The following is a 57,671-nucleotide window of genomic DNA, read 5'->3' as shown; positions in this document are numbered from 1 at the left end:
ATGATGTCCGCGTGCTCATCGTCGGCCAAGACCCTTATCCCACCCCAGGACACGCCATGGGCATGGCCTTCTCCACTCGCCCAGGTGTGAAACCGCCGCGTTCCTTGGTCAATATTTACCGCGAACTACACGATGATCTGGGTATCAACGGCCGGGAGGATGGTGACCTGAGCGCCTGGGCGGACCAGGGAGTGCTGCTGCTTAACAGAGTACTTACCGTAGCCCCAGGCCAAGCCGGTTCGCACCGCCGCATCGGCTGGGAAGAGATCACCGAGGCTGCCATTCGCGCGCTCAACCGCAGCCCCATGGTCGCGATTCTCTGGGGCCGGGATGCACAAGCGTGTGAGCGCTTTCTTCCCGACGTCCCCTGTATCAAGTCACCACACCCCTCACCGCTTTCGGCCAGCCGCGGTTTCTTTGGCTCGAAGCCCTTTTCCCGGGTAAACGCCCTTTTGCGGGACCAAGGCGCACAGGAAATAGACTGGCGCTTGTAAACTATTGCGCATGTCCTACCCCAGCACGCTGGATTCCCACGGAATGCGCAATTGGGCCACCCGCGCCGTGGGGGAATTAGCCCATCGCCGCGATGAGATCAACGCGCTCAATGTCTTTCCCGTACCAGATTCCGATACGGGCTCGAATATGGCGCACACTATGGAGGCAGCGGTTGCGGAGCTGGACAATGGCGGCGATGTCGCTGACTCCCTCGCGCTCGGGGCGGTGCGTGGTGCCCGTGGAAACTCGGGAATGGTGCTGTCGCAGGTCCTGCGCGGCGTGGCCGAGTCAACTGTGGACTCAGTTATCGACGGCGACGTCTTTGTCCGTTCCCTCAAGCAGGCCGTGGAGCTGGTGGACCGAGCTATCGCCGAGCCGGTGGAAGGCACAGTTATTACGGTTTTGAAGGCAGCATCCGAGTCCGCCGAAGACGCTGCAGCGCAATCAGGCGCAACCTTGCACAGTATTGTCAGCGCCGCAATCGCTGCCGCGGAAACGGCCCTCGAGCGCACTCCTTCGCAATTGCCAGCCCTGCGCGAGGCAGGAGTGGTGGATGCCGGCGGCGCTGGTCTCGTTATCCTCTTAGAGTCTCTCCTTGCTGAGATCGAAGGCTCGACTGGGCACACAGGCCTGCCCGAGGCGGAGCCCACCACTGAACTCGAAGTAGTCTTCTTTTTTGAGGGAGATATAGACGCGCTGCAGACAGCAATTGCCCCAATGGGTGACAGCCTTGTCATCGCTCGGGCCACCGAGGACAACGCTAATGTACATATCCACTCCCGGCAGGCCGGCAAAGTCGTTGAAACCGCCTTTGGTACAGGAAAGGTAACCAACCTGCACCTGGAGGTGTTGCCTCCTCACGCCGAAGCTGCCTCCGGAGAGCCGATTGCTCGTAGAGTGTTTGCCGCCGCACCAGCCGGGCCCATCAGCGATCTTCTGGCATCTGCGGGGGTTAGCGTTGTGTCTCCGGATGATCCCATTGCGGCGGAACACGAGGACATCGTTCTTGCTACCGGCGTGAGTTCGCAGACCGCTGCTGGGCGAGTAGTGCCCGCGGAATCGCTAGCTGCGGCTCTGGCGGCGATTTCCGTCTATGAACCGGATAACCCAGATACCGGTGCCGTCGTTGCTGCCATGCGTGATGCTGCCAAGTCCATGCGAGTGGCTTACCCGAGCCAGGAAACCCCGCAGTCAATCATTGCCACTTGCCACGATCTCTTAGCAGAAGGCGGTGAGCAGGTTACAGTCTTAAGCGCCCTTGACCTAGACCAGGAGGACCTAGCTCAACAACTTCGCGTGGACGTTATGGCACTGAAAGTACCGGATATCGCAACCGAAATCGGAGTGGAATAGCAATGCTCGGCTGGCAGGACAACCGCCCTTTGACAGAGGTGCTTGCGGCGAAGGACGCCGCGAAGATTACCAAAGCGCTGGGGTATGAGACCTGCGGTGAGCTCTTAGCTCACTATCCGCGAGACTATATCCGCCACAACAAGGACGTCGGCCTAGGAGACGCTGCGGAGGGCGATATCGTCACGGTTACCGGAACCATTACCGGATTCACCCGCCATGACTCGGGCAAGACCACCATCATCAATGTGCAGCTCGATGGCAGCATCGTTGCGACTTTCTTCAATGCCAATTACGTGATGCGGATGTTGCACCGCGGACAGCGCGTCATGATGAGCGGCAAGCTTAAATTCTTCCGCAACCAACCCCAATTACAGCAGCCGGACTTCGTAGAGATCGATGCGTTCGGCCGCCCCGATGGCGAGCTGGATGATTACCGCCAGCCAGCGGCCGAATCCGGCAAGAAGCACCGCCCAAAAGCCACCGGCTCGTTGCGGAACCTGTCGCAGTTTGGCAGGCTCGACCAGCTCCTCTTGGAACGCGAATGGATCCCGGTGTACCCGGCTACGTCCAAGGTGACCTCGTGGTACATCATGGGTGCCATCCACTACGTCTTATCTAAGACCCCGCCGATTGAGGAATCGCTGGACTATCAGATGATCATCAGCCTCGATAAGGCAGTGCGGGAAATCCATGAGCCGGGGGAGGCGGGCCCGTACCGTGCGATTCAGCGGCTGAAGTACAACGAGGCTCTGTCTATTGGTTTGGTGATGGCATTGCGCCAGCGCGATGCCGAAGCCCGCACCGCTTCTACCATGCCGGCTACCTTAGGCGGCTATCGCGAAGAATTGCTGAGCCATCTGCCCTTTGATCTGACTGAAGGGCAGCGTCGCGTCATTAGCGAGATCGAAGACGATCTTGCTCGCCCGCTGCCCATGATGAGATTGCTGCAAGGCGAGGTCGGCTCTGGCAAAACCATGGTGGCCACCTGCGCGATGCTGCAGGCTGTTGACGCAGGAACGCAGGCCGCACTGTTGGCGCCTACGGAAGTGCTCGCCTCCCAACACGCTGCCTCCATCGGGACCGCGGTTCCCGAAGGGGTAAAGGTGGTACTCCTGACCGGCTCCATGCGTACGGCGGACAAGCGGCAGGCATTATTGGATATTGTCTCCGGTGACGCGGACATCATCATTGGAACCCATGCGATTATCCAAGACACCGTTGAGTTCTTTAACTTGGGATTGGTCGTCGTAGATGAGCAACACCGGTTCGGTGTAGAGCAGCGCGATAGCCTGCGGTTAAAGGCACGTGAAGGCCTCAGCCCCCACGTGCTGGTGATGACAGCAACACCGATTCCGCGCACCATTGCGATGACCGTCTTTGGCGACCTCGCCGTATCAACGCTGACCGAGCTGCCCGGTGGTCGCAAACCTATTCAGTCAGCAGTGGTGGCCGAGTGGCGGCCGACCTGGGTGCTGCGCGCACTCGAGCGCATACGCGAGGAGGTTGCCCACGGCCATCAGGCCTATATCGTTTGCCCACGCATTGAAGGCAAAGGCGGAGTTCTAGAGCTTGCACAGCAGTTAGAAAGCGGTCCCTTCAAGGGACTGCGGGTCGCCATTTTGCATGGGAAGATGCCCAATAAAGACGAGGTAATGACGTCATTTGCCAGGGGAGAGATCGATATCCTGGTCTCTACCACGGTCATTGAGGTGGGCGTGGATGTTCCCAATGCCACGGTGATGCTCATTCGCGAGTCCGAGCATTTCGGCGTTTCCCAGTTGCACCAGTTGCGTGGGCGTGTGGGACGAGGCGGCAATGCCTCCGTCTGCCTTTTGCACACGACGGCAGCCGATAACACTCCGTCCTTCCGTCGTATCACTCAGATCGCCCAAACGTCCTCGGGTTTTGAACTGGCCGAGCTTGATTTGCGCCAGCGGCAAGAGGGCGACATCTTGGGAACCATGCAGTCCGGAACTCACCGCACACTGCGGCTACTGAACTTGGCGGATGACCAAGACATTGTGGAGCGCACCCACACGGATGCGCGCGCCATGGTGATGCGCAATCCCGAGCTGGCTGAGGAACTCACGCGCAATTTGAGCGAAAGCGAACAGGAATACTTGGAGAAGAACTAAGACGGGTTAACCTAGAAGCATGAAAATTTACGCCCCTTTCGCGGGCATCGTCCGTTGCCATGTGAATGTGGGAGACACTGTTGATACCGGAGTACCGCTTGCGACCGTTGAAGCCACGAAGCTCGAGGCTCCCGTAGAAAGCCCGGGACCAGGAAAGGTCCACCGTATTGTGGTCTCTGACTTTAGTGATGTGGTGGGCGGAGACCTTTTGATGGAGATTGGAGAAGCATAAATGACGCGCATTATTGCCGGCGAAGCTCGCGGACGCACCATTAAAGTGCCTGCAGAAGGAACTCGGCCTACGGCAGACCGCGCCCGGGAAGGGCTCTTTTCATCCCTCACTGCACGGTGGGGCTTTGCTGGATCTTCGGTGCTCGACCTTTTTGCCGGCTCTGGTGCCCTAGGCCTAGAGGCGGCGAGCCGAGGGGCAGAGGAAGCAGTACTGGTGGAATCTTCGGCCGATGCGGTAAAGATCATCCGGCATAACATGGGCGTCGTCAAGCATCCCGGCGTGCGTGTGCAAGAGATGAAGGTAGGCACTTACCTCGCTAGTGCCCCGCGCAAGCACTTCGATCTGGTGCTGGCGGACCCGCCGTACGCATTCGACGAGGTGGATGCACTCATTGCTGCCATCGAACCAGTGCTTACCGACCGCGCAATGGTAGTAATTGAGCGCCACGTCGATTCCGCGGATACGGTGTGGCCTGCTGGTTTTGAGCCCACCGGCCAGAAGCTGAAGAAGCGCACCTTTGGCATCGCCCGCATGGATATGGCGGTTTATACCCGCCCCGGCAGCGAGGACGCCGAAGGCTAAACCCCTGAACAGAAAGCGAAAGTAGCATGACTAAGGCCGTCTGCCCTGGATCCTTCGACCCCGTTACCTTAGGTCACGTCGATATCATCAACCGCGCTAACCAGATGTTTGATGAGGTCACCGTGTTGGTAACCGGTAATCCCGACAAGCCCTCAGGGCTCTTTAGCGTGGAGGAACGCATGGAACTTATCCGCCAGAGCGTGGATTCTTCCATCAAGGTGGATTATTGCTCCGGGCTGTTGGTGGACTACACCACGGAGCATGGGGCAGACGTCCTAGTGAAGGGACTGCGTAGCTCTCTCGATTATGAATATGAGCTGCCTATGGCGCAGATGAATCGGCGCCTTTCGGGAATCGATACTGTCTTCCTACTCACGGACGAGAAGTACGGCTATATTAGTTCCTCGCTGTGTAAGCAGGTAGCAAAGTTCGGCGGCGACGTAACGGGTATGTTCCCCGAATCCGTAGGTCGTGCGGTAAAGGAGAAATACCGGCAGTGAGCCTCGCACTGGTTATTTTCCTCGTCGTTGTCGTTGGTTCGACACTGCAACGGGTATCCGGAATGGGGCTCGGCCTCATCGGCGGCCCCATCCTCATGCTCATTATGGGGCCGGTCGAAGGAATCCTCGTAATTAACGTTCTGGCCTGCATAAATGCGATTCTGACCACCTATTCCGTGCGTGAGAATGTGAGCTGGAAGAAGTTCGGTCTGATAGCACCAGTCATGGTGATTGGTTCCTTGGCCGCGGCGCTGCTCATTAGGCGCATGGACACGGCAGGGCTCATGATCGTGGTGGGCGCTGCGCTTCTGGCCGCATTGGCCGTAGTGACATTTGGAAGGAAGTTTGTCCCGCCGATGGAGGGCAAAGGCCCTGCCATCTCCGCCGGTATTCTCGGCGGCTTTACCAACACCTTGGCCGGCGTGGCCGGCCCGGTTATTACCGTCTACGCCCAAGCGGCAAAGTAGCCCCAACATGTCTACGCCGCCACGCTGCAGCCCATTTTTGTTGTAGGCGGATTCTTTTCCGTGATGACCAAGACGCTCACAGGTGCGGCCCACTTTGATGGCTTGCCTTGGGTGATGTGGCCCGCCGGAGTCTTAGGTATGTTCGTCGGCATTTGGGCCGGCACCCGGATTGCCCAGCGTGTTCCGCGAGAAAAGGCCCGCGTGCTCTCACTAAGCGTTGCCGGGTTGGGCGCGGCCAGCGCACTGATTCGGGGTATTTTGACGCTTTCGTAGACGAGTCAGCCACGGCAAAGCCCGCCGGTCCTCTTCGCGGAAGAGGGCGGCGGGCTGAAGGCACTCAGCGGAGTGCTGCGGGAATTAGAGTAGCGACGCCAAAAAGTCCTTGGTGCGTGGCTGTTGCGGGTTATCCAGCACCTCAGCTGGGCTGCCGGACTCGATAACTACGCCGCCATCCATGAAGAAGACCTTATCGGCTACCTCGCGCGCAAAACCCATCTCGTGGGTGACGACGAGCATGGTCATGCCTTCAGCTGCGAGGTCCTTCATAACGCGCAGCACTTCGCCGACGAGCTCGGGGTCGAGGGCGGACGTAGGTTCGTCGAAAAGCATAAGCTTAGGATCCATAGCCACTGCACGAGCGATGGCCACGCGCTGCTGCTGGCCGCCGGAGAGCTGTACCGGGTAGTTATTGGCCTTGGACGCCAAGCCAACGTCCTCCAACAGCTCCATAGCGCGGGCGCGGGCGGTCTCTTCCGGAATCTTTTTCACCTGCACCGGTGCCTCGATGATGTTTTCAATCACCGTGCGGTGGGGGAAGAGGTTGAAAGACTGAAAGACCATTCCGATATCGGAGCGCTGTTCTGCGGCTTCCTTCTCGCTGATCTCATAAAGGGTGCCGTTCTTTTCGCGGTAGCCAATCAGCTCGCCGTCGACGTAGAGGCGGCCCGCCGTCGCCTTATCAAGGTGATTGACGCAGCGCAGGAAGGTGGACTTGCCGGAGCCCGAGGGGCCTAGTAGGCAGGCCACTTCGCCGGGCTGGACCTCAAGGTCAATGCCTTTGAGGACCTCGAGCTGCCCGAAGGACTTATGGACGTTCTGGGCGGAAATCATGGGAGTAGCCATTAGTTTTTAGCCTCCGAAATCACGGATACGTTGCGGGGGATGGTTCCTTCAGCGTCTGCCAGCGCAGCAAGTTGGCGGCCGGTGAGCTCGCGGGTTGCACCGCGCTCAAAGCGGCGCTCCAGGAAGTACTGACCCACCATCAGAAGGGAAGTAACCACGAGGTACCAGGATGCTGCGACCAGCAGCAATGGGATGGGCTGGAAGAGGGCGGCGGAAATATCCGTGGAACGGCCGAAGATTTCCTCGGTATAAGGAATGGCCACCACGAGGGAAGAGGTCTTGAGCAAGGAAATAAACTCATTGCCTGTGGGCGGAATGATAATGCGCATGGCCTGCGGAAGGACGGTGCGGCGCATGGTCATCCACCAGGACATGCCCAGTGCCTTGGACGCTTCCTTCTGGCCCTCAGGAACGGAGGTGATGCCGGAGCGCACGATTTCGGCCATATAGGCAGCTTCATTAAGCCCCAGGCCCATCACCGCAAGGAAGAAAGCGTTGGTGAGGATCGTCTGCAAAGATACCTCGGTAAAGCCCAGGTTGATGGACTGATAGATGGCGGAGAGCAGGCCCCAGAACACCAGCTGCACATAGATCGGCGTGCCGCGGAAGACCCAGAGGAATATCCAGGAGACGCTGCGCAGCACCGGGTTCGGGGACATGCGCATAACCGCAAGGATGGCACCACCCACAACGCCGATGATCATTGACAAAATGGTGATGGCAATGGTGTGCAGGGAGGCAAGCGCAATGCGCTTATCAAAGAGATACTGGAAGTAGGTGTCCCAGCCAAAAGCCTCGTTGCGGGCGGAGGCGATGATGAACCACACGCCGAGCACGATGAGCAGGCCGGCGAATACCCAGCGCCACGGGTGGCGTAGAGGACGCGCCTCGATCTTGGCGGGCTTTTCCTTAGGCTCTGCCGTAGCTGGCGTCGCCGCATTTTCATTAACCATTGATCGGCCTTTCATTAATCATTGCCTGGTCTATTAAGCCATCCTCGATGCCCCAACGGGACAAAATTTCTGCATACTCACCGGTTTCGATGAGGTGCTGCAGTGCCGCGGCAGAGGCCTTGCCCAGATCGGAATCCTTGGGTACGGCAAAGCCATAGGGCGATGCTTGGAACATATCGCCTACCTGTCGCATCTTTCCTTCGGAGCGATTGACCGCCCACGCCGTAACTGGGGAGTCTGCGGACAGGGCATCTGCGCGTCCCATAAGTACCGCCAGCGCGGCGTTGTCACCGGTGTCATAAGACAAGACTGTGAGATCGCCGTTGCACGCATCCTTCTTGGGCCGCACATCGTCGGTTTCAGATACCGTGGTGCGCTGCACCGCAACGGTCAAGCCGCAAGGATTATCCGGATCAACCTTCTTAGGTCCATTTACTCGTTCGGCCCACTGGATGCCGGCGTAGAGGTGATCTACAAAGTCGAATTCATTGCGGCGCTCGGGGTTATCCGTGAATCCGGATGCGCCCATATCAATCTGGCCCGATTGCACGGCGGGCAGGATCATGGAGAAGTCCTGTTCCACGGGCTGGAAATCGAGTCCCAAGACGCCGGCAACGGCGTGCGCAAGATCGAGTTCAACGCCCTGGAGCGCCCCGTGGGAATCCTTAAGCTGAAATGGGGCATAGGGTGGGTTAGTTCCGGCAGTGAGGACGCCATCGTTGTCGTCATACATGGCGGCAATTTCCGGCACCATTGCGGAATGGGGTTCTTCCCAGCCGTCCGGAGTGGAATCTTCCTCGTTGGTGACGCAGGCGCCTAGGCTCAGCGTGGGGACGAGGACCGCGGCGATAGTTGCGCGGCGAGAAAACGAGCGCGGCATTATTTTTGCGCCGTCCTTTCATCTATAGCGCGGGCCTTCTTCATATCTACGAAGATGAAGGCGGAGACGATGAGTGCACCGAGGATGAACATGCCGATGATGATGCCGCTAGAGGCATCTTGGTCAGCTCCCCAGGGCCACAGTGCGCGCAGAGAACCGAGCATGAAACCTGCCATGGCCATCAGCGTAGGGGCGCGGTGGTGATTCAGCAGGAAGTTCAATACCTTGATAAACGCCGCAAGGCCACACAGGGCACCTAACGCAAAGACGGCGATAGTGCCCAGGTCACGATCCGAAACGGCGCCGATGATGGGCTGGTAGAGGCCCATGGTCAGCAGGATGAGCGAGCCGGAAATGCCTGGCAGGATGAGTGCACATACCGCGATGGCGGCGGCGAAGAAGACCACGATGAGGCTGGGATCCTCGTGCGGTTCGGAGGTGAAGCCGGTGATAAAGAAGATCGCAATCGTGGCAACGACGAACGCGATGATGGAGGAGGGGCGTAGCCGTTCCTGCTTGGAGAGCATGGATAGCGGTACAAAAATGGACACGGCGACCATGCCCAAAAAGAGCGCTCCGGAAGCCGATACGTGATTTTCCACGAAGTTAGAAAGCACGGTGGACATTCCGAAGACGGCGATGAACATACCGATAGCTACGGAGAAGAGGAAGCTCCATTCCACCTTTTTGAAGCGGCCGGAAATGAGATCGTTGGCGTTGTGGACTGCGCGTTCATAAATGCCCACGATGAGCGCCACGGTGCCACCGGAGATGCCGGGTACAAGCTCGGCCATGCCGATGAGGGCACCGCGGATAGCGTTCAAAATGTATTGCATAAAATAAAAATCTACCTGGGAGGGGACTGGTGCGGAGGGCGACTGGCCTAGCAAGGCGACAGAAAAGTGCCGAAGAAGGAGGCTAGGCGAACCGCTGTGAAGCGTAATGCATATCTTTCATTAGAGGATGGTTAGCTACCTACCGCGGGAAGGGAGTATCTTCTCCCTAACCGTAGAGGTAAAACCGTATTCATGAATATTCTGTCAGTTTAATGCACCCCAATGCAACTATGCAGTTTGGGGCAGGATATACGGAATCTCACACGGGAAAATGTTCTCTTCGGCAGAAACCATAAGTTTCCCATTATTCAGTCTTCTGTTTACGCGGGCGTCAACTAACTGCAAGCTTCGCACCCTAGAATTTCCCGCGTATTCCCGCCATCTCCCCTGTGCAAGTATTCCTTTCCAGTCTTAAAGGACTCTCTATGAAAAATCGTTTCGTCCTGCCTGCCCTAACTGCAACTGCGGTGGTGGGCAACCTCATTGTTGTACCGGCAGCAAGCGCTGCGGAGGTTGGGGCCGAGGGGGCGTCGCCAAGCGCGGGCTCTCGTTTCAGCATCGGCGTCTTACCGGATACCCAGTTCTACTCTCGTTATTCCACCCCGGAGACCGGCAACTTGGCCCAAGCTCGCTACGGTAGCGAGCCCTACTTGGGCCAAACCCAATGGTTGGTGGACCACCAAGACGAGCTGAACATGGACTTTGTCACCCACCTGGGCGATGTCGTCGATCAGTGGAACGTGGAGGGCGAATGGCAGGTAGCCGATAAGGCCATGCAGGTCCTCGACGATTCGGATCTGAACTACTCCATCCTGCCCGGCAATCACGACATGGACGTGGAGGGTGCGGCGGCCCACCCGTACGACAAGTGGTTTAGCGCCGATCGCGCCAAGGCCGCAAACCCGGAGACCTTCCAAGAGCGCTACACGGCAGTCAATAATGACTCCGAGGCCCACATCTTTGAGGCTGAGGGCCAGAAGTACCTCAACCTAGCGCTGGGTTGGCGCGCCGATGAGAAGGCCCTTGCGTGGGCGCAAGGCATGATCGATAAGCACCCCAACCTCCCCGTCATCGTCACGACGCACGAAGCCCTCAATATCGATGGCGAGGGCAACGTTTTCTATTCTGATGACTACGGCAAGGGTCTGTGGGATAAGTTCATCAAGCGCAACGACCAGATCTTCCTGGTGATGGGCGGCCACCACCACGGTGCGGGCTACCGCGTGGATAAGAACGATGCCGGCCATGACGTCGTCTCCATCTTGCAGGACTATCAGATGGCCTACCAGGGTGGAAACGGTCTGCTGGGTGTGCTCGAGTTCGACCTTTCCGGCAAGCAGCTGGAGATGACCGCGCTCTCGCCGTGGGTGGCGCAGAAGCCGCACGAGGAGCTGACGCAGTTCGACAAGCTCACCCTAGATGATGAGGGCGATAGCTACGCCATCCCATTCGACTTTGAGCAGCGCTTTTCCTCCTTTTCCCCGGATTTCACCGTGGGCGAGGGCCACCAGCCGGACCTAGCGCAGCGGGCGCGCGACATCGCGGCGGAAGGCTATAGGCCCTACACCATCGCGGAGGATGAGCTGCCCAAGGGTGCGGATGACTTTGCCAAGAACGACCACACCGTATTCCACTGGCGCCCGGGCCAGGCCCAAGACAAGGACGGGCATGAGCTTGCCGACGGCGCCCCTGCCGGCCGTGGCACCACCATCCCCGATATTGCCAGCGATTCCGGCAGTGACCTGCATCGCTCTGGCGCCATGCTAGGTGATCGGGTGACCTATAGCGCTGACCACCACCCGCTGTCCTCTGATTCCGGCTCACTCTTCTGGTCCGACCCAGCGGGCAAGGTTGGCAATGCCGAGTTCCGCACCGACAAGGGCGCGGCCGCCAATAATGTGGACACCACCAAGGGGTACACCTTCGAATCCTTCGTCAAGATTCCTGAAGACTTCAATGGTGCCGAGCATGGCTGGGGAAGTGCGCTCAGCCGCGACTCTGCTATCAATAAGTTGGTTGACGGCTCTGAGGACACGGATCCCACCGTCATGTTTGGTATCTCTAACCTGCGCGAGCTGCGCTGGTGGGCGGAGCCGAAGCAGGGAAGCGGTTCTACCGTATGGTCCCACGAGGTACCCAAGGACGAGTGGATGCACATTGCCGTGGTTAACGATCCGCAGCGAGATAGCGTGGAGATGTTCATCAACGGTGCGCCTATCTTGCGCAATGCCGTAGGTGCCGAGGGCCTTCTCCCGCGTGATCTGCAGTGGGTTATGGGCGGCGGCTTTGATAACCAGCGCCCGCAGGACCCCTGGTACGGCTGGATTGGCGAGACCCGCCTGACCCAGGGTGTTCTGGGCGAGGAGGAATGGCTTACCGCCCGTGCACACGGGGACGGCAAACCGGTCGATACTACGCAGCCGGCCGCGGATAGCTCCGCATCGAGCAGTGGCGCGAGCTCCAAGCCCGCAGTTCTGGGAGCAATCCTTGGCATCGCGGGCGTGGCCGGCCTCATCGGCCTAGCCCTGCCGCAACTGAAGGCCTCGATCCCGCAGATCAACGCGCTCCTGCGCAAGTACCACCTGCCAACTCTGCCTGAACTGGGCTAAAGCAAAGGCCTCGGTTTCCCTGACTTAGTGGAAACCGAGGCCTTATCTCGTTGTGCCCCTGGTGAGACTCGAACTCACACTGGACGGGTTTTGAATCCGTTGCCTCTGCCAATTGGGCTACAGGGGCGCACAGTGTAAAGGCGGACTGCCTTTGACTGTGAAAATAGTAGCGCAGGCACTAGGCGAATTCCTAATTGGGTAGGGGCAGCGGGGGAATGCCCACGTCATCCACAAAATCTGCACCGGGGTGTTCGGATGTCGGTGTGCTTCTCTAGGATGGGGCAGGTGACTACTAATCAGCCTCGACTTCTGCTCATTGACGGCCACTCTATGGCCTTTCGTGCCTTCTATGCCCTGCCGGTGGATAATTTCTCCACCTCAGGAGGCCAGCACACCAATGCCGTGTATGGCTTCTTATCGATGCTCTCTAATATCGTGGCGGAAGAGGCCCCCGACGCCATTGCGGTGGCATTCGACGTGGGGCGCAAGACCTTCCGCACTGAGATGTTCCCGGACTATAAGGCCCAGCGCGAGGCTGCGCCGGAGGAATTCAAGGGTCAGGTAGACCTCATTCGCGAGGTGCTCGAGGTACTGGGAATTACCACCCTGTCCCGGGAGAATTTCGAGGCTGATGACATTCTGGCTACTCTCGCAACCGAGGCACAGGACTATGAGACCCTCATCGTCACTGGCGACCGTGACTACCTGCAGTTAGTTAATGAGTCCACGACGGTGCTCTATCCCATGAAGGGCGTATCCACGCTCCACCGCTTTACCCCCGCCGCAGTAGAGGAGAAGTACGGTCTCACCCCCGCGCAGTACCCGGACTTTGCCGCGTTGCGCGGCGATCCTTCCGATAATTTGCCGGGCATCCCCAAGGTGGGCGAGAAGACGGCCACCAAGTGGATAGTCAAGTATGGAGACTTGGCATCCTTGGTCGAGCACGCAGAGGAAATTAAGGGCGTGGTGGGCAATAACTTCCGCGAGCGCATCGAGCAGGTGCAGATGAACCGCAAGCTCACCCAGATGATTACGGACATGGACCTAGAGGTCGGTCCAAATGACTTGGCCTTTAAGGAAGCCAAGGTCGCCGACGTCGCCGCCAAGTTCGATGACCTAGAGTTCGGTACCAACCTGCGCGATCGCGTACTCGCCGCCATTCCCAATGATGGCGCTGAGGCAGCCGAGCAGACCGAGGAGGTCCAAGAGCTAGAGACGGTCATCGATGACGAACCCTTGTCCCAGTGGCTGCCCGGCCGAGAGCATGTCGCGGTGTATGTCCAAGGCGAGGGAAACCCGGGACAAGGTGATGCTTCTGCGATAGCCTTCGTGGACCAGGAACGCCACGGCCTGCAAGTGGAGCTGGGCGACCTTTCTGCCGAGGACGATAAGGCCCTGGCTCAGTGGTTAGCATCTGATACGCCGAAGTATTTCCACGAGGCAAAGGCGGCCTTCCATATGCTCGCCGGCCGCGGTATTGAGCTTGCCGGCATCGCCCATGACACGGCCCTTGCTGCCTACCTGCTTCGCCCTGGTCAGCGCACTTACGCGCTTGCCGACGTCTACCAGCGCCACCTCCAAAAGACCCTCGGCGCCGCCACGGAGCAGCTTTCATTGCTGGATGATTCCTCCCTGGTTGACCAAGCTGCGGCAATTATGGAGCTGGCAGAGCGGCTCACTGCGGAGCTGCAGGAGATTGATTCCTTCGAGCTCTATACCGACCTTGAGTTGCCGCTGGTAACCATCCTGGCGCGCATGGAGGCTACCGGTATTGCCGTTGACGTTGACATTCTCGAAACACAAAAGGATGCCTTTGTAGAGCAGGTTGCCGAACAAGAGCGCGCCGCCCGCGAGCTTGCCGGCGATGACAAACTCAACCTCAACTCGCCGAAGCAGCTGCAAACCGTGCTCTTTGAGACCTTCGAGCTGCCCAAGACTAAGAAGACGAAGACGGGCTATTCCACCGCGGCCAAGGAGATTGAACAGCTCGCGGCTAAGAACCCTCACCCTTTCCTCGATCACCTCTTGGCACACCGCGAGTACCAGAAGATGAAGACCACCTTGGAAGGTCTCATCAAAACCGTGCAGCCTGACGGCCGCATTCACACCACGTTTAACCAAACCGTGGCCTCTACCGGCCGCTTGTCGTCCACCGAACCCAACCTGCAAAACATCCCCGTGCGCACCGAAGCAGGCCGCCAGATCCGTTCTGCCTTCATCGTGGGCGATGGCTTCGATGAACTCATGACTGCGGACTACTCGCAGATTGAGATGCGTGTCATGGCGCACCTCTCCGCCGATCCAGGCCTCATCGAGGCCTACAAGGAAGGCGAAGACCTGCACAACTATGTTGGCTCTCGAGTCTTTGACGTTCCCGTTGACCAGGTGACACCCGAGCTGCGCCGCCGAGTCAAGGCCATGTCTTATGGGTTGGTCTACGGGCTGTCTGCCTTTGGTCTATCCCAGCAATTGGGCATTCCGGCAGGGGAAGCAAAGTCCATTATGGAAAGCTACTTCGAGCGCTTTGGCGGCGTGAAGAAGTACCTCGATGAAGTCGTGGTCCAAGCCCGCAAGGATGGTTACACGGCAACGCTCTTCGGCCGTCGCCGCTACTTGCCAGAGCTAAACTCCGATAACCGCCTAGCACGCGAGAACGCGGAGCGCGCTGCGCTTAATGCACCGATTCAGGGCACTGCCGCTGACATTATTAAGGTGGCGATGATTCGCGTAGACCGCGCACTGCAAGGGATGAAGTCTCGCGTGCTGCTTCAGGTACACGATGAATTGGTGGTCGAAGTCGCCCCCGGTGAGGCGGACGAAGTTCGAGAGATTCTCGAGCGCGAGATGGACTCAGCGATCGAGCTGAACGTGCCGCTAGAGGTCTCCGCCGGAGCCGGCAAGGATTGGGATGCCGCAGCCCACTAGCTCGGTTACATTCTCCCGCCGGGAAAAGGCGCGCTTGAGGCTCGCCTCGCAAGGCCTAACCATGAGGCGGTGGGAGAGTGCTGAGGAGACAGCCCGCGCCTTCGGCGTCATGCAAGGCCAAGACTTGCATTCGGTGCGCCGGTCACTGGCCTTGCGGGCGAAAGACCATTCAGATGCTGGAAACATTGTGCGTGGGTATCCCATGCGCAATACGCTTTTCGCGGCTTCTATCAAGGACATAGGCTGGATAACCGAACTCTGCGCGAAGGGGCGCAAGGGTGATACCGAGCTGCGAGCAGGGGTAACCAAGCTCATTGACAATCCGCTTTCGCGCGCCGAGCTCAAGGAGCGGGCTGCAACAGCGTTGCCCGACGTACCCTTTTGGCATGTTGTGCGTGTAGCAATGGAAAGCGGTCACGCCGTCTATTCAGGAGCCGATCAGCTCATCACACCGGTGGATCTGCCGGGGCTAGAGGAGACCTTCAACGGCGATAAAGTCGCGGCGACCGCGGAGCTGATGACTCGGTACTTCCGAACGCACGGTCCCGCAACATTGCACGACTTTGCCTGGTGGGCAAAGCTCCCACAAAGACTGATACGGCCCGCAGCCGAAAACCTCGCGCCGGACATCATGCGCTGCGGCGAAGTTTCCCAGGACCTTGTGTCGGCTGAGATAGTGGAAATGGCCGAAGCGCGAAAGAAGCAATCGGTATTGCTGCTGGGAGCATTTGACGAGTACATCTTGGGTTATCAAGACCGTCTTTTTGCGATGACGAAGGAAGTCCACGAGGTACTTGTTCCTGGAAACCGCGGGGTATTTCGCCGCGCCATCGTGGTGGAAGGACAGGTCCGTGGAACGTGGAATAAGCAAACCATCGAGGACTTGGGCATGCCCGGCTATGCAATGCGGAAAGTTCAAAAGTTGTGGCGGGATGCGCACTAAGTTTTTTTTAGGTAGCCTTTTCTGTGCGGAAAAAGTTATGAGTGTAAGTCGAAAAACTAAGAAGGGAATTGCCGAGCCGTGGCGTTAGAAGAGAAGACGAATAGGTGGACCCTCCGCGTCTTTGAAAGCCTTTGGGCCATTCAAGTAACCTTTCCTGCCACCGATATTGCTGACTTCGGGCTCGAACGGTATCTTGCAGAATATAGGGTGAGTGTAATCGGGTACGGAATTTTGGCGGTGTCGTATGTTGTGGCCGCCATGACCATCGCCCGCGTCGCACCCAACCCGAAGGTCAGGAGGCTAACGGCCGCCGCGGTGATGGTGGTAGCTACGGCACTAGCATTCCTCTTCCCATCTTCCTGGATGTTCGCTGTCCTGGTAGTCCTTGCGCTCCTGTATTACTTGGTGCCGCGAAAAGAAGGCGTGTCCGTCTGAGATCGGCGCTCGACTAGGCAATTGGCCAGCATGTCAAACGGTGTTTGACCGAAGGCGAGGACACTCACGCTTAGGACGCCGAGTAACAACGGCACAATAAACGGCACTCCCGTCAGTGTGAGCATAGAAAGTAACAGCCAGGAATTGCGCAGGCAGGCCGCGCGCACACCGGGGTGGGGAGCGATGATCTCCAGCTTGAGCGACCATTTTCCTAGCGAAGTGGCCTTAGTGGCCTCGGCCCATACGCGGTAGGCATAAAAAACTAGGGCGAGGGCCACAGCGTTGTAAATCTCGAGGGCTTGGCCGGTTAAGGGGGCGTCGGCAAGTGCATTGATTGCCCATCGCGCCACAACGATCACGGCTGCTGCCAGGAAGGCGTCGATCCACCATGCGAGGCCGCGACGCAAGAGAAGGCCAATTCGATCCAGAATCATGCCCATAGGTTAGCGGCAATTCCGGCAGACGAAAATAATCGTGCCGGGGAAGATTTCGCCGCGCTCCGGCGACCATTGGCCCCACGTAGTGGTGAGATCCCTAGGCCATTCGGGCTCGATGATGTCCTCGATTAGGAACGGGCCTTCGCCCTGTAAAGCCTGAAACCAATCCGCGATAGTGCGATGAAATTCCGCATAGGTCAGGTTGCCATCGCGGTCTTGCTCCAGATAAGCGCGATCGAAATAGCTGATATCGGCCGTCAGATCGGTGGGATCATCAGGGAATATCCAGCGCATGGGGTGGTTGGCCGAGAGGACGAACCTACCGCCAGGTTTGAGGACACGGGAGACTTCACTTAGGGCTAAATCAAGGTTGGCAAGAAAAGGGAAGGCGCCGAACGCCGAGAAGGCTGCGTCGAAAGAGCCCGTCGCGTAGGGCAGTGAGAGTGCATCGGCCTGGGTTAAGGGGAGCCCGGGTCCAGCGTGGTTGAGCATGCCGCGGGAGATATCGAAGCCGGTGGCGAAGTGCGCGCGTGTCTGGAGCCATTCGGTACACGGGGCGGAGCCGCAGCCAATTTCGAGTACGGAGGAAGCCGAGACGTCGCCTAGCAAGTGTGCTTGGTCTTCGTGGAGCATTTCTGGGCACCAGTAAAAGGAAGAAAGGTAGTCGGGGTGCTCGGCGTGGTAATTGGCGGCGTCGCTATCCCAGTAGGCCTGGTTTGCGTGCGAGGGGGAAGTCACGGTGGGAGAAATTCCTTTGCGAAATAGTTGGTCCGTGTATTTGCCCTTTTAGCTGGACAGATGTAGTGTTGGACGGGCGTGTCTATGCCACGGGTTGTTCTAAGTCCCTGTAGGAAGGCTTTAAGCAATCACGAGGCGGGATCGAATATTCCTCTTTTTAGCTGCATTTGCGCAGCTTAGCAAGCTTTTTTCGAGAGACGCGCAGTTGTCCAATTTCGATTTCCTACATTTATTCGGAGCATTTTTTCAATATGCCATCTTCTAACACCCCGCAGGTTGCGATTAACGATATCGGAACCGCAGAGGACTTCCTCGCAGCTGTAGACGCCACCATCAAGTACTTCAACGATGGTGACATTGTCGAGGGTACCGTCGTCAAGGTTGACCACGACGAGGTACTGCTGGACATCGGATACAAGACCGAAGGCGTTATCCCTTCCCGCGAGCTGTCCATCAAGCACGACGTCAACCCGGACGAGGTTGTTGAGGTCGGCGATGAGGTTGACGCACTTGTTCTCACCAAGGAGGACAAGGAAGGTCGCCTGATCCTGTCCAAGAAGCGTGCACAGTACGAGCGCGCATGGGGCGCCATCGAGGAGCTGCAGGCCAAGGAAGAGCCTGTTACCGGTACCGTTATCGAGGTTGTCAAGGGCGGCCTCATCCTGGATATCGGCCTGCGTGGCTTCCTGCCTGCATCCCTCGTTGAGATGCGTCGCGTCCGTGACTTGGAGCCGTACATCGGCCAGGAGCTGGAAGCAAAGATCATCGAGCTGGACAAGCAGCGCAACAACGTTGTTCTGTCCCGCCGTGCGTACCTGGAGCAGACCCAGTCCGAGGTTCGCTCCGAGTTCCTGCACCAGCTGCAGAAGGGCCAGGTCCGCAAGGGCGTTGTTTCCTCCATCGTCAACTTCGGCGCCTTCGTCGATCTCGGCGGTGTCGACGGCCTGGTTCACGTTTCCGAGCTGTCCTGGAAGCACATCGACCACCCATCTGAGGTTGTCACCGTTGGCGACGAGGTAACCGTTGAGGTTCTGGACGTTGATCTGGACCGCGAGCGCGTTTCCCTGTCCCTGAAGGCTACCCAGGAAGATCCGTGGCGCGTATTCGCCCGCACCCACGCTGTGGGCCAGATCGTTCCGGGCAAGGTCACCAAGCTCGTTCCGTTCGGCGCCTTCGTCCGCGTCGAGGAGGGCATCGAGGGCCTGGTTCACATCTCCGAGCTGGCTCAGCGCCACGTCGAGGTTCCGGACCAGGTTGTCACCGTTGGCCAGGAAGTTATGGTCAAGGTCATCGACATCGATCTCGAGCGTCGTCGTATCTCCCTGTCCGTTAAGCAGGCAGACGAGGACTACACCGAAGAGTTCGATCCGTCCAAGTACGGCATGGCTGACTCCTACGACGAGCAGGGCAACTACGTCTTCCCTGAGGGCTTCGACCCTGAGACCAACGAGTGGAAGGAAGGCTTCGACGAGCAGCGTCAGGCTTGGGAGGCACGCTACGCAGAGTCCGAGCGTCGCTTCAACCTGCACACCGCTCAGATCGAGCGCAACCGCGCCGCAGCCGCTGAGGCTGCTGAGTCTGCAGAGTCCTCCAACTACTCCTCTGATTCCTCCGATGCAGCTCCGGCATCCGAGACTCAGGCAGAGGTTGGCGGCTCCCTGGCTTCCGACGAGCAGCTCGCTGCACTGCGCGACAAGCTCGCTGGCAACTAAAGCTTCCGCTTAGTTTCCGCTAAGCCTTAGGGCTTGGCTCACGGCCGCGCCCACTTCATCACCTAGATGGGGTGGGCGCGGCTTTTGTGATATTTTAGACAGTTTGTGCAATCGTTTGCCCGGATGATCGTTGCCTCTAGGTGGTTGACCAGCGGTGAAGCACTCCCAGGTAGAAAAAGTCCCTGGAAGGCCAACAAAACGGGCTTTTGTTCATGTGGGAATCCTCTTATACTCAAACCTGACGTTATAGCCAGTGCAGTACTGGTTATAAGTGGTATTTGAACTGAGGAGTAAGAAGTGGCATCTATTAAGGACACTTCCACCCACATCGTTGAAAGTATCGGCGGTGCCGACAACATCACGTCGCTGACGCACTGCGCGACGCGCCTGCGCTTCCAACTTGCCGATGCGGGGAAAGTTGACCAAGAAAAGCTCGATAGCGACCCAGCGGTGCTTGGTACCGTGCCCCAGGGTGCTCACGGCTACCAGGTAGTCATGGGCGGCGGCGTTGCTGACTACTACAACGAGATCATCAAGCAACCCGGTGTGCATGCTTCTGGTGACAAGGAGGCGTCCTCCAAGAAGGAGTATGACGGTGTTCGCGGTAAGTATGACTGGGTAGATTACTGCTTCGAGTTCCTTTCCGATACCTTCCGCCCCGTCCTATGGGCTTTGCTGGGCGCCTCGCTCATCATCATGCTTCTCATTCTGGCGGACACGGCACACATCCAGGATTTCCGCGCACCGCTGGAGGAGCAACCAGAAGGCTTCCGCCTGGCTCATGCCATGTTCCAGTCGGTCTTCTATTTCTTGCCCGTGATGGTCGGTGCGACCGCGGCCCAAAAGCTGGGCGCGAATATGTGGGTCTCCGCAGCTATTCCCGCAGCGCTTTTGACCCCCGAATTTATGTCGCTGGGTGAGCAAGGCGATACCGTCAACGTATTTGGCCTGCCGCTGGTCATCAATTCCTACGGCTCCCAGGTATTCCCGCCCATTTTGGCCGCAATCGGCCTGTACTGGGTGGAAAAGGGACTAAAGAAGATCATCCCGAGTGCAGTTCATATGGTCTTCGTGCCGTTCTTCTCCTTGCTCATTATGATTCCGGCAACAGCCTTCCTGCTCGGCCCGTTCGGCATTGGCGTGGGCAATGGCATTTCCTGGGTCCTGTACCAAATCAATGATTTCTCGCCGTTCATCCTGGCTATCGTCATTCCGCTGCTGTACCCATTCCTCGTTCCGATGGGCCTGCACTGGCCGCTGAATGTCATCATGATTCAGAACATCGCAACCTACGGCTACGACTTCATCCAAGGCCCGATGGGCGCATGGAACTTCGCCTGCTTCGGCGTTGTTGGCGCAGTCATGGTTATCTCCTTCAGGGAAAAGAACAATGCCATGCGCCAGGTTTCTATCGGTGCCTTCGCAGCGGGCATCCTCGGTGGCGTGTCTGAGCCTTCCCTCTATGGCATCTTGTTGCGCTTCCGCCGCAGCTACTACCGGTTGCTGCCAGGTTGTGCGGTAGGCGGCGCAATCATCGGTATCTTCGATGTCCGCGCTGAGGCCTTCGTCTTTACCTCTGCGTTGACCACTGGCGCTATGACGCCGCAGCTGGGCTACGTCCTTGGTATCACGGCTGCATTCCTTACCTCTTTCTTCCTGACCCTGTTCTTTGGCTACCGCACGGCGGAAGAAAAGCAGGCAGACTTGGAGCGCATCGCCCGCGAACAGGGCGAATCCGTGGATGACGTAGCTGCTCGTTCGGATTTCAAGTCCACTAAGACCGAAAAGGGCGTGTCCTCGAATGCGGGTGGCGCCGTTGCTGCCAGCGCTGCGGGCACTGCTGCTACTGGTGTTGCCGCCAAGCAGACTGGCAAGGAGGACATCGTGTTGGATTCCCCTCTGGAGGGCGAGGCAGTTGACCTTTCGGAAGTCCCAGATCCTATCTTTGCTGGGGCAAAGCTGGGGCCTGGTATGGCAGTCCAGCCAACTGGCACTACCGTCTATGCGCCTGCCGACGGCAAGGTGCTCACCGTTCAAAAGTCCGGCCATGCGGTAGGCCTTAGCCTCGACAACGGCGTGCAACTGCTCATCCACGTAGGTCTCGATACCGTTGAGCTGGGAGGCGAAGGCTTCGAAGTTCACGTGGAAAAGAAGCAACGCATTTCCGCGGGCGATAAGTTGATTAGCTTTGACCCGGAATTCATCCGTTCCAAGGGCTATAACTTGATTACTCCGGTCGTAGTTACTAACGCCATCAAGTTTGGCGCGGTCTCCGGCGAAGCCGGCCAGGTCACTCCGAATGATGAGTTGCTCCGCATTCCCCCGAAGCCGGAGGAAGCAGCGGAATAAAGAAACGCTGACACCTATAGCGACAGAGGAACCCCGCACCATCGCGTATGGCGGGGTTCCTTTTCGCGTAGGGTGGCTGCCATGAAACTCATTGGCCTTACAGGCGGAATTGGCAGTGGCAAGTCAACAGTTGCAACGCTCTGCCGTGAACGAGGGTGGCGCGTGGTAGACGCCGATGGCATTGCGCGCGACGTCGTCAAGCCCGGGCGGCCTGCGTTAGCGGAGCTGGCGGCAGCATTCGGAGAAGATATCCTCTTGGCGGACGGCAGCCTCAACCGCAAAGAATTAGCTCGGCGAGCCTTTGTGGATAAGGAACATACCGAGTTGTTGAACTCCATTACCCATCCACGCATCCAAGCGGAAACGCAGCGCCAATTCGACGAGGCACGTGAAGAAGGCTATGACTTTGCCGTTTACGATATGCCGCTATTGGTGGATAACGGTTTAGACAAAGACATGGACTACGTCATCGTGGTCGACGTGGCCGTCGAAGAGCGCGTCCGTCGCCTCGTAACTTCACGCGGGCTGGAAGAGGACGATGCGCGACGTCGCATAGCAGCGCAGGTAACGGATGAGGTAAGACTAGCCGCGGCCACGCACGTCATTGACAACAACGGCACGCTGGAGCAGCTGCGTGCGCGAGCGGCCGAGGTCATGAACCGTATAGAAGCGGAGTCATAGACGCGGGGTCACCCAAACTTTAACCGTTGGGTGGTTAGAGTTTACGCAGTTTCGAAGTTGCGTTAACTTTCGCGTCTTAAGCTACTCGCCGTGGGAACGTGGGATACTGGGCCTTTTGATAATCACGCAGCGCGAGAACTGCTCGCTAGCTTGCGTGATAGCTCTTTCGATCTCAAAGCCTTTCAGAAGTCATGTGCCGAAGAGCCCATGGACTCCGATGACGCAGAAACCATGATCGCACTGGGCGCCTTGTTGAAGCTGAAAGCTGATGCGCTGCCGGAAGGAATCCACCGCGAGGCTCTTGCGCCCCTGTATACGCCGCAGTCTAAAGCGTGGCTGCGCCGCCGCATTAATAGTGCGATGCGACCAGAGACGTCTTCTGTTTATGCGCTGTGGGAGACCACCGGCGAGCTGGAAGAGTGGCTGCGCACCGCGCAGAACTCCTTGCCTTGAGCACATAGCTAGCCGCGCCGTATAAGCAGTAGAGTAGTGGGCATGGCTTTTGCTGCTGAACATCCTCTTATTCCAAATTCCGAGCACCGCGTCGTCAGCGAGGTCGAGCGCACCCCAGGTGAGTTTCAGGTTGTCTCTGAATACGAACCGGCCGGCGACCAGCCCGCCGCCATTGCAGAGCTCAATGAACGCCTCAACCGCGACGAGCGCGATGTCGTACTCATGGGTGCTACCGGTACAGGTAAGTCCGCCACCGCTGCGTGGTTGATCGAAAAACAGCAACGGCCCACGCTGGTAATGGCACCAAATAAGACTCTGGCAGCGCAGCTAGCGAACGAGCTACGTCAACTCTTGCCGCATAACGCGGTGGAGTACTTCGTCTCTTATTATGACTACTACCAGCCAGAGGCTTATATTGCGCAGACGGATACCTATATTGAGAAGGATTCGTCCATCAACGAGGACGTAGAGCGCCTGCGTCACTCGGCTACTTCGGCCCTGCTGTCCCGCCGGGACGTGGTGGTTGTGTCCTCTGTATCGTGCATTTACGGCTTGGGTACCCCGCAGTCCTATTTGGATCGCTCGGTCATTATTTCCGTGGACGAGGAGCTGGACCGGGACCGCTTCCTCCGTTTGTTGGTGGATATCCAATACGAACGCAACGATGTGGGATTTACCCGCGGCACCTTCCGTGCCAAGGGCGATACGGTCGATATCATTCCGGCTTATGAAGAGCGGGCAGTGCGCATTGAATTCTTTGGCGATGATATCGATTCCCTCTACTACATTCACCCCGTCACTGGCGATGTCATCGAGGAAGTAGACGAGGTGCGCATCTTCCCCGCGACCCACTACGTGGCAGGACCCGAACGCATGGAAAAGGCCGTAGCCGCCATCAAAGAGGAATTGGCCGAGCGCCTGGAGGATCTGGAAAACCGCGGCAAACTGCTGGAGGCACAACGGCTTCGCATGCGCACGGAATACGATCTAGAAATGATCGAGCAGGTAGGTTTTTGCTCCGGCATCGAGAACTACTCCCGCCACGTCGATGGCCGTCCGGCCGGCTCCGCGCCGGCAACGCTGCTGGATTACTTCCCCGAGGATTTTCTCACCATTATTGACGAGTCGCACGTCACGGTTCCACAGATTGGCGGCATGTTCGAGGGCGATATGTCCCGCAAGCGCAACCTGGTGGAATTCGGTTTCCGGCTGCCCTCCGCAGTGGATAACCGCCCGCTGACCTTTGATGAGTTTGAACAACGCGTCGGACAGACCGTCTACATGTCTGCCACGCCTGGCGACTTTGAACTTACGTCCTCGGACGGTGAGTACGTGGAGCAGGTGATTCGCCCGACAGGTCTGGTGGATCCGAAGGTTACCGTCAAACCCACTAAGGGCCAGATTGATGACCTTATTGATGAGGTACGCACCCGCATTTCGCAGCAAGAGCGAGTACTGGTGACTACGCTGACTAAGCGCATGGCAGAAGACCTCACCGATTACCTGCTGGAGCAGGGGATTAAGGTGCGCTACTTGCACTCGGATATCGATACCTTGCAGCGCGTCGAGCTCTTGCGGCAATTGCGCCTAGGCGAGTTTGATGTGCTGGTGGGCATTAACCTTCTGCGTGAGGGCCTTGACCTCCCCGAGGTATCGCTCGTTGCCATCTTGGATGCAGACAAGGAAGGTTTCTTGCGCTCTACCACCTCGCTCATCCAGACCATTGGCCGTGCTGCCCGTAACGTCTCTGGCGAGGTGATTATGTATGCCGATAAAATCACCGATTCGATGCAGGAGGCAATCGAGGAGACGGAGCGACGCCGCGAAAAGCAGATAGCCTATAACAAGGAACATGGCATTGACCCGCAGCCTTTGCGGAAGAAGATTGCCGATATCCTTGACCAGGTCTATGAAGACGGTGGGGACGAAGAGTCCAACTCTGACCCCTCTGCAGTGGTGGAGAAGCGGGATATTACCAGCATGGCTACCGATGAGGTGCAGGCGCTTATCGACGACCTCTCGGCCCAAATGGGTGCCGCCGCGCGCGAGCTCAAGTTCGAATTGGCTGGACGCCTGCGCGATGAGATTGCTGATCTAAAGAAGGAATTGCGTGGATTGAAGGAAGCGGGAATCTAGTTTTCTCCCCCTGAAAGTGATGATTGGCTCCGCGGGTACTTTTCTAAAGGGCTGCGCTAGTTATACTGGATAAGTGCCAGAAGCGCCGTTTAGTTGTCACTGTGAAGTAGTTCAACTGCAAGGAGAATAATGCTTACCTATAAAAACATTGCCGTCGGCACCGATGGCTCTGAAACCTCCCTGCGCGCGGTCCGCGCTGCGGCGTCCATGGCACGGGCGTACGACGCTAAGCTGATCATCATCTCAGCTTTTTATAACCACGCTGGATCCATGCTTGGTGCTCCGAGGGGCGACGAAGCCGGTCTGCCCGTTGTAAGTGAGGACATGGCCGGTACCTACCTGACCAATGCCACCCGTATCGCCGAGTCGGAGGGTGCGGAACACATTGAAATCGTAGGAAAATCTGGAGACCCAGTAAAAGCCTTGTTGGAAGTAGGCCAGGACTATGACGTGGACCTGTTCGTGGTGGGAAACCGCGGCGTGAATTCCGTTCGTGGTCGAGTCTTCGGTTCTGTCCCAACGGAACTAACCCACAAGTCAAAGGTAGACGTCGTCGTAGTTAATACCAGCGAGAAACGTTAATCATTTTTCGTTGTTACACTGGCAGTAATGCCTCTGTAGGCTAAATAAACACTCCGGGTACACACCCACAAAGAAAGGTCATCATGAGCGACTACAACTCGATCGTTGTCGGTACTGACGGTTCTAAGTCTTCTCTCCTCGCTGTAGAGCGAGCAGCAAAGATCGCCGCTGCATTCGATTCCAATCTGATTATCGGTTGTGCTTACTACGAGAACCAGGAGCAGGCTTCCAAGACCCTGCGCCAGGATTCCGTAACCATTTTGGGCGATGAGAAGGCGGAGGCAAACCTCAAGGATGCTAAGGCACACGCTGAGAAGTTCGGCGCTTCCAAGGTAGAGACCGCTGTTCGCCCGGGCACCCCAGTGCAGGCCCTGATGTCCATCGTCAACGACAACGATGCTGACCTGCTTATCGTGGGCAACCGCGGCATCAACTCCCTGACCGGTCGCCTGCTGGGCTCCGTGCCGGCAGACGTTGCTCGCCAGTCTGACTGCGATGTAATGATCGTTCACACCGTCAGCTAACTGCGGTGATTAAAACCCGCCTTGGTCTTATTGGAAGGCCAAGGCGGGTTTCGTCGTTAAGCGCAGCTTACTCCGCAGGGTGTGCAGCGTCGAATGCGGCGGCAATGGCGTCGCCGTTCGCGCCCTGAATCAAAGGGATAGAGAAGTGGCCCTCCTCATTGGCATCAGCCAAAGGGCTCAGGGAGCCGTGGGAGAGCAACTGCTCTTGCGGGCTCAGATTGCGGATGAGCACAGAGTGGATCCGGTCCGGATGCTCATTGGCCACATCGCCGTAGGTGAGCGGATCATGCTGTCCGTCATCGCCAATGAGAATCCATTGCATATCCGGGTAAGCAATGAGCAGATTGCGCAGCTGAACACGCTTGTGCTCCTGACCGCTGCGGAAAAGTCCCGTTTCCGTTGGGCCCCAGTCCGTCAGCAGCATGGGACCCGTGGGGAAACCATGGTGAGACAGGAATTTCTTGAGCGAGCCAAAGGTATTCCAAGCGCCCGTAGAAAGATAAAACACTGGGGCTTGGGGGAAGCGCTGCTGTAGCTGAGCATAGAATTCGGCCATTCCGGGAACCGGCTGTCGCTTGCTAGGGCGCTTAGCCCAGGAATTCCACGCCGCGGTGAGTGCGCGCGGCAGCCACGTGACAAGCACCGTGTCATCGATATCGCTAACGATGCCGATCTTGGCCGCCGGATCAACGATAAGTAGTTGGACCTCCACGGCATTCGCGTTTGCGGCCTCGATTGTTGCCGTATGCCATCCGGGCTCTAATCCGTGGTCATGGATTAGTAAGTCAATGTATCCGTTGCGGTCAGTGGTGCCGGTGACAGTCTTTTCCCCAATAGTCACCGAAACGTCATGGTGTCCTACTTGAATGGTAAGAAACTGCTGGTAGCCGCGCTCACCCCACGTATCCCTCTTGCCTTCATCAGGATCATGCATCAGTACGCGGCCGAAGATTCTCACCTGATCGGTGGTGCCATAACCTGTATATCCCACAATCAGGGGCTGCCATCCACGCCGTTTGGAGCGCTTCAAAGTAATGGAGTTAAGTGAGCTTTCAGCTTTGCGCATGATGTCAGATAAGGCCATGGCATAAAGCTTACGGGAGCCTAAAGAACTTCGCCGCAGTCACCAACGAGCGTGAGGGATTGAGTAGCACGAGTGATGCAGACATAGAGGTTTTGCAATCCCTGTGGGGAGGCATCCACGATGCGCTGCGGATCGAGCACGACCACGTGGTCAAACTCGAGGCCCTTGTAGCGCTCCGCCGTGGCGGCGTCAATAACCGCTGTGAGCCTGCCGTCCTCTTCGCTGTGTACTCCAGGGGTGTAGGTGCCCTGCTCAAGCCGGCGCACCTGTACCCCATCACGGATGGCTGTCGCCGGAATGGCGTCAGGGTTTATCATTTCCAAAAGTCCATTGGCCAATTCCGTAATGGGCTGCGGGGTGCGATAGTTGACGGTTAAGAAGTGGTGACGGAAGCGTTGAGCCACGAAGGGCTCGAGGGCCTCGCCCCAGTCATCAACACCTGCCGGGGAACCAGTCTGGGAGGTATCACCCACCAAAGTCATCCACCGCGAAGGGCAGCGGCGGAAGAGCATTCGCCACTCCATAGGTGTTAATTCCTGGGCTTCGTCCACGATGATGTGACCATAAGCCCACGTATGATCTTCGCGGGCGCGTTGGGCAGTGGTGCGCTTATCGCGTACCTCCTGGCGGTGCGCCAAGGTTTCGGCGTCGATGACATCGTGGGCAGAGAGGATTTCTGCTTCAAACATGTCATCGTCGTTATCTGTGGACTCGGAGGAAGACAAGATATCCAATGCGTCTTCCGCATCCGCCACTTGCTCGCGCCACGCGGCGTCATCGGCTGCCTTCTTTTCTTCAGGGTTGGGTAGGCCGATGAGGACGGCAAGCTCGTCTAGCAAGGCCGCATCCGAATCCGTCCATGCTCGCCCCTCTGCACGGTAGAGCGCTTCTTGGGTTTCCTCGTCATATCCGTGCGCGGCAGAAGCGATGCGCTCGCGCGAGGAGACTAGAGCAGCAAGTACATCGGTGGGGTGTAGTTCGGGCCAAAACTCATCGATCAAGGCAGTAACGGCCGCGTCCTCAGCAAGGTCATCGTGGAATTGATCGATATCGGCGCGCGACAGGAGATTCTTTCCGCCAAGCGGATCGGCACCGACCTTTTCTGCCATTTGCTGGGCAAGGTCCTCTACGAGGTGCTCGATGAAGGCACCACGCGCCTCATTGTGCGGCTTGCGCGAGCGCCGTGCACGTGTGCGGGCGCTTTTCACCATGTGTGGTGTGACGCTTAAGGTAAGGCCGTCGACGGTCAGCTCGCGAGGGGCGTCGGGAAGCAACTGGTAGTCCTTGACCGCAGTGGAGAGGATTTCCACCATGGCGTCGCTGCCCTTGATTTCCCGAGCCACGAGGTCTTCTTCGTGGTCCGGCTCAATTCCAGGAAAGAGCCCGCCGATGGTGGAGAGCACCACGCCGGTCTCGCCCAGTTCTGGGAGCACGCGCGAAATATAGTCCAAGAAGCTGCTATTGGGGCCGACGATAAGTACGCCGGTGGCAGAAAGTAGCTCGCGGTGGGTATAGAGCAGATAGGCAACGCGGTGCAGCGCAACTGCGGTCTTACCGGTGCCGGGGCCGCCTTCTACTACCATCACCCCGCGGGTGTTATCGCGGATAATCTCGTCCTGCTCCCGCTGAATGGTCTCCACAATGGAAGCCATGTGGCCCGTGCGGGCTCGCTGCATGGCGTGATAGAGAGCGGATTCGCTCGCTACGCCGGCCTCTTCTTCACGCACGCCGGGGCCAGCAAGGACTTCATCATGAATGCCAGTGACGGTGCGCCCCTTGGTGCGGATTTGGCGGCGGGTGTGCACGCCTTCTGGCTGGGCGGTAGTAGCGAGATAGAAGGGCCGTGCCATGGGGGCACGCCAGTCAAGCAGTAGCGTGCGATAGTCCTCTTCACGCGCATCGAGCCCCATGCGGCCGATGTAGCGGCGGTCTAGGCCTTCCGGGGTGGGATTGTCACCTGGGGCATCGATGTCGATGCGGCCAAAGACCAAACCCATCTGTGCCACATTGAGACGATCCAGCTTGGCTTGGAGCCCGTGGTATTCCGTTTCGCGGCGTACCAAGGCATCCGCGTCCGGGGTGGAGGGATCTACGTCCGCCTGCACCTCATTGAGCCGTTCATTTGCAGCAGCCACCTCATCGTCAAGCCGGGAGAAAAGGCCGTCCACATAATCTTGCTCCGTAGCGATGGCTTCGCGCTCCGAGGAACCTGCGGCCGCCGCGTGCTTTTGGGATGCTGAGTTCACGTGACTCCTTGGTGATTGGACGTTGATGGGGTGGAAGGTGCCGGGCACGCTGTCCGGCGAGGGGGAGAGATGAGTTTAGACCCTGCTGTGACAAAGAACAACGGCCCAGCATAAGGCTGGGCCGTTGAGTCATCGCCGAGATACTCGGCCGAGGAAGATGTGGCTACTTAGAGCGCTTTTCCAGCTTCTTGATAGCTGCCTCAATCTTCTTATTTGCCTCCTGCTGCAGCTTGTCAGCGTGCTTGGAGGCCTTCTTGTTTGCGCGCTTCGACTTGGCGCCATCCAGCTTGGCGACGGCCTTATCGGCACGTGCCTGAGCCTTGGTAGCTGCCTTCACAGCACGGGTACGGGCGATGTCGCGATTAGCCTGTGCGGTCTCGAGCCAGTCACCCTTATTGTCTTCAACGTACGTCTTGGCGTTGTCGACCGAGTCCTCGATGAAGGACTTGGCGTTGCCCAGCAAGCCGCGGCCAGACTCCTGCCAATCGTCCTTGTTGTCCTCTACGTAGGTCTTGGCATCGTCAACATAGGACTTTGCAGTATCCAGCAGACCTCGGCCGGTGGACTGCCAGTCATCCTTGTTGTCGTCTACATAAGCCTGTGCCTTGGCAGAGGTCTCGTTGATCCAGTCACCGGCCTTGGAAGACAGCTCGTTAGCACGGGCAGAGAGTTCTTCGCGCTTCTGCTCGGACTCAGACTTAGTAGGCAGCGCCTGCTGAATCTTCTTATTCGTACGCTTGCCGGCCTTCTGCGCGCGCCAACGCAGGGCAGGCTTACCCTCGGTGTCCTGGGTAGCGATAAACAAGGCGCCGAGCAAAGCGGTGTTGGTAACGAATCCGTTGCGGCGAGATTCCTTGTCTTCCTTGTTGTCTGCTGCCCAGAAGCTATTCTTGCCAATCAGGTTAGGCAGGGTAGCGGCGGCCAGAACCGCAGCGGAAGTGCGCGGTGCCTTGCCCAGAGCCAAGGTGGAGCCGGCGCCTACCTTAGCGCCGCCAATGGCGCGGGTAACTAGTTCTGGGTCATTGGGGATGTAGCCCTGGTACTCAGAAGGAACGGCCTTGCGCACGGTCTTGAGGAAACCCTCGGTTTCCTTGACATGCTCGGACGCGTTGCGCAGGTTGTCTACGCCTTCCCATACAAATACGGATGCCAGCATGGGGCGGGCAAGCTTGCGAATCATAGTCCTTAAAGCTCCTTAGCTCGTTGTTCTAGACCTATCGTGTGCTAGACCATTGTACGCGGAAATTCGCCGTTGGATCACCAGCGGCGTTCCCACCAGTCACCAAGCTTGGGGCGCTCCTCGCCCAAGGTCGTGGACTTGCCGTGTCCCGGGCGCACGATCGTATTGTCGGGGAACTCATCAAAGATGCGCGCGGTGACGTCCTTATATAGGCGTACGAAGTCGCCCTCAGAGGTGGTCTTGCCCAAACCGCCGGGGAAGAGGGAATCGCCTACGAAGAGGTTGGTGACGCCATCGATGCTTGCAACAAGTGCCGCCCCGCCTGGGGTGTGGCCGCGCAAGATAATGATGGGCAGCTGAAGGCCCGCGAACTCGATGGAATCGCCCTCGCGCAGCTCTACGTCTACCTCAGCTGGGATGGCGGGGGAATCGAGGAAAGAGGCGTAGTGAGTAGCGCCCGTTTCGGACAAAATCTCCTCGAGTGCGCGCACGTGGTCCCAGTGGCGGTGGGTAGTAAGCACCGCGGTGATTTTCACTCCGGCCTTGCGGGCCATGTCGAGGATTGCGGGGGCGTCATCGGCGGCGTCGACAAGCAAGCCCTCTTCGCCCGCCTGTAGGAGGTAGCAGTTATTGTCCATCTCGGAGACGGAAATTTGATGTAGCTGAAGCTCGTTAGTCATGTGTCCTAGCCTACGGGTACATTCGAGGGAAGATTGCAATCCCTAGTACTGGAGGTCTGAGCACAGTGGCTGATCGTTTGGTGGTGCGTGGTGCCCGCGAGCACAACCTCAAGGGCGTGGATATCGATATCCCCCGCGATAAAATGGTTGTTTTTACCGGCCTATCCGGCTCCGGTAAATCTTCGCTGGCCTTTGACACCATCTTCGCTGAAGGCCAGCGCCGCTACGTGGAATCCTTGAGTTCTTATGCCCGCATGTTCTTAGGGCAGATGGACAAGCCCAACGTGGAATTTATTGATGGCCTGTCACCCGCAGTGTCCATTGATCAAAAATCCACCAACCATAATCCACGCTCTACGGTGGGCACGATCACGGAGATCTACGACTACCTGCGCTTGCTCTTTTCCCGTGCTGGTACGCCGCACTGCCCTAAGTGCGATGCGGTAATTGAGCGCCAAACACCACAGCAGATCGTGGATGCGGTGCTTGAACTAGAAGAAAAGCTAAAGTTCCAGGTACTTGCACCGGTAGTGCGCAAGCGCAAGGGCGAGTTTGTGGATCTTTTTCAGGATCTTTCGGCGCAGGGTTATTCCCGCGTGCGAGTGGATGGAGAAACCCATCAGCTCAGCGATCCTCCCAAGCTCAAGAAGCAGATCAAGCACAATATTGAGGTAGTGGTTGACCGCTTGCAGGTAAAGGCCTCGCAGAAGCAACGCTTAACGGATTCGGTGGAAACGGCCCTGCGCTTGGCCGATGGTCTGGTCACCATCGAGTTCGTGGATAGGGAAGAGCTCACCCACACGTACTCGGAGAAGGCCGCCTGCCCGAATGGCCACACGTTGACCATTGAGGAGTATGAGCCCCGTGCTTTTTCCTTCAATGCCCCGTTTGGTTCTTGCCCGGTGTGTGATGGTTTGGGTACCAAGCTGGAAGTCGATGTTGACCTGCTTATTCCGGATCCGGATGCCCCGGCGGTTGATGCGATTCAGCCGTGGCACTCCTCTCCCAACTCCCGCTACTTTGTCAAGCTAGTGGAGGGTCTGGGCAAGGCAATGGGCTTTGACCCTAAGACGCCAGTGAGCGAATTGACCAAGGAGCAGCGCCACGCGCTCATCTATGGCACGGACGAGGAGGTGCAGGTTCGGTACAAGAACCGCTATGGGCGCCAACGCAATTGGACCGCGCCGTTTGAGGGTGCCACCGGTTTCATTCACCGCAAGCTGGAAACGACCGATTCTCAGTCCCAAAAGGACCGCCTGCTGCAGTACACCCGCCGCGTGCCGTGTAGCACCTGTAAGGGCACGCGCCTGAAGCCGGAGATTTTAGCCGTCCGCTTGGCTTCTACTACTCACGGTGAGCAGTCCATTGCGGGGCTGTGTGCGCTTTCGATTGAAGATGCCTCTGAATTCCTGGACTCTTTGGTGCTGGGGCACCGCGAGGAAATCATTGCCGGTGCGGTACTCAAGGAAACCCAGGCTCGGTTGCGCTTCCTTCTGGACGTCGGTCTGAATTACCTGACCTTGGATCGCGGCGCGTCCACGCTTTCGGGCGGCGAGGCGCAGCGCATTCGCCTGGCCACGCAGATTGGTTCCGGCTTGGCCGGCGTTCTGTACGTGCTCGATGAGCCTTCCATTGGTTTGCACCAACGCGATAACCAGCGCCTTATTAAGACCCTGCAGCGTTTGCGCGATATTGGCAATACCCTCATTGTGGTCGAGCATGATGAAGACACCATTCGGGAGTCCGATTGGCTCGTCGATGTGGGCCCGCGTGCCGGTGAATATGGTGGCGAGGTGGTCTACCAGGGCGAACCGGCGGGAATTGAAAAGGTAGAGGAGTCCCTGACTGGCCAGTATCTTTCTGGCAAGAAGGTGCTCGCCGTACCGGATCACCGCCGCGAGATCGACAAGGATCGCACCCTGAAGGTCGTGGGGGCACGCGAGAATAACCTCAAGGGCATAAACGTCGAAATCCCGCTGGGAGTGCTGGCGTGCATTACCGGTGTTTCCGGCTCGGGTAAATCCACCGTGGTCAATGAGATTTTGGCCAAGACTTTGGCCAATAAGCTCAATCGTGCCCGGCAGGTCCCCGGCCGGGCCAAGCGCGTCGAGGGCGTGGAGCACCTGGATAAGCTAGTCCAGGTAGACCAGAGCCCGATTGGCCGTACCCCGCGTTCCAACCCGGCTACCTATACGGGCGTCTTTGACAAGATCCGTAACCTTTTTGCCGAAACCCAGGAGGCCAAGGTTCGCGGCTACAAGGCCGGCCGCTTCTCCTTCAACGTCAAGGGTGGGCGCTGCGAGGCATGCCAAGGCGATGGCACCATCAAGATCGAGATGAACTTCCTGCCGGACGTGTATGTTCCGTGTGAGGTGTGTGAGGGCGCTCGCTATAACCGCGAGACCTTGGAGGTACACTACAAGGGCAAGAACATCGCCGAGGTTCTTGATATGCCAATTTCTGAGGCAGCGGACTTCTTCGAGCCCATCAACTCGATTCACCGCTACCTTGCCACGCTTGTCGACGTTGGCTTGGGCTACGTTCGCCTCGGCCAAGCCGCTACCACGCTGTCGGGCGGTGAGGCGCAACGCGTTAAGCTCGCTTCGGAACTGCAAAAGCGCACCAACGGTAGGACCATCTACATCTTGGACGAGCCGACCACTGGTCTGCACTTTGAGGACATCCGCAAGCTGATGTTGGTTATCCAAGGCCTCGTTGACAAGGGTAATTCGGTGCTCATCATTGAGCACAACCTCGATGTCATCAAGGCTGCGGACTGGATAGTGGATATGGGGCCGGAAGGCGGCGCCGGCGGCGGCACCGTAGTCGCGCAGGGCACCCCGGAAGATGTTGCGCAGGTGGAAGGCTCCTATACCGGAAGGTACCTAAAGGACATGTTGAAGTAGGGACACTGTGAATAGTTACCGCCTCGGCGTTAGCCTGCTGGCAGCGCTCACTCTGCTTACTGTGAGCGCCTGCTCCGGCGATCCTGAAACTGAAAACGTCCCAGCGCCGTCGACTAGCTCTCCGGCACCTGACCCGGACTCAGTGCGCACTCAGCTTGACCGTGCAGTAGACAAGACCGCAAGGAAGTACCACGCCAAGGTTGGGGGCGCTATTTTGGCCGGCGATGACACCATTGCTGTGGGCGATAAGGGCAAGGGCCCTGTCTGGTCCACCATTAAGGTGCCAATCGCCATCGCGGCGCTCAAAGACGGCGCGGATAAAAGCCTGGTTGACTTGGCAATCAAGGAATCCGATAACGATGCCGCCTACTCCTTGTGGTCCCAGGTGCAATGGCGCGAAGGCTCCGCCGATAAGGCAGTCGAGGAATTGCTCGAAGACTATGGATCGCACGCGGATATCCATGACACCGCCTTCGGCTACTCCACGTGGTCATTGAAAGACCAAGCAGTCTTCGGTGCTGAATTGCCCTGCATTGAGGAGGCGGACTACGTCCACAAGGTGCTCAAAGACATTGTGTCCTGGCAGAAGATTGGCCTGTCGAAAGAAAACCGAACCCGCGCCAAGAGCGGCTGGGGCTTGGACGAGGACGACAATGAGTACACCTACCGCCAATTTGGCGTTCATGAGGTTGCTGGCAAGCGCGTCGGCGTCGCGTTATCTGTGGTTACCGATGGCGAGGACTATGCCAAAGCCGAGCCAGCGGTAAAGTATCTCGCCCATGAGTTAGTGGACATCGTTGATAAAGGGGTAGAGAAGGGCAACATTGAACCAGCTGCTCAATGCAAGGACAGCTAAGCGAGTTGCGATTTGGTGGAAAGGGTAGAAGCTGCTATCCTCAAAGCCACTACCGCCCATGACGCCTTGTCGAGGTTCGTGGGTCACAAGCGGAGCTTCTCCCACCCGATGCCGCGAACACCGTTCGTAGGATAAAGGTAAAGGTAACCAAGCACTCGTGCTTGGCACTGTGAGAACTCCCGGCTGTCTTTGGCAGACCGGGTTTGATTCGTTTGTGGTCCCGGTAGGTGAACTACTTACTCATACACCCCCTAATCGAGGAGAACCACAATCAGCGCTGAAGCTCGCATCAATGAGCGTATCCGAGTACCCGAGGTCCGTTTGGTGGGCCCCGGTGGTGAACAGGTGGGCATCGTCCGTACCGATGATGCTCGCAAGCTTGCATACGAGGCTGACCTTGACTTGGTTGAGGTAGCCCCGAAGGCAAAGCCCCCAGTGGCCAAGATCATGGACTACGGCAAGTTCAAGTACGAGCAGGCTCAGAAGGCTCGCGAAGCCCGTAAGAACCAGCAGCAGACCGTGGTTAAGGAACAGAAGTTCCGCCCGAAGATCGATGATCACGATTATGAGACCAAGAAGGGTAACGTAGTTCGCTTCCTCGAGAAGGGATCCAAGGTCAAGGTGACCATCATGTTCCGTGGTCGTGAGCAATCGCGTCCGGAGCTGGGTTTCCGCCTCTTGGAGCGTTTGGCCGATGACGTCGCTGAAGTTGGCGTTGTTGAGTCCCGCCCCAAGCAGGATGGTCGCAATATGACCATGGTCTTGGGTCCGGTTCGCAAGGGCAAGAAGTAGACCAGATTCCACGTAGGATTTAAGGACTTAATACTCATGAAGCAGAAGACCCACAAGGGCACCGCAAAGCGTATCAAGGTGACCGGTTCCGGCAAGCTGCGCCGTGAGCAGGCTGGCCGCCGCCACCTGCTGGAGGGCAAGCCGTCCAAGCGTACCCGTCGTCTGAAGGGCACCGAGGCAGTCGCACAGCCTGACACCAAGCGCGTCAAGCGCCTGCTCGGCCGCGCATAATAGCGCCGAATCAACCCACATCCGCCATCACAATTCGAATTAAGGAAGTATCACTGTGGCACGAGTAAAGCGCTCAGTTAACGCAAAGAAGAAGCGTCGCGCGATTTTGAAGTCCGCTAAGGGCTACCGCGGCCAGCGTTCCCGCCTGTACCGTAAGGCGAAGGAGCAGTGGCTGCACTCCATGACTTATGCTTACCGCGATCGTCGCGCCCGTAAGTCTGAGTTCCGTAAGCTGTGGATCCAGCGCATCAACGCTGCTGCCCGCATGAACGACATCACCTACAACCGCCTCATCCACGGCCTGCGCCTGGCTGAGATCGAGGTTGACCGCAAGATCCTGGCTGAGCTTGCTGTCAATGACTTCGAGGCATTCTCCGCACTGTGCGAGGCTGCTAAGGCCGCTCTGCCTGAGGACGTCAACGCTCCTAAGGCTGCCTAGTCACTAGGAATATAACGCCCGTTTCTCCGGCTTATGTGCCGGGCGAAGCGGGCTTTGTTCGTTTTACACTCTATCTGTCTAGTGAGCTCGGTCTCGCATGCTACATTGAGTCCAGACCACGAGTGACCCCGAGACCAAGGAGCAGATTCCCTGTGACAAACCCAAATGGTAGCTACCAACCAGAAAATGGCGAGTATTCTGGCCAGTCCTATGACAACAACCAGGGGCAGCAGTACAACCCCTATAACCAGCAGGCCGGTTACCAGCCGCAGTACAACCAGGGCTATGCACCACAACCGAATATGGGTTCCTATCCGGTGCAGCAGCAGTATGTGGCGCAGGGACAGCAAAAGTCTTGGATTGCGACTTTGCTTCTGTGCTTCTGTGCTTCTTCTTGGGCTCCTTCGGCGCGCATAACTTCTATACCGGCCGCACGACCTTCGGCGTAGCGCAGCTGGTGCTTAATATCCTGGGCTGGGCTACTTTCTGGTTCTTGCTCGGATTCGCGTTTTGGGCCATCCTCGGAATCTGGGTCTTCATTGAGTTCATCATGATCATTGCCGGCGCCGGAGATTACGATAAGGACGCCCGCGGCGTGCCACTAGCTAAGTAGCACTCAACATTGTGATCCTGTTGCCACACGGGCAACAGGATTTTTTGTTTTGCATACGCAGCTGGGTCTGAGTCTGGGGCTAGGCAACTAGTAGGTAGGGTAGGAGCCATGAATTTGGATTTTGACTCTGCCTTTACTGAACGCACCCCGCGCATTGTTAACGCAGCCAAGCTGCACCGTGCGGCTAACCGGAAAAAGGCGAAGCAATTCCTGATTGAGGGAGAAAACGCCGTAGATGCCGCGGTGTCTACTGGCGCTGCTGTCGATGTTTTCGTCACTGAAAAGGCCGCAGAACGCTTCGGTGACATTATTACCGCCTGTGGATACATGGGGGTGTACGTACATCCCATCACCGATAAGGCGGCTAAGCATTTATCTGATACCGCCACTACCACGGGGCTTTTCGCGCTGTGCAAGCCGGTCCTGTGGTCCGCGGGCAAAATCCTTAACGGCAAGCCAAGTTTGGTTTCTGTTCCCGTGCTTACTTCGGAGCCGGGCAATGCAGGCACGTTGATTAGAACTTCCGACGCCATGGGCGCAGATGGAGTAATTTTTGCGGGCGAGACTGTCGATCCCCTCAGCTGCAAGGTAGCGCGCGCCTCAGCCGGCTCGCTATTTCATGTCCCTGTAGCGCGAGACCCCAATATTAAGGACGTCTTGGGGCAGCTGCGTAAATCGGGCATGCAGATTGTGGCGACGGCTGCCGATGGCGAGGTAGACCTAGCCGAGGCAGATTTGTCTCAGCCAACGGCGTGGCTCTTTGGCAACGAGGCGCATGGGCTCGGCGAATTGCTGGAAGAGGCTGACATGCGGGTGCGTATTCCGCTGCGCGGCCGCGCGGAGTCACTCAACCTGGCAACAGCCGCCAGCATTTGTCTTTATGAGTCCGCAAAGGCCCAAGAGCGAAGCTAAGTAGAACCCCGAATGAAAAGGGGGTCCCTGGGGCGGTCGGGCTAGCCGGGACAGAGTAAGATTGCACGCGTTAGTTTTCGCGCGAGAAGAAGGTACGAAGTACGTGTCCGATACACCGCAGATCGAATTGACCGAAGAGGCTCTTGGGGCCGCGGCCGATAAGGCTATCGCAGCCTTCGACGCAGCCGAAACGCTCGATGAGCTGGCTGCAGCCCGCCGCGAGCACCTAGGAGATGGCGGCTATATTCCGCAGGCTCGCCAGTCATTGGGGCAGCTGCCCAAGGATCAGCGCAAGAGTGCTGGCAAGGCTGTCAACATGGCCCGCGGCAAGATGGAAAAGCGCTTTGCCCAGGTTAAGGATGTCTTGGAGCAAAAGGCTCGCGAGGAGCAGTTGCGAGCAGAGACCGTTGACGTCACCATTCCCACCACTCGCACCCAGACTGGTGCTCTTCACCCAATTACCGCATTGTCTGAGCGCATTGCGGATATTTTCGTCGGCATGGGCTGGGAAATCGCGGATGGCCCCGAGGTCGAGGCAGAGTACTTTAACTTCGACGCTTTGAACTTTAAGCCGGACCACCCAGCACGTACCCTGCAGGATACGTTCCACGTCTCCGGCGAGGGCTCTAAGCAGGTGCTACGCACGCACACCTCCCCAGTACAGGTGCGCACGATGCTGGAGCGCGATGTGCCGCTGTATATCGCTTGCCCCGGCCGCGTATTCCGCACCGATGAGCTGGATGCCACCCACACCCCGGTTTTCCACCAGGTAGAAGGTTTGGCCGTGGATAAGGGCCTGACCATGGCTCACCTGCGCGGCACCCTGGAGCACTTGGCCAAGGTCCTGTTCGGTCCGGAGACCACGACGCGCATGCGCGTGAATTACTTCCCGTTCACCGAGCCCTCTGCCGAGGTTGATGTGTGGTTCCCCAATAAGAAGGGCGGCGCCGGTTGGATCGAGTGGGGCGGCTGCGGCATGGTGAACCCCAATGTGCTGCGCGCCGTAGGCGTTGACCCAGAGGAATACACGGGCTTTGCCTTCGGCATGGGCCTCGAGCGCACGCTGCAGTTCCGCAATGGCTTGACCGATATGCGCGACATGGTCGAAGGCGATGTCCGCTTCACCGTGCCGTTTGGCGTACAGGCCTAAAACCCAGAAAGGATAGACACACTAATGCTTATTTCCCAAGACTGGGTCACCCGCATCCTGGGCGCTAAGAACCCTGGTTGGAACGTTTCCGCTGCCGATATGGACTCCGGATTCGTGCGCGTCGGTTTTGAAACCGAGGGCTACGCTGCCGTTCCGGAGAGCACCGGTCCGCTGGTCATCGGCCAGGTGGTAGAGATCGAGGAACTTACGCAGTTCAAAAAGCCCATCCGCTACTGCCAGGTAAATGCAGGCCAGGCTAATGGCACGGGCGAGCTGCAGGGCATCATTTGCGGTGCTCGTAATTTCCGTTTGAATGACTATGTCGTTGTGGCGCTTCCGGGCTCGGAGCTTCCTGGCGGCTTCAAGATTGCGGCGCGCGAGACTTACGACCACATCTCTAATGGCATGCTGTGCTCCGGCGCTGAGCTCGGTTTGGGCGCACAGGCTAACGGAATCATCGTCTTGGGCGATGACGTCGCCGATAAGGTAGGCGAGGATGCTCGCCCGGTTATTGGGCTGCATGATACCGACTTTGACGTCAACATCACCCCGGATCGCGGCTACGCCCTGTCCGCGCGTGGTTTGAGCCGTGAGATTGCCTCCGCTTTCGATCTAGAATTTGCCGATATTGCCGAAGACCCGTCCGTTGCTGGCATTGATACCTCTTCTGTTCCAGCGGCGCAGGGCTCGCTTATCGACGTCACTCTCAACCCCGAGACCAAGGCGCAGCGTTTCGGCCTCCGCAAGGTCAGCGGCATCGACCCGCAGGCACGCACCCCGTTCTGGCTAGAGCGCGAGCTCATGCTCTGCGGCCAGCGCAGCGTAAACCTGCCCACGGACATTACTAACTACGTGATGCTGCTTTTGGGCGCCCCAATGCATGCCTTTGACGCCAACGTTATCCAAGGAAATCTCGTTGTCCGCAATGCCGACGAAGGCGAGAAGTTTGAGACCTTGGATCACGTAAAGCGGGAGCTTTCTGCAGAAGATGTGGTTATCTGCGATGACAACGGCATTCAGTCGCTGGCCGGTGTCATGGGCGGTACTACCTCAGAAATCTCGGCGGAGACCACTGATGTTGTCTTCGAATCCGCTATCTGGGATCCGATTACCGTGGCGCGCACCTCCCGCCGCCATAAGTTGTCGTCCGAGTCCTCCCGCCGCTTCGAGCGTGGCGTGGATCCAGCGGTCGTCGAGGTCGCTCTGGACACCGCCTGTGCGCTCTTGCAGCAGCTGGCGGGCGGCACCATTGAGGAAGGCCGGACGCTTATTGGGGACGTCGCCAAGCGCGAGCCCATTGCCCTGCGCACCGCAAAGGCTAGCGAGTATGCCGGCGTTGACTACTCCCGTGAGACTGCTATTTCCCGCCTCGAGGAAGTCGGCTGCACTGTTGCCGATGAGGGTGACATGCTGCAGGTAACGCCCGCTACGTGGCGCACCGATATCTCCATGGATGTTGACCTCATTGAGGAGGTCCTACGTCTTGAGGGCTTGGAAGACATTCCCACCGTCCTGCCTACTCCGGCCGGCGGTCGCGGTCTGACCCCAGCGCAGAAGCGTCGCCGCGCTATTGGCCACGGCTTGGCCTATGCCGGTTATGCAGAGGTATTGCCGGCCCCGTTCGTGGCGAACGACACCTTTGATGTGTGGGGCTTGGACAAGGATGATGCTCGCCGCCGCACCGTAGAGGTCCAGAACCCGCTTGAGGCCGACAAGCCCATATTGTCCACGACGCTGCTTCCGAACATGCTGGAGGCCATCGGCCGCAATGTTGCGCGTGGCCGCAGCGACCTCGCCCTATATGGGCTGCAGCAGGTGGCATTCAAGCGCGCCGAGGCCTCGCCTATGCCTTCCGTGGAGCAGCGACCTTCTGAGCAGGTTGTTTCCGAACTTCTGGATACCCTTCCTGAGCAGCCGCTGCACGTTGCAACGGTGGCCACCGGCAATATTGAGCATGAGGGCCCGTGGGGCGAGGGTCGCGCATATAGCTACGCCGACGCCATCGAATCCGCCCGCCAGGTCGCTCGCGCCGCCGGTGTGGATATCGAGCTGGAGGCCGCGCACGTTCTTCCCTGGCACCCAGGCCGGTGTGCTGCCGTGAAGGTGGCTGGCACCGATGTGGTCTTGGGCCATGCCGGTGAGCTTCACCCGCAGGTTCTGGAAGCGCTGAACTTGCCGGCGCGTACTTGCGCTATGGAGCTGGACGTTACCGCTATGCCATTGGAAGAGAAGTTCCCTGCGCCGGTACTGTCCTCCTTCCCAGCGTTGCACCAGGACATTGCGCTCGTGGTGGATGAAGACGTCCCAGCAGAGCGCGTGCGCGCCACCGTGGAAGAGGGGGCGGGCGAACTCATCGAGTCCGTCGAGCTCTTCGACATTTTCCGTGGCGAGCAATTGGGGGAGGGCAAGAAGTCCTTGGCCTTCCAGCTGCTGTTCCGCGCAGCGGATCGCACGTTGACCGATGAGGAGGTCAACGAGCACCGCACGGCCGCAGCGGAGCTGGCTAAGCAGCGCTTGGGCGCAGAGATGCGCGCATAGCTAGGCCCTAGGAAGGGGCGGTGAGATTTACCTCACCGCCCCTTTTTTCATGCATTTTTTCATTTCTGGTGCTGCATTAACCAGGGAATATCCCCAATTTACATGAATAGCATACGGTCGAGTGTATTTATTGCTATAGTCGCCCCTATGACGATTTCAGTAGCAATAGCAGGCGCCACCGGATACGTGGATGCGGAAGTTCTTGCGGAAGTTACTCATAAGGGTGACTATCTGCGGCAAGAGGTTGAAAAATTGCCGCTTGTAGAACGCGTACGCGGCCGCGGCCTGATGCTCGGCATTGTTTTAGCGGAACCAGTGGCTAAGCAGGCCGTGCGCGACGGACTTGCACAAGGGCTCATCCTCAACGCGCCCAGTGAGAATGTACTCCGCCTCACCCCACCCTTGGTTATTTCCCACAACGAACTAGACACAGCACTGACAACACTTCGGACGATAATGGAGGAGCTGGCATGAGCCTGCGACACTTTCTGGCTGACGACGATCTCAGCCCACAAGAACAAGCAACCATTTTGGACCTAGCTGAAAAGCTCAAGAAGGATCCCTTTGCGGAGCGCCCACTAGAGGGGCCAAAGACCGTGGCGGTGCTCTTTGATAAAACGTCTACGCGTACCCGCTTTTCCTTTGAAACCGCAGTAGCGAATATGGGCGGCAAGGGCATTACCGTCGATACTTCTACGACTCAGATGGGCAAAGGGGAGTCCTACCAAGACACGGCCGCGGTGCTTTCGCGGTACGTGGAGGCAATCGTGTGGCGCACCTTTGACCATGACAACCTTCTCCAGATGGTGGAGACTACTACCGTTCCTCTGGTCAATGCGCTTTCCGACGACCTGCATCCCTGCCAGATTCTGGCTGACCTGTTGACCTGTCGTGAGAATTTGGGTGACCTCAAAGGCAGAAAGGCCGTCTACTTGGGCGATGGCGATAATAATATGGCTAACTCCTACATGATTGGTTTTGCCACGGCCGGCATGGACGTCTCCATTATCGCGCCCGAGGGATTCCAGCCGCGCCAGGAATTCGTCGACCGCGCGCGCAAGCGGGGCAACATCACCATTACTGATGACGTGGATGAAGTTGCAGGCGCAGACGTAGTCATTACAGATACGTGGATCTCTATGGGGCAGGAAAATGATGGCCGCGATAGGCGTACGCCATTCCTGCCATATCAGGTTGATTCGACCATAATGAGCAAAGCGCATAAGGATGCAATATTCTTACATTGTTTGCCGGCGTACCGTGGAAATGAGGTCACGGCTGAGGTAATTGATGGGCCACAGTCGCTCGTCTTTGATGAAGCGGAGAACCGCCTGCATGCGCAGAAAGCGCTTCTTGTCTGGTTGCTCGAAATAAATAAGGAGATCAACTAAGTAATGAACACCCCGACCACCCGCAATGCTCGGCAGGCCAAGATCCTAGAGATTTTGGATCGCAATCGCGTCACCAGCCAGGTGCAACTATCCGAGCTTCTTCTCGCAGACGGCATCGACATCACGCAAGCCACTTTGTCCCGTGACTTGGATGAGCTGGGGGCGAAGAAGGTAAAGCGTGATGGTGGCCGTTCCTACTACGTGGTCGGCGGTGAACTGGAGCAATTTGAAGACCAGGTGGGCGGCCCCCGTGAAAAGCTGCGCCGCATGCTCGATGAGCTGGTGGTATCCCATGATTCTTCCGGCAATATAGCTATGCTGCGCACCCCAGCCGGTGCGGCCCAGTACCTTGCCAGCTTTATTGACAGGGTGGGGCTGCACGATGTCATTGGTTGCATCGCCGGAGATGACACCATCTTCGTCTTGGCGCGCGAGGGCGTCACGGGCGCAGATCTGGCAGTGACGCTTACCACGCGGAATATTTAGACGGCGGTGGTGGCAATCCTGACCACCATCGTATATTATGTGCTTAGATGAATTGTTTCCAATAGAACAAGGAGATTAACCATGTCCGCACGCGTAGTCTTGGCTTACTCTGGTGGCCTTGATACTTCCGTTGCCATCCCATACCTGGCAAAAATGACCGGTGGTGACGTTGTCGCCGTTTCCCTGGATCTGGGTCAGGGTGGCGAAGATATGGAATCGGTTCGCCAGCGTGCACTTGACTGCGGTGCCGTAGAGTCCATCGTTATCGATGCCAAGGATGAGTTTGCAGAGGAATACTGCGTTCCCACCATCAAGGCAAACGGCATGTACATGAAGCAGTACCCGCTGGTATCGGCTATTTCCCGCCCCCTCATTACCAAGCACTTGGTAAAGGCCGCGCAGGAGTTCGGCGGCACCCACGTCTCCCACGGCTGCACCGGCAAGGGTAATGACCAGGTACGCTTCGAGGTTTCCTTCCGCGCCCAGGATCCTTCCCTCGAAATCATCGCCCCTGCACGCGATTATGCGTGGACCCGCGATAAGGCCATCGCCTTCGCGGAAGAGATCAACCTGCCGATCGAGCAGTCTGCTTCCTCGCCATTTTCCATCGATCAGAACCTGTGGGGCCGCGCGGTAGAGACCGGATTCCTCGAGGATCTGTGGAACCCGCCAACGAAGGACCTCTACGCCTATACCGAGGACCCAGGCCTGGGTAATGCTCCGGATGAAATCATCATCTCCTTTGAGAAGGGCATCCCGGTGGCAGTTGATGGCCAGAAGATGTCCCCGCTGCAGATTATTGAAGAGGTCAATCGCCGCGCTGGTGCGCAGGGCATTGGCCGTCTGGATATGGTGGAGGACCGCTTGGTGGGCATTAAGTCCCGTGAGGTCTATGAGGCTCCAGGCGCCATGGTCCTCATCCAGGCCCACGAGGCGCTGGAGGATGTCACCGTGGAGCGCGAGTTGGCCCGCTACAAGCGCTTGACCGATGCCCGCTGGTCCGAGGAGGTCTATGACGGCCTCTGGCACTCGCCGCTGAAGCGTTCCCTGGATGCCTTCGTTGAGGAGTCCCAGGAAAACGTCACCGGCGATATCCGCCTGAGCATGCATGCCGGCACCGCCACGGTCACCGGACGCCGTTCCGGTCAGTCGCTGTATTCCTTCGACCTGGCTACTTATGACACTGGCGATACCTTCGACCAGACCGCGGCTAAGGGCTTTGTGCAGCTACACGGCCTGTCCACCCAGATCTCCAACCAGCGTGACCGCGACGGCGGTTTCCCCACCAGCGCGCAGAAGTAGGAGCACATGGAACCGCATAAGACTAATGAGGGTGCCCTATGGGGCGGCCGCTTCTCCGGCGGACCGTCTGAGGCGATGTTTGCCCTCTCTGTATCCACTCACTTTGACTGGGTGCTGGCACCATATGACGTATTAGCCTCCAAGGCGCATGCCAAGGTGCTGCACAAAGCGGGCTTGCTTTCCGACGTCGACTTGGACACCATGCTCTCCGGCCTCACCGAGCTAGGGGAGAAGGTGGCCTCCGGTGAGTTCCGCCCAGCACCAACGGACGAGGACGTCCACGGTGCGATGGAGCGCGGGCTCATCGAGATTGTAGGCCCAGAGGTAGGCGGTCGCCTGCGCGCCGGCCGTTCCCGTAATGACCAGGTTGCAACCCTGTTTCGCATGTGGGTACGTGATGCCATTCGCGATACCGCGGCTCAGGTGAGTGACTTGGTGGATGCCTTGGCCGATCAGGCCGCTGCCCATCCGGACGCCATCATGCCGGGCAAAACCCATTCGCAGGCGGCACAGCCAGTTCTGTTGGCGCATGAACTTTTGGGGCATGCGCAGCCACTTCTGCGCGATATCGAGCGACTGCAGGACCTGGATAAGCGCTTGGCGGTATCGCCCTACGGCTCTGGCGCTCTAGCCGGCTCCTCCTTGCAACTGGATCCGGAAGCCATTGCGGAAGAGCTCGGCTTCGATGCCGCCGCAGAGAACTCCTTGGATGGCACTGCGGCTCGTGACTTCGCCTCCGAAACCGCATTCGTGCTGGCCCAGATTGCCGTCGACATGTCCCGACTTTCGGAAGAAATTATCTACTGGTGCACGCCGGAATACGGCTACGTCACCCTGGATGATGCATGGTCGACCGGCTCGTCCATCATGCCGCAGAAGAAGAATCCGGACGTGCCGGAGCTTACCCGCGGCAAGTCCGGCCGCCTTATCGGTAACCTCACTGGCCTCCTGTCTACGCTGAAGGCACAGCCGCTGGCCTATAACCGCGACCTGCAGGAAGATAAGGAGCCCATCGTGGATTCCGTGGCGCAACTTAACCTGCTGCTGCCGGCAATGACCGGGCTGGTGTCCACGCTGACTTTCCACGAGGACCGCATGCGTGAACTTGCCCCGCGCGGGTTCACGCTGGCTACCGACTTGGCCGAATGGATGGTTCGCCAAGGCGTTCCTTTCCGCGAGGCACACGAAGCGTCCGGCGCCTGCGTGCGCATCGCTGAAGAGCGGGGCGTCGACCTGGTGGAGCTCACCGAAGAGGAATTGGCGGGCGTCGACAAGCGGCTTAAGCCTAGCGTGCGTGAAGTGCTCACTATCGACGGGGCAGTGGCCTCTCGTGCCACCAAGGGCGGCACCGCTGGTGTCCGCGTGGCTGAGCAGCGCGAGACTGTCCGCCAGCGTGCCGCGGCTGCTCGCACGTGGGCACAGAAGCCGCTGCGCTAATTCTCGGCGCTCTTTAAAACCGCATGGTTGCTTGCCATGCGGTTCTTTTATATCTCGCTGCGGGGGTGGGAGATTGACCGCCATTCCCAACCTGTTAACTGCGTTGTTGAACATAATGGGGGTAGTGGTGACATGGGTAACAGTGTGGTGCGTTAGTATTCTTGCAGGGAATGTGACCTAACAGACTCATTCATCGTAATGAAAGGACGATCTCTCCCATGACAGTAAATTCTCCGCCCACCTCAGCTGGGCCACACGAGAATGAAAAGGCGGTCTACGCCTCGGAAGACCATGGCCTGCAAAAGGGAATGGGCAATCGCCAGTTGCAGATGATTGCCATCGGTTCCGCAATCGGTACCGGCCTTCTCCTGGGCACCGGCGGCCGCCTGCAGGACGCGGGCCCTTTCCTCGCCGTGCTGTACCTCGTTTGTGGCTTCTTCGGCTACATCATCCTGCGTTCACTTGGCGAGCTCATCGTCTATCGCCCCAGCTCCGGCTCCTTCGTGTCTTATGCGCGCGAGTTTTATGGCGAGAAGACAGCTTTCGTCACCGGCTGGCTGTACTGGGGAAACTGGGCTATGACCCTAGTGGCGGATGGCACGGCCGTAGCCATTTACATCAAGTGGTTTAGTCAATACACCGCGTGGCTCGATTCCGTCCCGCAGTGGCTACTTGCGCTCGTGGTGATCTGCGGCATTCTCGTGTTCAATATGCTCTCGGTGAAGATCTTCGGCGAGCTGGAGTACTGGTTCTCCTTGATTAAGATCGTCGCGCTGATCATCTTTATGTTGGTAGCCATCGGCGTCCTCATCTTTGGCCACCCGAGTGGCGACCCGACCGGCTTTAGTCTCATTTCTGACACCGGCGGCTGGTTACCTAATGGCTTGATGCCAGCCGTGATCGTCGTCCAGGGCGTCGTCTTCGCCTATGCCGGCATTGAGCTCGTTGGTACCACCTCCGGCGAGACCAAGAATGTAGAAAAGCACATTCCGCGTGCAGTCAACAACGTGCTGCTGCGCATCCTGATTTTCTACTTCGGCTCCGTGCTGCTGCTCACGCTCGTGCTGCCGTACACCACTTACGTTGCTGATGTGTCGCCATTTGTGACCTTCTTTGAGTCCCTCGGTGTAGGTGCGGCGGCCCCGATTTTCCAGCTTGTCGTTATTACCGCTGCGATTTCCTCGCTCAACGCCGGCCTGTATTCCACCGGCCGCATTATGTACAACATGTCCACCTCCGGCTCCGGCCCGAAGTTTGGCGCTCGTATGTCCAAGTCTGGCGTGCCCTACGGCGGCATCGTCATGGCGGCCATGGTGGGCTTGGTAGGCGTCTTCCTCAACTATGTGGTGCCGGAGATGGCGTTTGAAATCGTGCTCAACCTGGCAGCCTTGGGCACATTGGCGTCTTGGGCGGCAGTTGCGCTCTCGCACCTCAAGTTTGTGCGCCTGGCCAAGAGTGGAAGCTACACCCGGCCGGGATACCGCTCGCCGTTTGGCGAAGGCGGAGACTGGGCAGTGCTCATCTTCATTGGCCTGGTCATTATCTTGATGGCCTTTGATTATCCAATTGGCACTTTTGCACTTGCATCGACCCTGCTCCTCGTTCCGGTCTTTATGGCAATGTGGTACGCATGGCGCGACCGCATTCGCACTATCGCGGAAGAGAGGAAGGCGAAGCACCTGCCAACCTCCAGCTTCCCGGCCGCACCGCAAACAGACCTTCACCCAAAGAAATAGAAAGGAACCTTTATGAACCACGCAGTTAAGTTCGTAGATGTAGAAAATATGGCGCGCTGGATCCAGCGCGAAGGCGTAGAAAACATCATTACCGGAATGGTGGACTACCTCGAGGCCGACTACCGCGAATGGGAGCGCTTCGACAAGATTCCGCGCGTTGCCTCCCACACCCCGTTCGGCGTTATCGAGCTCATGCCTACCTCCAATGGCAAGGAGTACTCCTTCAAGTACGTCAACGGTCACCCATCCAACCCAGCTCGCGGTTTCCAGACCGTTACTGCCTTTGGCGTGCTTGCCGACGTCGACAATGGTTACCCCACCTTCGAAGCCGAGATGACGCTGCTTACCGCACTGCGTACCGCCGCGACCTCCGCCATGGTGGCAAAGCACTTGGCGCGCAAGGATTCCAAGCGCATGGCCATGGTTGGTGCGGGCTCCCAGTCCGAGTTCCAGGCGCTTGGCTTCCGCGGCGTTATGGGAATTGAGGACATTACCATCTATGACATCGACCCTGAGGCGGTAGAAAAGTTCAAGCGCAACTTGGAGCCACTGGGCTTTAATATCACTGCTTGTTCCAGCGTCGACGAGGCGGTATTGGGAGCAGACATCATCACCACCTGTACCGCAGACAAGGCTCAGAACCAGATTCTGGCTGAGCGCCACGTCGCCCCAGGCGTACACCTCAATGCCGTTGGCGGTGACTGCCCGGGCAAGACCGAGCTGGAGAGCTCCATCCTGGACAAGTCCAAGGTCTTCGTAGAGTTCCCAGAGCAGACCCGTATTGAAGGTGAAATCCAGCAGAAGCCGGAAGACTTCCCGGTTGTCGAGTTCTATCAGGTGCTCACTGGCCAGGCCACCGGCCGCGATGACGACGAGCAGATCACGCTTTTCGACGATGTCGGATTCGCTATTAACGACTTCTCCGCGCTGCGTTACCTGCGCGATTCCGTCAAGGGCACCGACTTGGAGTCTGAGATCGACATCATTGCCAACCCGGACGATCCTAAGGATCTGTTCTCCTTGGTTGCTAACGTTCCGTCCTTGCTTTAAAGCAAAGGTGGGGTAGAGGGATTTTACTTCTCCCTCTACCCGCTGGGATTAGATGTAAGAGTCTTGACCCAAAGTTGCTCGAGGTACTTGTCCGTCCGCAGGACAAGGGCCTGTTGATATATCCGGAAGATAAGCAAGTCCTTGTCAATGAGCGTTCCTAGCATTGGCTATCCCATTGAAGATGACGTTCCAGTAATTCTGGTAGGCCACGCGATGAAATGGCCCTCCTGAATCTGGATTCTATGTAAAGTCTGGATACTCTGTGCTAAACAGGTGACTCCCCAGCACCTTTTTATGAATCCAACGCGAAGTTCAAGGTGGACCTACCGGAAAACCCGAATCACCTTGTCATCGACATCATTGTCTAGCTAGTGCTTAGGTATTCCGTGGAACGCTGCGGGCTGGCTTGTTATGCCGCCTGCGACGTTTAGCATATTAATACCACGCTGTTTTGCATCCGCGGCGAAGGTCGAGATGAAGTTGGCCGATCGCTTGCCGGAAGCACAGTATACCCACGCTTTGCGCTGCCCTTCGGCCTGCAGGGAATCGAGCAGGCAGCGCGCCACCTCTGGATCGTCCTGCCACACGGAGGTTGGTAAATGGTAATGCTCTGTGCCGGCAGCAAAAAAGAAATCATCTATGGCAGCCTCCCCGGCCTCGCGCACGTCGATGGCCGCGGCACCGTCGCGCAGATCTTCGAACATCTCGGGGGCAGTGGCAGCGGCAGCGGCAGCATCGGCATCCGGCACGGCACAAGCTGCGCTACCGTAGTCTTGCTGCAGCTGTATGGTTAGCTCGCGTGCCGGGTCGTGGGGCACGCGGAAGTGAGTGATGGAGGCGGTCAGGGCATCGTAGATGCTCAACAAGCCCACCCGGTCGTGGTTCATGCCGGTTGCGAACTGGATTAGCTCGGTGGACATCAAGCCCGCGACCACGCTGGTGGTTACGCCCAGCACACCGGCGGTGGCGCAATCCGGCACGGAATCTGGGTCGGGTTGCAGGGGATAGAGGTCGCGCATGCCCACGCCGGACTCGGCGCCGGGCCCAGACCACCACACTGCGCAGTCGCCCCGGTAGCGAAGCACCGAGCCCCACACCAGCGGGGTGCCTGTGATCTCCGCAGCATCCGCTGCTAGGAACTTGGTGGCAAACGTGTCAGAACCATCCACTAGGATGTCCACCCCACGAAGGTAGCCCACGGCATTGTCGACGGTAAAACGGTCGCGAATCGCATGTATTACGATGCCGGTCTGCAGCTGCCGGAGCTTTTCGGCGGCGACGTCCACCTTGGGCCTTCCCACATCGTGGGTGCCGAACAGGATCTGGCGGTGGATGTTAGTGAGATCCACCGTGTCGTCATCGATCACAGAGATTTCGCCAACACCGGCGGCAGCTAGCTGCTGCATCAGGGGGCAGCCCAATCCGCCAGCGCCGATGACGAACACGTGGGTGCCGTGCAGCGCCTCTTGCTGGGGGATGCCGAAGCCAGGCAATAGGGTTTGGCGGGCTACTCTGTACAACTCTTCACGGGGCAGTGGGCTCATTACAGGACTTTGTCTTCCCAGCTAGCCAACCCCTCGAATGATGACGAGGGCACGGCGTGCTGCCGTTTCGGAATGCGGCCAGCTTGCCGGGCCAACCGGCCACCTTCCACGGCGTATTTCATTGCAGTGGCCATCGCCATGGGGTCCTGGCAGCGGTTAATAGCACTCGCTAAAAGCACGCCATCGCAGCCCAGCTCCATGGCCAGTGCAGCATCGGAGGCCGTGCCCACACCGGCATCCAGCAGCACGGGAACATGGGTGCGCGAACAGATCAGCTCGATGTTGTGCGGGTTCAGGATGCCTAGGCCCGTGCCGATGGGCGAGCCTAAAGGCATCACCGCTTCCACGCCCACGTCTTCTAGACGCTTGGCGACGATCGGATCGTCGCTGGTATATGCCAGCACCACAAATCCTTCAGCAACCAGCATCTCGCAGGCATCCACGAGCTCTACCACGTCGGGCAGAAGCGTATGGTCATCCGCGATAACTTCCACCTTCACCCAATTGGTGCCCAGCGCCTCGCGGGCTAGCTTGGCGGTTGTTACTGCGTCCCGAGCGGTGCGGCACCCAGCAGTGTTGGGCAGCACGTCAATGCCCAATCGCTGCAAGAGCTCGAAGATGGATTCCCCACCGGTGCTAGCGCTCGTGGCACTGTGCCTACGCATGGCAACGGTGGTCAGCTGTGTACCGCTGGCAACTAAGGATTGTTCCAACATAGCCTGGCTACTTGCCCCGCCGGTTCCCATCACTAGGTGCGAATCGAATTGTTTATCTGCGATAGAAAGCATGAGTAAAGCCCTACCCGCCCTGCACGGCGATCAGGATATCCATTTCATCGCCGTCGGTAACTTCATAAGACCAGTCGCTGGCTGGGATCACGTCGCCATTGACGGCCACGGCGACGCCTTTCGGCGAGGCATCGCCGGTCTCTGCTTTTACGACGGCAGCCACGGTGATATGCCCCTCGCTGCTGCGGCGCTTTCCATTAAGCGTGTATTCCATGGTGCTTATTCCTTTCTTTTGTGGCTATCGGGGTGGGCTGTATCGGGCGTGGCGTAGTGGATCGCAGGCAGAGATGTCTATCTCCAACCCGTTGGCGGGGTAGGTGCCCAACCCCAACTGGGCACCTACCTTAGCCCCAAAGGCGGACAACAGGATTCCGTGGCGGAAGTAGCCGGTGGAGATCACCAGCCCGTCGCGCACCTTGCCAAGGTAGGGCAGATCATCTGGTGTGCCGGGCCGGGCGCCGACGATGGCTTCGATGAACTCGCAATCCTCTAGCCCAGGAACCACGCGGATGGCGTCTCGAAGAAGCGTGTGCACACCGTCTACAGAAGGACCTTTGCGGTTGTCTTCGCGGCTGGTTGCACCGACGGCGATGGTGCCATCGGTGCGGGGGATGACATAAACCGGCCGGTCCTCCACGAATGCGCGCACCACTCGGGTAAGCGGTTCGCCACTGGTGTGCACCAGCGCGTCTGGGACCCGCAGCCGCAGCATGTCACCGTACACCGGCCGTAGCGCTAGGGGATTGACACCCTCGAACCAGCCGTCTACGTCCTTGGCACCTAGCCCGTTGCAGAGATAGACCGTGTCGCCGGTGGCCACTCGGCCATCGGTGAGCTGTACATCGTGCCCGTTGATGCGCGTTGCGGCCGTCGCCACGAAGCGAACTCCGGCTTGCTGCAGGTAGTCCAACAGGCACGCGCTGAACATGCGCGGGTTGATCTGATGGTCGCCCGGGATTTCCACTGCCGCCGCCAACTGGGGGCTTAGCCCCTGCTCTAGCCTTCGGGCTTGCCGTAGTGTCAGCGCCTGGGCATCCATACCGTGTCTTTGCTGCAGCGCCAGCAACTCGCGGATGTGCACGCCATCGGCGCGGTCGGCACCCACCACCAGGGTGGATTCACTGCGGTGCCCGGTCGGTGCGGTAGTTTTCTTACCTAACCTGGCCAGCAGGTTGGGGAACATCTCGCCCGAAGCCACCATCAGCGGGTACAGCGGCTCTTGCCGGTATTGCACCTCCGCAACCGGCGCCAGCATGCCACCGGCCACGAACGTGGCACCGCTAATGGGCTGGGGATCGACCACGACGATTCCTTGTGGGGATACGCCCGCTTCCACCAATTCGAATGCCGTGGCCAGCCCGATGATTCCCGCGCCAATGATGGCGTGCTCCGCGCGTAGCTTCTGACTATCGGGGTGGTTGCCCGGGCTGAGAACAGTGTTATTCATGTGAACCGATTGCTGCATTCCCGTTCACCCGATCGAAAGCTTGCACAACCGTGGTCGCCAAGGTAGTCGGATCATCGGAGTCCATGAAGGCACGCACAATCGCCACACCAGACACACCGGTTTGGGCCAGTGCTGCGGCATCGATGGCCTGTACATCGCCGATTGCCACGACCGGAACGGCCGAGGCCGCCACGAGTGGGGGATAGCCTTCCAACCCCAGCGGAGTGCGGCCGGAGATTTTCGTCGGGGTGGGGCGGAACGGACCGGCACCGATGTAGTCGATCACATCTGCGTACTCGTTAGCGTCCTGCACTAGCTCTAGGGTTCCGGTGGTCAGCCCGATGATCGTATCCTCGCCAAGAATCTGCCGCGCCAGGTGCGGGGTCAAGTCGTCTTGGCCGATGTGTACGCCGTGGATGTGGTGATCATCCATTAGGGCGGCCGCTACATCCACTCGGTCATCGATAAGCACCTTCGTTGCCGGATTGGCTTCCTCGACTGCCGCGGCAACGTCGATAGCTAGGGCGGTCAGATCGCGCACGCTGATGGGCTTGCTGCGAACTTGAATCACGCCCGCACCACCGGCGGCCGCTGCTGCGGCAACCTGGACGACCTTTTCCTGCGGTGCTCCCGTAACGTGGTAGCACCGCAGATCCAGGTGGCTACCCTGCGCAGCAGGGCGAGGCTTAGCGCTCACTGGGAATCGTTGCTTCCTTCTCCAGATCCTCGGCCACTTCCTTGGCCTCATTGCGGTCTAGATACAGCTTGGATCCCGCAAGGCGGAACTCCTCGGCCATTTCTTCTTCGCCTTCGGTATTAGTGACGCGTTCTTCGTCTACACTCTGGCGACCGAAGCCTGGCAAGCCGAGGTCTTTGACTAGCGTTTGCTTCTGGTCGGTGGCCAGAGCCTCATCGATCTTGTCACCGAATGCGTCGCGGATGTCCTGGCTGATCCGCATGGAGCAGAACTTAGGTCCACACATCGAGCAGAAGTGAGCGGTCTTTGCCGGCTCCGCAGGCAGAGTTTCGTCGTGGTAGGATTGGGCAGTATCCGGGTCTAGGGACAGGGCAAATTGATCGTGCCAGCGGAACTCGAAGCGCGCCTTGCTCATCGCATCGTCCCACTCGTGGGCGCCAGGGTGGCCCTTGGCGACGTCGGCGGCGTGGGCGGAGACCTTGTAGGTAATTACACCGGTCTTCACGTCGTCCTTGTTCGGCAGGCCAAGGTGCTCCTTCGGGGTGACGTAGCACAGCATTGCGGTACCTCCCATGGCGATATTGGCCGCACCGATGGCGGAGGTAATGTGGTCGTAGCCAGGCGCAATATCGGTGACCAGCGGTCCCAGGGTATAAAACGGTGCGCCGCCGCACCATTCCTGCTCTTTTTCATTGTTAACCTGCACCATGTTAAGCGGGACGTGGCCTGGGCCTTCGACCATGACCTGAACGTCGTACTCCCAGGCGCGGTGGGTTAGCTCGCCGATGGTCTTCAGCTCAGCGAACTGGGCTGCGTCGTTGGCATCGGCGATGGAGCCTGGGCGCAGGCCGTCGCCCAGAGAGAACGCAACGTCGTACTTGGCGAAGATCTCGCACAGCTCGTCGAAGTTCTCGTACAGGAAGGACTCCTTGTGATGAGCCAAGCACCAGCCGGCCATGATGGAACCGCCGCGGGAAACGATGCCGGTTACGCGCTTGGTGGTCAGCGGCACGAAGGGCAGGCGTACGCCGGCGTGGATCGTCATGTAGTCCACACCTTGTTCGCATTGTTCGATCACGGTATCGCGGTAGATTTCCCAGGTCAGGTTCTCGGCCACGCCGTCGACTTTCTCGAGTGCCTGGTAAATCGGCACGGTACCGATCGGTACCGGGGAGTTGCGCATGATCCACTCGCGAGTGGTGTGAATGTCGTTACCGGTGGATAGGTCCATTACGGTGTCTGCACCCCAGCGGGTGGCCCAGCGCAGCTTGTCTACCTCTTCGCGGATGGACGAGGTCACCGCGGAGTTACCGATATTGGCGTTGATCTTCGTATTGAAGGCATTGCCGATGATCATCGGCTCAGATTCCGGGTGGTTGATGTTGTTCGGGATGATCGCCTTGCCGGAGGCAACCTGCTCGCGCACTTTTTCTACGTCGCAGTGTTCGCGCAGTGCGACGTATTCCATCTCCGGGGTGATAATACCCTGGCGGGCGTAGTGCATCTGGGTTACGCGCTTGCCCTCCTTGGCCCGCAGCGTCTGGCGGCTAGCGCCTTTCCATTCGTCACTGGCCTCGCCACGTTTGAGGGCGCGGTTACCGTCATCCAACAGGTTGCGGCGCCTGCCCTCGTAGGCTTCTACATCACCGCGGGCTTCGATCCACTCACTGCGCAAAGCCTCCAGGCCCTCGGTCGGTTCGGCCCAGGGGCCGCGAGTGCGGTAGAGCTTCTGCGGTGGATTCGGGCCCGTTGGGGAATCGTCCAGCTGAACTTCGGTTTCCGGCACCTGTAGGGTGAAGGTCTTGCCGAAGGAATCCACCTGCTTTTCGATGGGGGCGAAGCTGTGCTTCGGGTGGATTTCCGCACCATAGTCGTCATTCGGGATGGTAGTGCGGGTGTGCTGTGTAGACGGATCCGTCATAAAAGTCTCTCCTCATTCTTCCTTCGCTGGTTCTAACCAGGCAGGTTCTAGCGGTACTCGCGCGGGGATTACAGCGCGATCTCAGCTCGATACCTCGAGCGCCCGTGTTCGGTTGCACTTCCTACTGTAACGCACAGCACCCGCGTGTTAAGTCCTAGGGCGGACGGTTGATTGGACAGCCTCAATGAGCAAAGTAGAAAAGCGGTAAACAACTACAGAGAGTCACTCGGTGGGATGGCTGGGGCACGGGTTAGACTTAGCAGCATGATTGATCAGAAGCTCCTAGAGATCCTCGCGTGCCCGATCGACAAGCAACCGCTGGAGGATCACGGCGACTATTTGGTTAACCCCAGGCTGAACAAGGCCTATCCGGTGCAGGACGGCATTCCGGTCCTGCTGGTGGACGAGGCTAAGGACTGGCCCATTGGGTCCAAGTAACTAAAGCCACACGCTCTGGAAAAGCAGACACTTAGATAATTAGGAAACAGGGGAGCACCTACGTATGACTAACAACACGAACATTGTTGACGAACTGGAATGGCGCGGGCTCATTAACCAGTCCACGGATTTGGAGGCTTTGAAAGAGGCCACAGAGAACCCGATCAGCTTGTACTGCGGTTTCGATCCGACGGGCAGCTCGCTGCACGCTGGGCACCTAGTACCACTGATTATGCTGAAACGCTTTCAGCAATTCGGCCACCGTCCAATCGCGCTGGCCGGCGGTGCGACGGGAATGATTGGTGACCCACGTGATGTCGGGGAGCGTTCTATGCTCACGGAAGAGCAGATCGCAGAGAATATGCAGATGATCAAGACCCAACTTGAATCTTTCGTGGACTTCACCGATGAGAGTGACGTTGCAAGCCCAGCGGTGATGGTGAACAACGCGGACTGGATTAGCCAGATCAACGTCATCGAGTACCTGCGCGATATCGGTAAGAATTTCTCGCTGAATACCATGCTGGACCGCGATACGGTTAAGCGCCGCTTGGAGTCCGATGGCATTTCCTACACTGAGTTTTCCTACATGCTGCTGCAGGCTAACGACTTTGTGCACCTGCACAATGAGTACGACTGTGTCCTGCAGATTGGCGGTGGCGACCAGTGGGGCAACATCGTTTCCGGTGTGGATCTGAACCGGCGCGTGAATGGTGCGAAAGTCCACGGCCTGACGGTACCGCTGGTGACGGATGCCGAGGGTAATAAGTTCGGCAAATCCACCGGCGGCGGCAAGCTATGGTTGGATCCGCAGCTGACCAGCCCATACTCCTGGTACCAGTACTTTATTAATGCTGGAGACGCGGTGGTTATCGATTACCTGCGTTGGTTTACATTCTTGACTCAGGAGGAGATCGCGGATCTGGAGCGCAAGGTAGAGGAGGAACCCTACAAGCGTGAGGCGCAGCGAGTGTTGGCGCGAGAAATGACCACACTGGTCCACGGCGCACAAGCCACCGAAGCAGTGGAGCTGGCCTCTCAAGCTTTGTTCGGTAAGGCGGGGTTACAGGATTTGGACGAGGCCACCCTGTCTTCTGCATTGCAGGAGACCGAGGTAGCGGAAGTCAGCTCGGATGCCACGATCCTGGATCTATTGGTAGGTGCGGGATTGGAGAAATCGAAGGGTGCCGCGCGCCGCACTGTGGGTGAAGGCGGTGCATACGTGAATAACCAGCGCATCGAGGACATCGAATGGTCTCCGTCTTCCCAAGACCTCCTGCATGGCTCGTGGCTGGTATTGCGCAAGGGCAAGAAGCGCTTCGCTGGGGCACGGGTTGCGAATCCTTCCTAATGCCGTCACGCTTCGTGTCAATAAGGTAGCTACATGATCCCTTGGTAACGGTTATTGGCCATTTACCAGGGGATTTGTGTGTTTCTAGGTGGGGGTGTAGCTTTATCGAAGTCGCCGCGAGGTAGCCGGGAGGTTACTTTCTAGCGAATTTTGTGCGGACTTGGTTCGATGATTTGACTTGGTTCATTTGGTTGAGTAAGTTTGTACGGGCCGCCATCGAGAGGTTAACGGTAGGTTAATTATCTTGTGGTGTGCGGATGATGTTTGAGAACTCAATAGTGTGCCAATGTACTTTTTATTTTTTGTGTGCATGGTTGTGTGTTGATTGGTTTGTCTGCCAGCAGGCCTAGGTGGTTTGTTGGTTGGTGTGTGCCGGT

Annotated in this window: 51 protein-coding genes, 1 tRNA gene, 2 pseudogenes and 1 riboswitch (1 of these 55 running past the window's edge); of the genes and pseudogenes, 37 read left to right on the top strand and 17 right to left on the bottom strand. The window is 58.2% G+C overall.

All coding sequences use genetic code 11. The features are described from left to right. From MHY08_RS09115 to MHY08_RS09085, 7 genes and pseudogenes are all read left to right on the top strand, one after another. A protein-coding gene (locus tag MHY08_RS09115; protein WP_239228523.1) for a uracil-DNA glycosylase crosses the window boundary here: on the top strand, positions 1-494 show its 3' portion. It extends 145 nt beyond the left edge of the window; the window shows 494 of its 639 coding nt (coding positions 146-639); its start codon lies off the left edge, out of view; its stop codon occupies positions 492-494. Positions 495-504: 10 nt separating this feature from the next. Continuing rightward, positions 505-1,848, top strand: a complete 1,344-nt coding sequence (locus MHY08_RS09110) for a DAK2 domain-containing protein (protein ID WP_239228524.1) — start codon at positions 505-507, stop codon at positions 1,846-1,848. A gap of 2 nt (positions 1,849-1,850) precedes the next feature. Then, positions 1,851-3,983, top strand: a complete 2,133-nt coding sequence (locus MHY08_RS09105; protein ID WP_239236346.1) for an ATP-dependent DNA helicase RecG — start codon at positions 1,851-1,853, stop codon at positions 3,981-3,983. A 19-nt stretch (positions 3,984-4,002) separates the two neighbouring features. Then, positions 4,003-4,215 (top strand): biotin/lipoyl-containing protein, encoded by a 213-nt coding sequence (locus MHY08_RS09100; RefSeq protein WP_005327804.1) that lies wholly within the window; start codon positions 4,003-4,005, stop codon positions 4,213-4,215. Next, the gene (gene rsmD / locus MHY08_RS09095; protein ID WP_239236345.1) at positions 4,216-4,797 is read left to right on the top strand and encodes a 16S rRNA (guanine(966)-N(2))-methyltransferase RsmD; all 582 of its coding nucleotides are present in this window, start codon (positions 4,216-4,218) and stop codon (positions 4,795-4,797) included. It abuts the gene before it with no gap. Positions 4,798-4,823: 26 nt separating this feature from the next. Then, positions 4,824-5,297: a pantetheine-phosphate adenylyltransferase gene (coaD, locus tag MHY08_RS09090; protein WP_005323291.1), complete on the top strand. Its 474-nt coding sequence runs from the start codon at positions 4,824-4,826 to the stop codon at positions 5,295-5,297. Further along, positions 5,294-6,037: pseudogene (locus tag MHY08_RS09085) on the top strand (sulfite exporter TauE/SafE family protein). Before coaD ends, MHY08_RS09085 begins: the two are co-directional and overlap by 4 nt. 84 nt (positions 6,038-6,121) lie before the next feature. On the opposite strand, the gene MHY08_RS09080 reads toward MHY08_RS09085, so the two are convergent. The 4 genes from MHY08_RS09080 to MHY08_RS09065 are packed head-to-tail and all read right to left on the bottom strand — an operon-like array spanning position 6,122 to position 9,555. Then, complete coding sequence (locus MHY08_RS09080) at positions 6,122-6,886, bottom strand: amino acid ABC transporter ATP-binding protein (protein WP_005323289.1); 765 nt, start codon at positions 6,884-6,886, stop codon at positions 6,122-6,124. Then, entirely contained in the window at positions 6,886-7,839 is a 954-nt protein-coding gene (locus tag MHY08_RS09075; protein WP_150851377.1) for an amino acid ABC transporter permease, read from the bottom strand. The genes MHY08_RS09080 and MHY08_RS09075 overlap by 1 nt, the downstream gene beginning before the upstream one ends. After that, positions 7,832-8,719 carry an ABC transporter substrate-binding protein gene (locus MHY08_RS09070; RefSeq protein ID WP_239191380.1) on the bottom strand — a complete coding sequence of 296 codons (888 nt, stop codon included), beginning with the start codon at positions 8,717-8,719 and terminating at the stop codon, positions 7,832-7,834. The genes MHY08_RS09075 and MHY08_RS09070 overlap by 8 nt, the downstream gene beginning before the upstream one ends. Further along, positions 8,719-9,555, bottom strand: coding sequence for a DUF368 domain-containing protein (locus MHY08_RS09065; RefSeq protein ID WP_239236344.1), 837 nt, complete (start codon positions 9,553-9,555; stop codon positions 8,719-8,721). The genes MHY08_RS09070 and MHY08_RS09065 overlap by 1 nt, the downstream gene beginning before the upstream one ends. 425 nt (positions 9,556-9,980) lie before the next feature. Here MHY08_RS09065 and MHY08_RS09060 point away from each other — a divergent pair, with 425 nt between their 5' ends. After that, positions 9,981-12,164, top strand: coding sequence for a LamG-like jellyroll fold domain-containing protein (locus tag MHY08_RS09060; RefSeq protein ID WP_239236343.1), 2,184 nt, complete (start codon positions 9,981-9,983; stop codon positions 12,162-12,164). A 53-nt stretch (positions 12,165-12,217) separates the two neighbouring features. Here the strand turns inward: MHY08_RS09060 and MHY08_RS09055 are convergent. After that, positions 12,218-12,291 (bottom strand) — tRNA-Leu (locus MHY08_RS09055). 149 nt (positions 12,292-12,440) lie between these two features. Between MHY08_RS09055 and polA the strand changes: the two genes are divergently transcribed. From polA to MHY08_RS09040, 3 genes are all read left to right on the top strand, one after another. Then, on the top strand, positions 12,441-15,089 hold the full coding sequence (polA, locus tag MHY08_RS09050; protein WP_204609245.1) for a DNA polymerase I: 2,649 nt from the start codon (positions 12,441-12,443) through the stop codon (positions 15,087-15,089). Between the two features lie 61 nt (positions 15,090-15,150). After that, positions 15,151-16,032: a DNA glycosylase AlkZ-like family protein gene (locus tag MHY08_RS09045; RefSeq protein ID WP_239191372.1), complete on the top strand. Its 882-nt coding sequence runs from the start codon at positions 15,151-15,153 to the stop codon at positions 16,030-16,032. Positions 16,033-16,110: 78 nt separating this feature from the next. Then, a complete protein-coding gene (locus MHY08_RS09040; RefSeq protein WP_239191370.1) occupies positions 16,111-16,467 on the top strand; it encodes a hypothetical protein in 357 nt (118 codons plus the stop codon). Here the strand turns inward: MHY08_RS09040 and MHY08_RS09035 are convergent. Both MHY08_RS09035 and MHY08_RS09030 read right to left on the bottom strand, forming a co-directional pair. Continuing rightward, complete coding sequence (locus MHY08_RS09035; protein ID WP_239191368.1) at positions 16,431-16,907, bottom strand: RDD family protein; 477 nt, start codon at positions 16,905-16,907, stop codon at positions 16,431-16,433. The two genes, MHY08_RS09040 and MHY08_RS09035, sit on opposite strands and share 37 nt — an antisense overlap. Positions 16,908-16,910: 3 nt before the next feature. Further along, on the bottom strand, positions 16,911-17,642 hold the full coding sequence (locus MHY08_RS09030) for a class I SAM-dependent methyltransferase (RefSeq protein WP_239191366.1): 732 nt from the start codon (positions 17,640-17,642) through the stop codon (positions 16,911-16,913). Between the two features lie 251 nt (positions 17,643-17,893). On the opposite strand from MHY08_RS09030, the gene rpsA reads away from it, so the two are divergent. The 7 genes from rpsA to MHY08_RS08995 all read left to right on the top strand — a co-directional run bounded on the left by rpsA (position 17,894) and on the right by MHY08_RS08995 (position 26,079). Continuing rightward, entirely contained in the window at positions 17,894-19,354 is a 1,461-nt protein-coding gene (gene rpsA / locus MHY08_RS09025; RefSeq protein ID WP_023021654.1) for a 30S ribosomal protein S1, read from the top strand. 297 nt (positions 19,355-19,651) lie between these two features. Beyond that, positions 19,652-21,703, top strand: coding sequence for a glucose PTS transporter subunit IIA (locus tag MHY08_RS09020; RefSeq protein WP_239236342.1), 2,052 nt, complete (start codon positions 19,652-19,654; stop codon positions 21,701-21,703). Positions 21,704-21,784: 81 nt separating this feature from the next. Continuing rightward, positions 21,785-22,384, top strand: a complete 600-nt coding sequence (coaE, locus tag MHY08_RS09015) for a dephospho-CoA kinase (RefSeq protein ID WP_239191354.1) — start codon at positions 21,785-21,787, stop codon at positions 22,382-22,384. A gap of 90 nt (positions 22,385-22,474) precedes the next feature. After that, positions 22,475-22,837 (top strand): DUF4259 domain-containing protein, encoded by a 363-nt coding sequence (locus MHY08_RS09010; RefSeq protein ID WP_239236341.1) that lies wholly within the window; start codon positions 22,475-22,477, stop codon positions 22,835-22,837. Positions 22,838-22,879: 42 nt separating this feature from the next. Beyond that, positions 22,880-24,973, top strand: a complete 2,094-nt coding sequence (gene uvrB, locus MHY08_RS09005; RefSeq protein WP_239236340.1) for an excinuclease ABC subunit UvrB — start codon at positions 22,880-22,882, stop codon at positions 24,971-24,973. A 129-nt stretch (positions 24,974-25,102) separates the two neighbouring features. After that, complete coding sequence (locus MHY08_RS09000; protein ID WP_005323274.1) at positions 25,103-25,555, top strand: universal stress protein; 453 nt, start codon at positions 25,103-25,105, stop codon at positions 25,553-25,555. A gap of 83 nt (positions 25,556-25,638) precedes the next feature. Then, entirely contained in the window at positions 25,639-26,079 is a 441-nt protein-coding gene (locus MHY08_RS08995) for a universal stress protein (protein WP_005323273.1), read from the top strand. A 67-nt stretch (positions 26,080-26,146) separates the two neighbouring features. Here MHY08_RS08995 and MHY08_RS08990 read toward each other — a convergent pair whose 3' ends face one another. The 4 genes from MHY08_RS08990 to MHY08_RS08975 all read right to left on the bottom strand — a co-directional run bounded on the left by MHY08_RS08990 (position 26,147) and on the right by MHY08_RS08975 (position 31,269). Further along, entirely contained in the window at positions 26,147-27,163 is a 1,017-nt protein-coding gene (locus MHY08_RS08990) for an App1 family protein (RefSeq protein WP_204609220.1), read from the bottom strand. A 20-nt stretch (positions 27,164-27,183) separates the two neighbouring features. Next, a complete protein-coding gene (locus MHY08_RS08985; protein WP_204609218.1) occupies positions 27,184-29,409 on the bottom strand; it encodes a UvrD-helicase domain-containing protein in 2,226 nt (741 codons plus the stop codon). A 163-nt stretch (positions 29,410-29,572) separates the two neighbouring features. Next, a complete protein-coding gene (locus MHY08_RS08980) occupies positions 29,573-30,589 on the bottom strand; it encodes a DoxX family protein (RefSeq protein WP_204609216.1) in 1,017 nt (338 codons plus the stop codon). A gap of 77 nt (positions 30,590-30,666) precedes the next feature. Then, entirely contained in the window at positions 30,667-31,269 is a 603-nt protein-coding gene (locus MHY08_RS08975) for an MBL fold metallo-hydrolase (RefSeq protein ID WP_204609214.1), read from the bottom strand. Positions 31,270-31,334: 65 nt separating this feature from the next. Here MHY08_RS08975 and uvrA point away from each other — a divergent pair, with 65 nt between their 5' ends. The 17 genes and pseudogenes from uvrA (at position 31,335) to MHY08_RS08890 (ending at position 49,339) form a co-directional block, all read left to right on the top strand. Beyond that, entirely contained in the window at positions 31,335-34,175 is a 2,841-nt protein-coding gene (uvrA, locus tag MHY08_RS08970) for an excinuclease ABC subunit UvrA (RefSeq protein WP_239236339.1), read from the top strand. Positions 34,176-34,182: 7 nt separating this feature from the next. Then, positions 34,183-35,031 (top strand): hypothetical protein, encoded by an 849-nt coding sequence (locus MHY08_RS08965; protein ID WP_239236337.1) that lies wholly within the window; start codon positions 34,183-34,185, stop codon positions 35,029-35,031. Between the two features lie 270 nt (positions 35,032-35,301). Next, positions 35,302-35,823 (top strand): translation initiation factor IF-3, encoded by a 522-nt coding sequence (gene infC / locus MHY08_RS08960; RefSeq protein ID WP_080970442.1) that lies wholly within the window; start codon positions 35,302-35,304, stop codon positions 35,821-35,823. A gap of 36 nt (positions 35,824-35,859) precedes the next feature. Beyond that, positions 35,860-36,054 (top strand): 50S ribosomal protein L35, encoded by a 195-nt coding sequence (rpmI, locus tag MHY08_RS08955; protein WP_005323265.1) that lies wholly within the window; start codon positions 35,860-35,862, stop codon positions 36,052-36,054. Positions 36,055-36,109: 55 nt separating this feature from the next. After that, the gene (gene rplT, locus MHY08_RS08950; RefSeq protein ID WP_005323264.1) at positions 36,110-36,493 is read left to right on the top strand and encodes a 50S ribosomal protein L20; all 384 of its coding nucleotides are present in this window, start codon (positions 36,110-36,112) and stop codon (positions 36,491-36,493) included. A gap of 376 nt (positions 36,494-36,869) precedes the next feature. Further along, the gene (locus tag MHY08_RS08945) at positions 36,870-37,106 is read left to right on the top strand and encodes an NINE protein (protein WP_239236334.1); all 237 of its coding nucleotides are present in this window, start codon (positions 36,870-36,872) and stop codon (positions 37,104-37,106) included. Between the two features lie 108 nt (positions 37,107-37,214). Further along, complete coding sequence (locus MHY08_RS08940; RefSeq protein ID WP_204609205.1) at positions 37,215-38,018, top strand: RNA methyltransferase; 804 nt, start codon at positions 37,215-37,217, stop codon at positions 38,016-38,018. Positions 38,019-38,121: 103 nt separating this feature from the next. Further along, complete coding sequence (pheS, locus tag MHY08_RS08935) at positions 38,122-39,168, top strand: phenylalanine--tRNA ligase subunit alpha (RefSeq protein ID WP_239191338.1); 1,047 nt, start codon at positions 38,122-38,124, stop codon at positions 39,166-39,168. Between the two features lie 24 nt (positions 39,169-39,192). After that, a complete protein-coding gene (gene pheT, locus MHY08_RS08930) occupies positions 39,193-41,706 on the top strand; it encodes a phenylalanine--tRNA ligase subunit beta (protein WP_239236332.1) in 2,514 nt (837 codons plus the stop codon). A gap of 147 nt (positions 41,707-41,853) precedes the next feature. After that, complete coding sequence (locus MHY08_RS08925) at positions 41,854-42,180, top strand: aminotransferase class III-fold pyridoxal phosphate-dependent enzyme (RefSeq protein WP_239236330.1); 327 nt, start codon at positions 41,854-41,856, stop codon at positions 42,178-42,180. Next, a complete protein-coding gene (gene argF / locus MHY08_RS08920) occupies positions 42,177-43,097 on the top strand; it encodes an ornithine carbamoyltransferase (protein WP_239236327.1) in 921 nt (306 codons plus the stop codon). Before MHY08_RS08925 ends, argF begins: the two co-directional genes overlap by 4 nt. A 3-nt stretch (positions 43,098-43,100) precedes the next feature. Beyond that, positions 43,101-43,583: an arginine repressor gene (locus MHY08_RS08915; protein WP_005323257.1), complete on the top strand. Its 483-nt coding sequence runs from the start codon at positions 43,101-43,103 to the stop codon at positions 43,581-43,583. An 81-nt stretch (positions 43,584-43,664) separates the two neighbouring features. Continuing rightward, on the top strand, positions 43,665-44,885 hold the full coding sequence (locus MHY08_RS08910; protein ID WP_150850449.1) for an argininosuccinate synthase: 1,221 nt from the start codon (positions 43,665-43,667) through the stop codon (positions 44,883-44,885). Positions 44,886-44,891: 6 nt separating this feature from the next. Next, complete coding sequence (gene argH, locus MHY08_RS08905; protein WP_239236325.1) at positions 44,892-46,322, top strand: argininosuccinate lyase; 1,431 nt, start codon at positions 44,892-44,894, stop codon at positions 46,320-46,322. Positions 46,323-46,540: 218 nt separating this feature from the next. Further along, positions 46,541-48,058, top strand: coding sequence for an amino acid permease (locus MHY08_RS08900; RefSeq protein WP_239191315.1), 1,518 nt, complete (start codon positions 46,541-46,543; stop codon positions 48,056-48,058). 12 nt (positions 48,059-48,070) lie between these two features. Continuing rightward, entirely contained in the window at positions 48,071-49,108 is a 1,038-nt protein-coding gene (locus tag MHY08_RS08895; RefSeq protein ID WP_005323253.1) for an ornithine cyclodeaminase, read from the top strand. 47 nt (positions 49,109-49,155) lie between these two features. Beyond that, positions 49,156-49,339: pseudogene (locus MHY08_RS08890) on the top strand (Trm112 family protein). A gap of 137 nt (positions 49,340-49,476) precedes the next feature. Here the strand turns inward: MHY08_RS08890 and MHY08_RS08885 are convergent. The 6 genes from MHY08_RS08885 to thiC are packed head-to-tail and all read right to left on the bottom strand — an operon-like array spanning position 49,477 to position 55,505. Continuing rightward, entirely contained in the window at positions 49,477-50,652 is a 1,176-nt protein-coding gene (locus tag MHY08_RS08885) for a ThiF family adenylyltransferase (RefSeq protein ID WP_239236323.1), read from the bottom strand. After that, positions 50,652-51,440 carry a thiazole synthase gene (locus MHY08_RS08880; protein WP_239191312.1) on the bottom strand — a complete coding sequence of 263 codons (789 nt, stop codon included), beginning with the start codon at positions 51,438-51,440 and terminating at the stop codon, positions 50,652-50,654. The genes MHY08_RS08885 and MHY08_RS08880 overlap by 1 nt, the downstream gene beginning before the upstream one ends. 10 nt (positions 51,441-51,450) lie before the next feature. Beyond that, positions 51,451-51,654 carry a sulfur carrier protein ThiS gene (gene thiS, locus MHY08_RS08875; RefSeq protein ID WP_200287553.1) on the bottom strand — a complete coding sequence of 68 codons (204 nt, stop codon included), beginning with the start codon at positions 51,652-51,654 and terminating at the stop codon, positions 51,451-51,453. A 24-nt stretch (positions 51,655-51,678) separates the two neighbouring features. Then, positions 51,679-52,887: a glycine oxidase ThiO gene (thiO, locus tag MHY08_RS08870; protein WP_239191311.1), complete on the bottom strand. Its 1,209-nt coding sequence runs from the start codon at positions 52,885-52,887 to the stop codon at positions 51,679-51,681. Continuing rightward, positions 52,880-53,545, bottom strand: coding sequence for a thiamine phosphate synthase (locus tag MHY08_RS08865; RefSeq protein ID WP_239236389.1), 666 nt, complete (start codon positions 53,543-53,545; stop codon positions 52,880-52,882). The genes thiO and MHY08_RS08865 overlap by 8 nt, the downstream gene beginning before the upstream one ends. Before the next feature lie 28 nt (positions 53,546-53,573). Next, a complete protein-coding gene (thiC, locus tag MHY08_RS08860) occupies positions 53,574-55,505 on the bottom strand; it encodes a phosphomethylpyrimidine synthase ThiC (protein ID WP_239191310.1) in 1,932 nt (643 codons plus the stop codon). 1 nt (position 55,506) lies between these two features. After that, a riboswitch (TPP riboswitch) is annotated at positions 55,507-55,621 on the bottom strand. 148 nt (positions 55,622-55,769) lie between these two features. Here thiC and MHY08_RS08855 point away from each other — a divergent pair. Together MHY08_RS08855 and tyrS are read left to right on the top strand one after the other, a co-directional pair. Then, a complete protein-coding gene (locus MHY08_RS08855; RefSeq protein ID WP_034656461.1) occupies positions 55,770-55,943 on the top strand; it encodes a Trm112 family protein in 174 nt (57 codons plus the stop codon). A 64-nt stretch (positions 55,944-56,007) separates the two neighbouring features. Further along, on the top strand, positions 56,008-57,294 hold the full coding sequence (gene tyrS, locus MHY08_RS08850; RefSeq protein ID WP_239191308.1) for a tyrosine--tRNA ligase: 1,287 nt from the start codon (positions 56,008-56,010) through the stop codon (positions 57,292-57,294). Positions 57,295-57,671 lie beyond the last annotated feature (377 nt).

Source organism: Corynebacterium sp. ACRPJ (assembly GCF_022347345.1).
Lineage (GTDB): Bacteria > Actinomycetota > Actinomycetes > Mycobacteriales > Mycobacteriaceae > Corynebacterium > Corynebacterium tuberculostearicum_D.
Note: the sequence above shows the minus strand (reverse complement) of the source record. Positions and strands in the feature narration are given on the sequence as shown.

Bases quoted from the DNA above. Each gene is read 5' to 3' on its own strand.
- rsmD (WP_239236345.1), top strand. From the start codon at position 4,216: ATGACGCGCATTATTGCCGGCGAAGCTCGCGGACGCACCATTAAAGTG.
- MHY08_RS09035 (WP_239191368.1), bottom strand. From the start codon at position 16,907: ATGGGCATGATTCTGGATCGAATTGGCCTTCTCTTGCGTCGCGGCCTC.
- MHY08_RS08925 (WP_239236330.1), top strand. From the start codon at position 41,854: ATGACGATTTCAGTAGCAATAGCAGGCGCCACCGGATACGTGGATGCG.
- MHY08_RS09110 (WP_239228524.1), top strand. From the start codon at position 505: ATGTCCTACCCCAGCACGCTGGATTCCCACGGAATGCGCAATTGGGCC.
- MHY08_RS09080 (WP_005323289.1), bottom strand. From the start codon at position 6,886: ATGGCTACTCCCATGATTTCCGCCCAGAACGTCCATAAGTCCTTCGGG.
- tyrS (WP_239191308.1), top strand. From the start codon at position 56,008: ATGACTAACAACACGAACATTGTTGACGAACTGGAATGGCGCGGGCTC.
- coaE (WP_239191354.1), top strand. From the start codon at position 21,785: ATGAAACTCATTGGCCTTACAGGCGGAATTGGCAGTGGCAAGTCAACA.
- MHY08_RS08885 (WP_239236323.1), bottom strand. From the start codon at position 50,652: ATGAGCCCACTGCCCCGTGAAGAGTTGTACAGAGTAGCCCGCCAAACC.
- MHY08_RS08855 (WP_034656461.1), top strand. From the start codon at position 55,770: ATGATTGATCAGAAGCTCCTAGAGATCCTCGCGTGCCCGATCGACAAG.
- rpsA (WP_023021654.1), top strand. From the start codon at position 17,894: ATGCCATCTTCTAACACCCCGCAGGTTGCGATTAACGATATCGGAACC.
- MHY08_RS09045 (WP_239191372.1), top strand. From the start codon at position 15,151: ATGAGGCGGTGGGAGAGTGCTGAGGAGACAGCCCGCGCCTTCGGCGTC.
- MHY08_RS08995 (WP_005323273.1), top strand. From the start codon at position 25,639: ATGAGCGACTACAACTCGATCGTTGTCGGTACTGACGGTTCTAAGTCT.
- MHY08_RS08915 (WP_005323257.1), top strand. From the start codon at position 43,101: ATGAACACCCCGACCACCCGCAATGCTCGGCAGGCCAAGATCCTAGAG.
- MHY08_RS08900 (WP_239191315.1), top strand. From the start codon at position 46,541: ATGACAGTAAATTCTCCGCCCACCTCAGCTGGGCCACACGAGAATGAA.
- rpmI (WP_005323265.1), top strand. From the start codon at position 35,860: ATGAAGCAGAAGACCCACAAGGGCACCGCAAAGCGTATCAAGGTGACC.
- MHY08_RS08990 (WP_204609220.1), bottom strand. From the start codon at position 27,163: ATGGCCTTATCTGACATCATGCGCAAAGCTGAAAGCTCACTTAACTCC.
- polA (WP_204609245.1), top strand. From the start codon at position 12,441: ATGGGGCAGGTGACTACTAATCAGCCTCGACTTCTGCTCATTGACGGC.
- argF (WP_239236327.1), top strand. From the start codon at position 42,177: ATGAGCCTGCGACACTTTCTGGCTGACGACGATCTCAGCCCACAAGAA.
- argH (WP_239236325.1), top strand. From the start codon at position 44,892: ATGGAACCGCATAAGACTAATGAGGGTGCCCTATGGGGCGGCCGCTTC.
- MHY08_RS08940 (WP_204609205.1), top strand. From the start codon at position 37,215: ATGAATTTGGATTTTGACTCTGCCTTTACTGAACGCACCCCGCGCATT.
- thiS (WP_200287553.1), bottom strand. From the start codon at position 51,654: ATGGAATACACGCTTAATGGAAAGCGCCGCAGCAGCGAGGGGCATATC.
- MHY08_RS09000 (WP_005323274.1), top strand. From the start codon at position 25,103: ATGCTTACCTATAAAAACATTGCCGTCGGCACCGATGGCTCTGAAACC.
- MHY08_RS09060 (WP_239236343.1), top strand. From the start codon at position 9,981: ATGAAAAATCGTTTCGTCCTGCCTGCCCTAACTGCAACTGCGGTGGTG.
- MHY08_RS09075 (WP_150851377.1), bottom strand. From the start codon at position 7,839: ATGGTTAATGAAAATGCGGCGACGCCAGCTACGGCAGAGCCTAAGGAA.
- MHY08_RS08980 (WP_204609216.1), bottom strand. From the start codon at position 30,589: ATGATTCGCAAGCTTGCCCGCCCCATGCTGGCATCCGTATTTGTATGG.
- MHY08_RS08895 (WP_005323253.1), top strand. From the start codon at position 48,071: ATGAACCACGCAGTTAAGTTCGTAGATGTAGAAAATATGGCGCGCTGG.
- MHY08_RS09065 (WP_239236344.1), bottom strand. From the start codon at position 9,555: ATGCAATACATTTTGAACGCTATCCGCGGTGCCCTCATCGGCATGGCC.
- thiC (WP_239191310.1), bottom strand. From the start codon at position 55,505: ATGACGGATCCGTCTACACAGCACACCCGCACTACCATCCCGAATGAC.
- MHY08_RS09070 (WP_239191380.1), bottom strand. From the start codon at position 8,719: ATGCCGCGCTCGTTTTCTCGCCGCGCAACTATCGCCGCGGTCCTCGTC.
- thiO (WP_239191311.1), bottom strand. From the start codon at position 52,887: ATGAATAACACTGTTCTCAGCCCGGGCAACCACCCCGATAGTCAGAAG.
- uvrB (WP_239236340.1), top strand. From the start codon at position 22,880: ATGGCTTTTGCTGCTGAACATCCTCTTATTCCAAATTCCGAGCACCGC.
- MHY08_RS09105 (WP_239236346.1), top strand. From the start codon at position 1,851: ATGCTCGGCTGGCAGGACAACCGCCCTTTGACAGAGGTGCTTGCGGCG.
- MHY08_RS08975 (WP_204609214.1), bottom strand. From the start codon at position 31,269: ATGACTAACGAGCTTCAGCTACATCAAATTTCCGTCTCCGAGATGGAC.
- MHY08_RS09100 (WP_005327804.1), top strand. From the start codon at position 4,003: ATGAAAATTTACGCCCCTTTCGCGGGCATCGTCCGTTGCCATGTGAAT.
- coaD (WP_005323291.1), top strand. From the start codon at position 4,824: ATGACTAAGGCCGTCTGCCCTGGATCCTTCGACCCCGTTACCTTAGGT.
- MHY08_RS08910 (WP_150850449.1), top strand. From the start codon at position 43,665: ATGTCCGCACGCGTAGTCTTGGCTTACTCTGGTGGCCTTGATACTTCC.
- pheT (WP_239236332.1), top strand. From the start codon at position 39,193: ATGCTTATTTCCCAAGACTGGGTCACCCGCATCCTGGGCGCTAAGAAC.
- MHY08_RS08880 (WP_239191312.1), bottom strand. From the start codon at position 51,440: ATGCTTTCTATCGCAGATAAACAATTCGATTCGCACCTAGTGATGGGA.